This is a genomic window from Micromonospora sp. NPDC051296 (assembly GCF_040682255.1).
In the GTDB taxonomy this organism is placed as follows: domain Bacteria; phylum Actinomycetota; class Actinomycetes; order Mycobacteriales; family Micromonosporaceae; genus Micromonospora; species Micromonospora craterilacus.
The window spans coordinates 1-49,906 of sequence record NZ_JBFBAO010000006.1; the positions used below are offsets into that span (position 1 = coordinate 1).

Consider the following 49,906-nt stretch of genomic DNA (forward strand, 5'->3'; position numbering starts at 1 on the left):
CGCCGTCGAAAGCTTCGACGACACCGTTCTCGAGGTGTTCGACAAGCGACACACCACGAAGGATCTCGTCGTCGCTCTTCGCACGTTGAGCGAGGTCGGGATCGCGGTCAACCCGACGTTCGTGGCGTTCACCCCGTGGACGTCGCGGGCAAGCTACGCGGACTTCCTCGCGGCGATCTGTGATCTGGGTCTGGTGGAGTCGGTGGCCGCGGTGCAGTACGCCATCCGCCTCCTGGTCCCCGCGGGGTCACGGCTGCTCGACCGCACCGACATGCAGGAGCACCTCGGAACGTTCGACCCCGAGGGACTGTGCCACCGCTGGACCCATCCGGATCCGCTGATGGACGAGCTGCAAAGCGTCGTCTTCGCCGTCGCCGAGGACGCCGCACGCGTCGGGTGGAGCCGAGTCGAGGTCTTCGATCGGGTCCGGCAGCATGCTGCGCAGCTGCTGGGTGGACCGGAGGCGGAGAGGCTGGCCGCGTTGCAACCGACAACGAGCACCTCGCTGGCAGCTCCCTACCTGACCGAGCCCTGGTTCTGCTGCGCGGAGCCGGTTCGCAGCCAGCTGGAACCGCTGCTCTAGGGTTTCGGGACCAGGTCCAACTCGTCCGGGACGGCGAACATCAGCACCTGCTGGCAGAAGCTGATCCAATCAGGGGACACCGCATCGAACACGACATCCTCGCCCGGCCACATGGCGCGGGTCACCGTGTAGTCGTCGTGCAGGAAGACAACGCTGTCGTCGGTCAACTCGTCCACCCGGGCGGCCGCGTCCCATCCGGCGGCGACACGTAGCTGGCCCAGCTGGTACGCCTTGCAGTACGGCCGCCACAGGTGATCGTCGGCGCTGGTCGGGTCGAGCCGCACCTGCACCGATCGCAGGGCCCGGGCGGTGTCCAACCGGCCTGCCGCGACGGCGATGTCGTACGCCGTGCGCTGCTCCGGCCCGGTGCCGAACGGGTCGGCACCGTGGTCGAGCAGTAGCTGCACCATCGGCGTGTCGCCGCAGCCGGCGGCGCGATCCAGCGCCGACCAGCCGTCGTCGTCCCGGGTATCGACGATCGCACCCGCGTCGAGTGCCGCCGTGGCCGCCTCGATTGATCCATTCGCGACAGCAGTGAACAGCGGCGCGGACTTGTCCTGGCTCTCGGACACGATGTGCTCCCGGTGGTTGTGCACACCTACCTTTCGGACATCGTAGGTATCGGGAGAACCGGATACCAGTTGCACGTGGGGGCGAGCAGGCCTGTCCGGCCGGGTGTTGACATCCGGTTTTTCGCAAGGTTCCGTATCGGTGAGCGCCCGCAACGAAGAACGTCATTGTGGCGATGGCACGGGAGGTGGGAGTGCTGCCCGAGCAATCAACCCGCCTGTCGTCGATGGCCGAGGCCGTCCCACCGCCGGCGGCGCAGCGTCCTGAGATCTTTCCGCGCGGAGTCCGGCCCGCCGTGTTCCGGGCACTGTGGCTTGTATTGGTGCTGCTGTTCCTGGTCCTGACCGGGCTGGTCGTCCAGTTCGCGCGGCTGCGATGACAGCCGTGGCAGGCGGCCGGAAGGAGGTGAGGTTATGGCCCAGGTGGAAGCGGAGCTCTCGGCGCTCGAAATGACCGACGAGGAGCTCGCGCGCGTGTTCGGCGGATACGTGGAGCCGGTGGACAGCGAGTGTCCCCCGGAAATCGCGTCCGTCGACTACTCGACGTCCGAGTCGGTGGTGCTGTAGCCGGCCCGATCGGGTAGCTGTGGCTCGACGTGTCGAACAGGGCACGTCGAGCCTTTCAGGTCCTGGCACATGTCTGCGCCGAAGTGATCCATCAGCGTCACCATCACAGGTCCATCCCTACCGCTCATGATCGGGGCATCAAATGGCCATGCCGCAGTACCGGGACGCCGCCACGGAGATCAGCGCGCTGCTCGACCTTGAGCAGCCGCCGGTCGCGGTCGCGTTCGTGGAGCAGGTCCCTGACGGGGTCGAGACGACCACCGCTGTGTCCCCCTCGGCCTGCGCCTTCTGGCGGCGGGGCGAGCAGGAGGTGTTCTTCGCGGCCGCAGCGCAGCACTACAACTGCCCGGTGGGCTCCATGGTCATGGGCTTCGATATGCCGGCCGAGGTCATGCAGGAGCTCGGCGGCCTGGTGGAAACCATGTGCGGCTGGTCCTACCTGGGCGCCGAGGAAGGCGCCAAGATCCCTTCGGTGGGCGGCAACGCCGGTGGTGCCGTCTACGGGCCGCTGGGATCGTTCCCCGTCACCCCGAAGGCCGTGGTGATGTGGCTGACCCCAAAGCAGGCGATGGTGTTCAACGAGGCCATCGGCACGGCGAGTTGGGCGGCGACCCCGGCCCGGGTGGGTGGACGCCCGGCCTGCGCCGCGATCCCGTTGGCCCTCGGCTCCGCGACGCCGACCCTCTCGTTCGGCTGCATCGGCATGCGGACCTTCACCAGCATTGCCGACGACCGGATGCTCGCTGTTGTGCCCGGTGACCAGATCGAGTCGTTCACCGCGGCCCTGAGGTCCACCGCCGAGGCCAACGGCAAGATGCTCGGCTTCTACCAGAGCCGACTGGCGGCGGTCACCGCATCGTGACCCTTCGCAGTTGGTAGGCATCCACCAGCCGATGGCGTAGCGTCGGTCGAACGGCCATTCAGGCCGCGGCCGGCGCCGCGCCGGCGGGACGCCTCCGGGAGGTTCGACCGAATGGGACGGCCGGCCACTGTCGCCCCCGACAACACGCCACTACCGGAACGGGAACTGCTCGCCCGCGTGTTCCGCACGCTCGGCGAGGCCCGACGGCTGAGCATCATCGAGCTGATCATCGAGCATGGCGAGCTGTCGCAGTCGGAGCTGTTCCAGCGGCTGAACATCCCGCAGTCACGCGCGTCGGAACACCTGCACTGCCTGGTCTGGTGTGGATTCCTCACCGTGGAGCGACGCGGGCGCCGGCTCATCTACCGGGTCGCCGACGAGCGGGCGCAGGAGTTCCTCAGGCTGGCTCGGACGTTCCTCAGCGAGAACGAGGCGGCGATCACCACCTGCCGCGCGCTCTGACGAGCCTTGTCCCGCCACACGCCACCTGTCTAGCATCAATGAAACCGGTTTACCGGATTCTTCGTGGTTGAAGCCGTCAGGAGCACCGCGTGGGTGGATCGCCGTACCGGCCGGACGATCCCGACGACCTCGCCGTCACGCCGGCCGAACGGCGGCTCTGGCTGCTGCACCGGATCGCCCCGGACGACCCGGCATACCACGTGTGCCTGCCGATCCGCATCGACGGGTTGCTCAACGTCGCGACCCTTCGTCTGACGGTCGTCGCCCTGATGCGGAAGCACCCGGCACTGCGCTTCCGCTACGTCGAGCGCGACGGCGAGGTGTGGCGAAAGGTAGACCGCCGAGCGAATGATCCGATGGCACTGGTCGAACTGCCCGCCGCACAGGTTCCCGCCGTCGTGCGGGGCATCGCCCGCCGCCCGATCGACCTCGCCGCCGGCCCGGTCACCCGCTGGACCCTGCTGCGCGTCCGCCGCGACGAGCATGTCCTGGTCTTCTCGACACATCACATCGTGTTCGACGGGGCAAGCCTGGCCCCTCTCACCGCCGACCTGACCTCCCTGAGCGCCGCCCTGGCCGCGGGACGACCCCCGCCCGCAACACCGAAGGACACCCACCGGGGCGGCGCCGACACCCACGACGACGCGCCGGTCCACCCGCCGGACGACCGTGACCGACGGGCGGACGATCTCACGTTCTGGCGGCGGCAGATGTCCGGCCCGCCGACTCCCGTCTCGATCTGGCCACCCGACGCCGCACCCACCAACCGGCCCCGGACACCGGCCGCCGTCACCTACACCACCACCCTCGGCCCCGACGAGGTGGACCACCTCCACCGCTTCGCCCGCCACCGATCCGCCACCATGCCCATGGTCCTGCTGGCCGGGCTCGCGGCCACGATCCACCGCTACACCGGCCACCACGACCTTGTCATCGGCACCCCGGTCAGCCTCCGCGAAACCCCCACCGACCTGGCCCGCATCGGGCTCCGGCTCAACCCGCTGCCGCTACGCCTGCGACCCACCCCCGCCACCACTCTCGACGCTCTCGTCCGCCAGTGTCGCGACACGCTGCTGGAGGCCGTGGAGCACCGGCACACCCCCTTCGAGACCATCGTCGACGTGGTCGGTCCACCACGATCGCCACGGCACACCCCGCTGTTCCAGGTGCTGCTCACCTACCAGACCGAACCGCCCGTACCCCGGCTGCCCGGCGTGGTCACCACGTCGCTGCCACCGCCGACCCCGGCCGCGAAATACCACCTCAGCCTCACCGTCACCGTCGCGGCCGACCGGGTGGCGCTGACCTTCGAAGCCGACGCGGCCGAGTGCCGCGCCGACACGCTGGAAACCTTTGCCCAGCACGTCGGCGAGCTGCTGCGGGCGGGCATGGGCGATCCGCAGCGCCCGATCGGGGCCCTCGCGGTGTCCGGGAGCCCGGCCGCGCCGTACCGCCGACGGATCGAGTCCAGCGGCGCGCCAGGCGGCCTCGCCCGCCTCGTCGAACAGACAGCCGACCGGCAACCCGACTCCGTCGCCGTCTACGGTCACCACGAACAGGTGACCTATGCCGCCCTCGATCGCCGCGCGAACCAGCTCGCACACGCGCTGCGGGCTCGTGGCGCCGCACCGGAGCAGGTGGTCGGGGTGTACCTGCCCCGCACCCCGGATCTCCTCGCCACCCTTCTGGCCGTGGTCAAGGCCGGTGTCGCCTTCCTGCCGCTGGATCCCGACCTGCCGGCCCACCGGATACGGCTGATGCTGACCCAGGCCCGGGCGACCCTGCTGGTCACCACCACCGCGCTGGCGGCGCAGTCCGGTCACCGCGGCCCGACCCTGCTCATCGACGCCGGCGACACCGCCGTGCGCGGTCGGCCGTGCCGCCGGCCACGGGTGCCGACCGACCCGGCCAACCTGGCGTACGTCCTGTTCACCTCCGGCTCCACCGGCCTACCCAAAGGTGTGGCGATCACCCAGGCAGGAGCTGTCAACTTCCTGCGCTGGGCGACGGCGGAGTTCGGCCGCGACGCTCTCGCCGGCCTACTTGCCCTCACCTCCGTCGGCTTCGACCTGTCGATCTTCGAACTGTTCGCCCCGCTCCTGGCCGGTGGCGCGGTCGTCCTGGTCGACCGCCCGCAGGCACTCCCGCCGCACCCGGCCGCCCCGCAGGCAACCCTGGTGAACACGGTGCCCTCGGTGCTCGACGCACTCATCGACGCCGACGCGCTGCCGGCCGGGCTCCGGTACGCCAACCTGGCCGGCGAGCCGTTGCCCCGTGAGCTCGTCTCCCGGCTGCGTCACCACCTGCCGGACCTGACCGTCCGCAACCTCTACGGACCGTCCGAGGCGACCACGTACGTCACCAGCGGGATGGTGGGCGACGGCGACGGGCCCCCCGCGATCGGACGTGAGGTCGCCGGGGCGCGGATCTGGCTTGTCGACACCGACGGACATCCGGTGCCCGACGGCATGCGCGGCACGCTGCTCGTCGGTGGCCCACCGCTGGCCCGGGGTTACCTGCACCGTCCCGCGCTCACCGCCGAGCTGTTCGTGCCGGACCACCTCGGGCCGGCGGCGGGGGACCGGCTGTACCGGACCGGTGACCTGGCGCGGCGCGGAAGGACCGGCACGATCTGGTTCCTCGGCCGGCTGGACCGGCAGATCAAGGTGCGGGGTGTGCGGATCGAACTCGAGGAGATCGAGCGGGTCCTGCGCGACCACCCGGCGGTCCGAGACGTCGCGGTGGTGCACACCGCCGCGCCACACGAGCGGCTCGTTGCGTTCACCGTCCCCGGTCCCGTGCCGCCCGAACCCGGCGAGCTGGCGGCCTACCTGCGGCAACGACTGCCTCCGGTGATGACCCCGGCCGCCTGGTCGACGCTGGCCCGGCTGCCCCGCACGGACAACGGCAAACTGGATCGGCGCCGGCTCGCCGAGCACGCCGCCCGCGTCGCACCCGCCCGGACCACCGCCGTGCCGCCCCGGTCCGAGTTGGAGCGGACCATCGCCCGCGTCTGGTGCTCCGTCCTGGACCGGCCGGACGTCGGCGTGTACGACGGCTTCTTCGACCTCGGGGGCAACTCCCTGCTGCTGCTCAAGCTGTACGGTCGGCTGCGCGCCGCGATCGACAGCGACCTGCAGGTGGTCGACCTGTTGCAGTGGCCGACCATCGCCGCGCTCGCGGACCGGCTGCAAGGATCGGGCAGCACCGAGCATGCCGCCGCCGGCAACGGCGCATCCGCTCACCGGTCGTCCGACGCTGCCGCCGGCCGGGGACGGGCCCGCGCGGCCGCACGCCGGGCCGCCCTCAGACGTCGCGGAGGTGAAGCCGATGACGACGACGCCGAGCCGACCGGCCGCTGACGACGCGGCAGGCGCGGAACCGGTGGCGGTGGTCTCCATGGCCGGCCGGTTTCCGGGAGCACCCGACATCGGCACCTACTGGGCGAACCTCTGCGCTGGCATCGAGAGCATCACCCGGTGGACCCCGGACGACGCGATCGCGCGTGGGACAGATCCGCGACGTGCCCGCGACCCGCGATTCGTCGGTGCCGAAGGGGTGCTCGAGGGTGACGACCTCTTCGACGCCGAGTTCTTCGGATTCACGCCCCGGGAAGCCGAGCTCATGGACCCACAGCACCGGATCTGCCTCGAGGTGGCGTGGGATGCGTTCGACACGGCGGGATACGACCCCGCCACCCTCGACCGCCCGGTCGGGGTGTACCTCGGCGCCGGACTCAGCGCGTACCTGATCCGGAACCTGCTCCCGCACGGCCGGCTGCTCGACCAGGTCGGTGGCTTCCCGCTGCTGATCCACAACGACAAGGACTTCCTGCCGTCGACGGTCTCCTACAAGCTCGGCCTCACCGGGCCCAGCATCGCGGTGGGGACCGCCTGTTCGTCCTCCCTGGTCGCGGTGCACCTCGCCGTGCAGGCACTGCAGGCCGGGGAATGCGACCTCGCGCTGGCCGGTGGCGTGTCGCTCCAGGTCCCGGCCCGCCAGGGCTACGTCTACCGGGAGGACGGCATCTACTCCCCGGACGGCCGGTGCCGTGCCTTCGGCGCCGACGCGGCCGGCACGGTGGGTGGCAGCGGCGCCGGCGTGGTCCTGCTCAAACGGCTGTCCGACGCCCGCCGCGACGGTGACCACGTCCACGCCCTCATCGTCGGATCGGCGGTGAACAACGACGGCGCGGCGAAGTCCGGCTACACGGCACCCGGGTCCGACGGACAGACCGCCGTCATCGCGGAGGCCCAGGCCGTCGCCGGCCTAGCCGCCGACGCCATCGGGTACGTCGAGGCGCACGGCACCGGCACACCGCTCGGCGACGCCGTCGAGGTCAGAGCCCTCACCAGAGCCTTCCGGGAAACCACCGGCCGACGCCAGTACTGCGCCATCGGCTCGGTCAAGCCGAACATCGGGCACCTCGACGCGGCGGCCGGCGTGGCCGGTCTGATCAAAACGATCCTGGCGGTCGAGCACGGGCTCCTGCCGGCCAGCCTGCACTGCCAGCCGGCCAACCGCAGCCTCGGGCTGGCGGAGACCCCGTTCCGTCTGAACCCCACCACCACCGCCTGGCGGCAGCCCGACGGACCTCGCCGGGCCGGGGTGAGTGCCTTCGGGATCGGCGGCACCAACGCCCACCTCATCGTGCAGCAGGCCCCGACACCGGCTGCGGAGCCAGCAGGGCGGCGCTGGCAACCACTGCTGCTGTCCGCCTGCGACGCCGATGCCCTCGCCCAGGTGCGGGGAAGAGTCGCCGCGCGGCTACGCCAGTCCGACCACCCGCCACCCGAGCGTGCCGCCCTGGCGCAACTGGCGATCACCACGGCCGGGCAGCGCGCCTACTCGCACCGCGCCGCGGTTGTCGCCGAGACCGCCGACGACACCGCCGCGGCGCTCGACACCGCCCCACCGAACCGCGACCTGCGTCAGCTGCTGCCTGACCGGCGGACCGAGGCGGTCGCGATCTCCGACCGGCCCGTGGTGTTCCTGTTTCCCGGCCAGGGCGCCCTGCCGGCGGCCCTCGCCGACCTGGCCGAGGACGAACCGGCCCTCGCCCACCACCTGCGCACGTGCGCCGCCGCCCTGCTGCCATGCGGCGTCGACCTGTGGGCCGCATTGAGAGGCGCCGGCGGCGACGATCCGGCCATCGCGCAGCCCACGCTGTTCGCGGTCGAGTACGCACTCGCGCAGACGTTGCGCGGCTGGGGGATCGAGCCGTCTCTCGTGCTCGGACACAGCCTGGGTGAGTATGCCGCCGCCACCGTCGCCGGCGTGTTCGATCTGCCGGAGGCGCTGCGTCTCGTGTCGGCCCGTGGCCGGCTGTCGGCGCAGCTGCCGCCCGGCGCGATGCTGGCGGTCGCCAGTTCCCCCGGCCGCCTCCACGATCTGCCCGGACAGGGCCTGACGGTCGCCGCCGTCAACGCCGCGGACCAGTGCGTGGTCTCCGGTCCGGTGGCGGCCGTGGCGGCGCTGGACGATCGGCTGCGGCGAGCGGGCGTCACCACCCACCGCCTCCCCGCCAACCGGGCGTACCACTCGCCCGCAGTGGACGGCATCCTCGCGGAGTACCGCAAGGAGGTGACCCTCACGACCCGCCGGGCCGCCGGAATCACGGTGATCTCCGGAATGGATGGCGGACCCGCGTCGGCGGACGACCTGAGCCACACCGACTACTGGGTACGGCAGTTGCGGGAGCCGGTCCGGTTCGACGTCGCGCTGGGGGAGGCGCTGCGACTCGACGACGCGGTGCTCGTGGAGGTCGGCCCCGGTGCGGCGCTGGGCACCCTGGCGCTGCGCCACCCGCACCGTACGCCGGCGCACGTCGTGCACAGCGTGCTGCCACCATCCGGGCCGGAGGGCGACACCCGGGCGGTACGGGCGTCGTTGGCGACCACGGCGGCACGGCTGTGGACCGCCGGCGTCACCGTGGACCGACCGGCGTTACTCCGGCCCGCACCACCGGCCCGCCGTCCACTGCCGGCTCGCCCGCTGCGCCGGCGCCGCTTCTGGCTCGAGCCTCCGGCCGGGGCGGACCGGCCTGGCGGGCAACGGGTCGCGCCGGCGGTCGTCGACATCACCACCCACACCGAAAGCCTTGACCAGCTGTCGCGTCCGCGAGGCGCCGCCGATCCGGACATCGCGACGGCCGCCGCGGCATGTGACCAGCTCTGCGCGGCACTGGCGCTGCGATTCCTCACCGAGACGGGAGTGGACACCTCCGCGGGCGCCCGGCACCGGCTCGCCGACCTCGACGCCCGGCTGCGACCCCTGCCCGCCTACCGCCGCCTGGTCACCTACCTGCTGGACATCCTGGCCGAGGATGCCGTCCTGGTCCGCGCGGGTGACGAGGTGGTGTTCGCCGAGCGGGCGGCCGACCCGGACCCGGACCTGCTCGCCCAGCGTCTCGTCGCCCGATTCCCCGCGTACCGCGGAGTCGTCGAACTGGTGCGGCACTGCGTACGCCACTACCGTGACGCCCTTCGGGAACCCGGCGCGGCGCTCGCCGTCCTCTACCCCGAGGGACGTGGCGACCTCCTGCAACGGGTACTCGGCCAGGCCTGCGACCAGCGGCCGGCCGACGACGTCGACCGACAGATCCAGGCTCTGACCCGGCTCACCGACCACCTCACCGCAGGCCACGAACGCCCATTGCGGGTGCTCGAAGTCGGCGCCGGGGCGGGTCGGCTGACCCGGCAGCTCGCCACCGCGCTCGGCAGCCGGGCCGACTATCAGGCCACCGACATCTCACCGATGTTCGTCGCGCACCTGCGCCGGGAGGCGGAGGGCGGCCTTGCGCCGGTACGCGTCGGGCTGTTCGACGTCACCCGGGACCACGTCGCCCAGGGCTATCCGTCCGGCGGCTACGACCTGGTCGTCGGCCTCGACGTGGTGCACGCCACCCCGGACGTGCCGGACACGCTTCGTCGGCTGACCCGGCTGCTGGCACCCGGCGGGGTGCTGGGGTTGGTCGAGACCACCGCGACACACCGGTGGCTGTCCATGGTGTGGGGCCTGTCCGAGGGGTGGTGGTCGTTCGCCGACCGGCTGCGCGACCGCACTCCGCTGCTGGACCATGACGGTTGGCGTACTGCGGTGAACGCACTCGCCGGTCACCGTGGCGTCGTCCTGCCCGAGGCAGCCGCCGGCGGCGACCGCGGCGACGCCGCGTTGATCCTGGTGCAGGCCGTCGCGGGGGAACACCAAAGCCCGGCGGCCGGGCTGCCGGCCGCTCTGCCCGCCCGGCAGCCCGACATGGCGGACTGGTGCTACACGCCGACCTGGCGGCGGGTGCCGATGCCGGCCGGGTCGGCCGTACCGGGGACCTGTCTGCTGTTCGCCGCCGGTCCGCTCGGCGACCGGGTCGGCGAGGAACTCAGCGCGCGTGGCTGCCATGTCACCGTGGTCCGGCCCGCCCCCGGGCGCTCGAACCGGCCGAACCCGGCGGCATACCACGGGGACGTGTCCGTCGAGCCTGGTGACGACGAGGCCGTGCGGCGGATCCTCGGCCCGGTCCGCCCCGATCTGGTGGTCCATGCCTGGCTGGCGGACCTGCCGGCCGGGCCGGCGGCGGAGACCAGCCTCCGGGACCAGGAGTACGGGCTGCACCACCTGCTGGCGATCGCCCGTGGTCTCGGAGACACGGCGGCCGGAGGCGTGCGGCTGTCGGTCGTCACCCGCGCCGCGCAGGACGTTGTCGGGGGTGACCTCGCCAACCCCGGCCAGGCCACCGTGCACGCGGTCACCAAGGTCGTGCCGCGTGAGCTGCCATGGGTCCGATGCGACAGCATCGACCTGCCCGAAGGCGGCGACCCGGATCGGGACGCCCGGCACGTGCTCGGCGAACTCGTCGCCGACCAGTCCCGGCCAGCGGTCGCCTACCGTGGGGGCCGCCGGTGGCTACCCGGGGTCGAGCCGGCCCGCCTGCCCGACCCCGACCGGTTCGGCGACGCACTGCGACCCGGCGGCGTGTACCTCGTGGTCGGTGGACTCGGCGGTATCGGGCTCAGCCTGGCCGCCTCGCTCGCATCGCTGCCCGCGACCGTCGTCCTGACCCGACGCGAGCGGTTCCCGGCACCCGAGGAATGGACGACGTGGCTCCGGGCGCATCCCGAGGACGACCCGACCGCGCTGTCGATCCGCCGCCTGCGGCGGCTGCAGGAAGCCGGGGGACAGGTCGACATCGCCCAGGTCGACGTGACCGACCGGGCCGGAATGCGCGGCGTCGTCGAGCGGGTGGTGACTCGGCACGGCCCGATCACCGGCGTGATCCACGCCGCCGGCGTACCCGACTTCGGCGGCATGATTCAGCGTCGCACCAGGGACGATACGGTGACCGCGACGGCCGCCAAGATCGAAGGCACCCTCTCGCTCGTCGCGGCGCTCGGCGACCAACGCCCCGAGTTCGTCCTCCTCAGCTCCTCGATCGGCACCGTGCTGCACCACCTGAAGTTCGGCGAGGTCGGCTACCTCGCCGGCCACGAGTTCCTCAACGCCTACGCCGCACACCGCGCAGACGACCCGACAGTACCGCCCGCCGTGCTCGCCGTGGCCTGGACCGACTGGTTGGAGGCCGGCATGTGGGCGGCGGCGCAGCGCCGGCTCGCCGGCCGCTACGCCCCGTCCTCGCCGACGGCACTGCGGCCCGACAGCGACATCCTGCACGGCATCACCGCGGCGGAAGGGACGGAAATCTTCCGCCGGGTGCTCACGCACCGCCCCGCCCCGACAGTGATCATCTCTACCCAGCCGCTCGACGAACTCCTCGCCGTGCACGCCGCGTACACCCCACAGGCGCATGTCGCGCTGTTGGCGACGATGGTTCCGGTACCGGGTGCGCGCCGAGGTCCGGAGCAGCTGGACCGGCGTCCGGTGCCGGAGACGCGGACCGAGCAGATCCTCGCTGATCTGTGGAGCGAGCTGCTGGGGTTCGACCGGCTGGGAATCGACGACCACTTCTTCGACGAGCTGGGTGGCGACTCCCTTGTGGCGCTCCGGATGCTTGCCCGCGTCCGCGAGGCGACCGGGGTGACGCTGCCCGTCGCGCAGTTCTTCGGTGCCCCGACGATCCGCACCCTGGCCGCCCGCCTCGATGGTGCGCAGCGACCGGAGTCGGATGACATCGTGGCGGGCGACGACGACGTGTTGATCTGACCGTTACTGGCCTCAGCCGGCGGACAGGCGCAGCCGGGCCTCGTGGACCTGGCCGAACAGCGGCAGCACGTACGCGGGCCTGCCGCAGCCCAGCGCCTCCGCGTCGCGCTCCACCTGGCCGGTCGGATCCCGGCATTCGGGCGGCCACATCACCGTGATCCAGTTGACCCCGGGACGCAGCGCGTCCGTGGGGACCGCCAACCGGGTCGAGGCCCACACCGGGGACGGTGGCAGGTCGCCCAACCGGGTCGGTCCGCAGTACACCCCGGCCGTCGAGCCGGATCCGGTCGGCATGCGGTAGGTGATCCACAGGCTGCCGTCGACCGGTGTGTCGACCGCGAAGCCGAAGACCGAGCGTCGAGCGGTCGCGTGGTGATGGGCCCGGGGAGCAGTCCAGTTCGGGAGCGGATGGCCGTCGGGGTGCGGTGTGGCGACGAGGTCGAGGTCCTGGCGTGCCGGGTGTCGGTCGGCGTCGGATGCCAGTGCGCGCTCCGGCTCGTCCTCGGCCAGCAGATCGTCGAGGCAGGCCCGAAGGGTCCACAGCTCCGGGGATAGGGCGGGTTGCGCCGCCAGGGCGGCGATGAACGGCCAGACCCGTTCGTCTCCTGCCAGTCGGGAGACGGCAGGGTGCGTCCAGGCCGGCTTCGGTGCGGCGAGCACGTCCCGGGCGTCCGCGAGCAGCGACCGTGCGGACGGCGCCAGCCGCAGCGCCGCAGCGAGGCGGGCTCGGACGACCGTGGCCGGCTGTCCCTGGTACGCCAGGTGGGCGGCGGCCCGCGCTTCGACGAAGCCTCGGAGTTCGGTGTCGGGCAGCCCGGCACCGGGGCGGGTCGAGCCCGGCGGCCGGTGGCAGATCGCGTCCGTGACCGCCGCCATGGCCCGCTCGATCCCGGTGTCGGACAGGTGGCAGTAGTCGTGGAAGGCGGACTCGTCGGGCAGGTCGGGCAGGTCCGCAGCGGCGAGCACCTTCCGCAGGTCGACGCACGGCCAGCCGTGGGCGTCCGCATAGGACACCAGGAGATCCTGTACGGCGCCGACGGCCCGGGGGGTGTATCGGACGAACAAGCCGCACACCGCGTCGCGGGACTGCTCGAAGCCCTGGCGGGCCAGGGCGCCGTCGCCGAGCCTGGTGGCGGCGAGGCCGAGTAGATGCCCGGGGATCGGGCTGCAGCCGCCGTCCAGCTGCGCCATGCGCCGGGCTGGTGCCGGCACCTCCTGCGGGCGGTTGTCGGTGAGTGCTTGCTGCGCCTCGGCCCGCAACGCGTACCACTGCCGCAGCGTGGGCGCAGGCAGGGCGGTGGTCTCGATGTCCGCCGGTGGTGTCCAGGCGCGCAGGTTGAACTCGGGCACCACGATGATGATCTCCGCGCCGCAGTTCTGCCGGGCAGCGGCGAGCAGGTCGAGATAGCGGCGCGCCGGCGGCAGCACCACGGCCGACTGGAATACCCGCCGCAGGCCGGGGTAGCCGTCGGCGCGGAGCGCGTCGGCGAGTTCGTGGTGCAGATCGAGGCCGTCGGGGTGCTCCGGGGATGCCGGGTGGGCCGCCGTCAGGCCGGGCGGTGGCAGGGCCCAGTTGTTGCCGGCGAACGACACGATCACGTCCGGTTCGAGTGCCGCGACATGTTCGGCGACCTGGCAGAGGTCGTGGCCGTCGGCCCCGGTCCTGGACAGGTCCACGCACTGGTAGTCGCCGGCCCGGGCCAGCTGGCCGGCGAGCACGCCGGCCGGGGTGAAGCCGGGGTCGTACGGCCAGCCGTGGGCGGCCGACTCGCCGAGCAGGACCACCCGCCGGGCCGCTTTGGCACCGGGAATGTCGGTGACCGGCGACCAGTCGGCGTCGGTGAGGTCCGGCTGGTCGGGTCGGCGGAGCAGCGCCACCCCGTCCGGGCTCGGCGCGATCCGCCACGGCCCGATCGTGCCGTCGCTCGCGGTCGGGTCGAGGCGTCGGGCGTCGTCCCGCCGCCGGGCGGCGTGCTGCAGGTCGGTCAGCACCGTCGTGCCCCGACTGTCCGCGAGCAGCTGGGCGAGCTGCTCCAACGCGGCGCGCAGTCGCCGATCACCGGTCATGTCGGCCACCTAGACGAAGCTGTAGACGTCGGTGGGGATGCCGCCCGGGCGGACCGGCGCGACGTCGTCGACGACGTCGTGCCAGCCGGGGGGCAGATCGGCGCGTCGCAGCACGATGTCCTCCACGGCGAGGGCGTCCAGCCGGCACCGGACCAGACCCGCGAGTGCGTCGGCCGGTGTGCAGACGATCGGTTCGCCGCGCAGGTTGAAAGAGGTGTTGAGCAGGATCGGGTATCCGGTCAGCGTCCCGAACGCGGTGAGCAGCGCGTGGAAGCGGCGGTCCACGGCGGCGTCGACGGTCTGCAGGCGGGCGGAGCCGTCCACGTGCGTCACCGCCGGAAGCGCGCCGGGATCGCGTACCTGGGCGACGTCGAGCATGAACGGCGAGGCGACATCGAGGTCGAAGAAGTCCCGGGCCCGTTCGGCGGCGACGGCCGGTGCGAAGGGGCGGAACGCCTCGCGCTGTTTGACGAGGGCGTTGATGTGATCGCGGGTGTCGGGACCGCGCGGGTCGGCGAGGATCGACCGGGCACCCAGGGCGCGTGGCCCGAACTCCATCCGGCCCTGGTACCAGCCGACGACCTTGCCGGCGGCGATCATTGCCGCCACGTCGGCGACCAGGTCGCCCTCCCGGCCGCGGTAACTGCGGTAGGGCACGCCGGCCAGGTCCAGCGCCCGTTGCAGCTCGCCGGTGTCGTAGGCGGGACCGAGCCGGGCGTCCGACAGCCGCCGGCGGGTGTACGTGCCGGTCTCCCGGTGGTGCACGATCGCGGCGGCACCGATCGCGCCGCCGGCGTCGCCCGCGGCGGGCTGGATGAAGTGCGCGGTGAACGGACCGTCGCGGCGGATCCGGGCATTGGCGACGCAGTTGAGGGCCACCCCGCCGGCGTAGCTGAGGTTGTCGCTGCCGGTCTGCCGCGACAGGTACCGGACCTTGTCCAGCAGAATCTCCTCCAGCACGTGTTGCACGCTGCGGGCGAGGTCCCGGTGGAACTGGGTCACGGGCTCATCCCTGGCTCTCGGCGGCGCGCCGATCCGCTGCGCCAACGCGTCCCGGTACATCCGGTCCGGGGTGGTGAAGTCGAAGCAGCTCTGGTCGAGGCGGAACTGGCCGCCGGCGAGGTTCTCGACGAGCGTTTCGACCCGGCCGACGAGGGCCGGTCGCCCGTACGGCGCCAGCCCCATCACCTTGTACTCGTCGCTGTTGACGTCGAACCCCAGGTAGCTGGTGACCGCGCTGTAGAGCAGGCCCAACGAGTGGGGAAACGACACCTCCTCGAACAGTTCGATGCCCTCCGGGCCGCCCCGACCGTAGCTGGTCGTGGTCCATTCGCCGACCGCGTCGGCGGTGAGCAGCGCCGACTCGGCAAAACCCGAGCAGTAGAAGGCGCTGGCCGCGTGGGCCTCGTGGTGGGTCACCGACATGACCGGTCCGTCGTAACCGAGCAGTTCGCGAATCTCACGGTACGGTCGGTCCGCGTCGAGGCGGCCGAACCAGTGCGGCGCGGCGGACGGCAGATCCGGCAGGCCCTGCCAGAGTTGACGGCTGAGCCGGGCGGCCGGGTTCTCGTAGTACGCGATCCGGTCGACGTCGGCGATCGTCAGTCCAACCTGGCGCAGGCACGCCCGCATCGCCTGGGCGGGCATCGCCGGCTCGTAGCGTCTGCGGGTGAACCGTTCCTCCTGGGCGGCGGCGACCAGTTCGCCGTCGACCAGTACCGCGCACGCGGCGTCGTGGTAGAGCGCGGAGACGCCGACAACGATCATGGTCGTGGGCGGTTCAGGCCGGCGTCCAGTCGGTGACGACGCCGGCCCGAGCCCGGCCCTCGTCGCGTACCCGGATGGCCAACCGGCCGGTGCCGAGGTCGGGACGCCGCGGCAGCATGATCTTGAGACGTCGATACCAGCTGTCGCCACCGGGAGCCCGTGCGCTGAGGTAGAGGAAACGCTCGGCTGTCGGCCCGTGCACACACTCGCCGCGGAATCCCGTCGAGCCGTCCGGTCGGCTCGTGGCGGCCACCACACACTCGTACCGTAGGCCACCGTCGTCGGTCGGGGTCCCGGCCAGCAGCCGGTCCTTCCCGGCCTGGAGGCCGACCTCGAACGCGTCCGCCGTCGGGGGCAGCCCGTCGGCCACGATGGTCAGGGTCACCTGAACGTCACTCAACCTACCGCCTCCTGAACTGTCGGCCCCGTGGTGTCGGCCTGCAGCACCGAAGCGGTGGCCGCCGCGGAGAGTCCGAGCACGGTGCGCAGGTAGTCGCGTACCGCAGCGTGGGCGTCGTCCGGGCGAAGGCCCTGTGCGGCCAGCGCTTCGACAACCGCTGCCAGGCGCGTCCGGTAACTGTCCGGCAGCCGGTCCGCCACCGGCTGCAAGGTGACGTACTCGGCGAACAGGTAACGCTGCCGTACCGAACTGTCGTGGAAGAAGCCGCTGAACTCCTCCAGCGGGTCCGCGTGGCCGAGCGCGCCGATGTAGACCAGCTCGTCGGAAGCGTCGTCCTGCACGGCGCCGCCCCGGACGTGGTTGTTGGCGCGCAGCGACCGCACCGGGCGTACCGACCACCCGCAGGTCCGCGCGGCCAGCTGGTACAGCACCGTGGTGTCGTAGAAGGGGGTGCCGGGCGGGGTCGCCGGCCGCCCGTCGGCCGCCCGGGGCACCACCGCCGCCAACCGTTGCCGTTGCCGGCGGCTCGGGGTGCGGGTGTACCATCGCTCGCCCTCGACCTGCCGGTTGAACCGGTCGTAGGCGTAGATGCCGGGGGAGATGCCGGAGACCGCTGCTCGCACCTGGCGGATCGCGTCGGCGTCGAAGAACAGCAGGTAGGGCGCGGCCAGCGGAGCCCCGAGCCCGGCGTCGTACGACCAGGCGCACCGCAGGGCGACGCCGCCCGCGGGTGCCGCGAGGTCGGTGAGCACCCGGTGGTCGAGCACCAGGCAGCCCGGCTCGATCCAGCCGAAGTCGCCGGTGGTGGCGGCGAAGACGAGTTCCAGGACGCCGGCGTCGTCCCGGCGTGCAGCTATGCGGTGGAACGGTCGGGGCAGCTGGCGTGCGAGCCAGTCCGACTCCTGCGCGGTCAGGCCGGAGCCGACCACCACCACGGGCAGCTCGGGGGGAAGGCGTCGTTCGCAGGCGAGCAGCCAGTGCAGCAGCCCGGTGGTGACGTGCAGGTAGTACGCGCCCCGGGGGATCTGGTGCCGCTGGTGGAAGTCCCGTAGCCGGCGTGACTCCCGGCGCTGGTCGCGGTCCCCGATCTGCCGTCCGAGCCAGCGCCGCGCGTCGTCGCCGGCTTCGTACAGCGGTCGCAGCAGCGCCGACGGTGCGCCGGTCGATCCGAAAGCCAGCAGGTTCCCGTAGCAGTCGCGCACCGCGTAGTAGCCCCGCCACTGCTCGCCCAGGGTGGTCCCGCTGGTCAGATGCGCGCCCCAGTCGTCGAGTCGCCGGCGCAGCACCTCGGGCTGGCGTACGTACAGCACCGCGTCCGGGTCCGGGCGGTCGTCGGCTCCGGTGGTCGTCGGCGGTCCGAGGCGGAGCCGCAGCGTCGCGCCGTGGCCGGTCAACCAGGCGGCGGTGGACTCGACGAGGTGGGCCCGGAAGCCGAAGAACTGCTCGTAGTAGGCGACGGCCTTGCCGATGTCGCCGACGGTCAGGCAGGCGACTGTGCCCGGCCGGCGGGCCGGCGGTGGCGTCGGTCGCACCCGCACGCCGGTACCGTAACATCCGGGAAGCCAGATGTATCACTGTCCGACTCGGGCCGATGTTCATCCATCAGGGAAACCTGATACGGGGCTTGTGCGGCAACCGCACCCATGGTCAAGTTGGGCGCTATGGCGGTAACGATCGGCGTCGTTGGGCTCGGCAAACTCGGTCTGCCGGTCGCGGCGGCGCTCGCCCTACGGGGCTACCAGGTCATCGGATACGACCGGGACGACGCCCGGATGCGCACCGCCGCGCTGTCCCGGTACGAACGCGGACCGGACGGTAAGGGCACCCTCGCCGACATGGTGGACGACACCGTACCCCTGCGGTTCGCACCGCTACCCGAGCTGCTGTCCGCGGCGGACTGCGTCTTCGTGGTGGTGGAGACACCGCACCGCCCAATGTACGAGGGCATCACCCCGCTGCCGGACTCCCGAGCGGACTTCGACTACACCGCGCTGCGGCGTGCCGTGAGCGACGTGGCCGCCCACGCGCCCCGGCCGATCGAGATCGGCGTGATGTCCACCGTGCTGCCCGGGACCATCCGCGCACAGATCCTGCCGGTCGCCAGAGCGCACCCGATCCTCTACTGTCCACAGTTCGTCGGCATGGGACGCGTCGCGCAGGACCTGAGCCGGCCGGAGTTCACCATGATCGGTGCCCCGGCCACCCACCGCCTCGGCACCGTGTCTACGGTGCTCGCCAGCCTCGCCGACGCACCCCTGTTCGAAGTCTCGTACGAGACCGCCGAACTCGCCAAGGTCGTCTACAACACGTTCGTCAGCGCCAAGGTGACCGTCGCCAACCTGGTCCAGTGGATGGCGCACGAGACCGGCGCGGACGCCGGAGACGTCCTGCGGATCATCCGCAGCGGGGACCAGCGCCTGACCAGCGCGGCATACCTCAGCCCCGGTATGGGCGACGGCGGGCCCTGTCATCCGCGGGACAACATCGCGCTCTCCTGGCTGTTCCGGGCGCACGGCGGCGAGGCCGACCTGTTCACCGGCGTCATGCGGACCCGGCAGGCGTACGTGGAGTGGCTGGCCCGGCGGTTCGCCGAGTACGCCGGCCCCCTCCCGATGACGGTGTTGGGCACCGCCTTCAAACCGGGCACGGACCTGCAGACCGGCAGCTCCTCGGCGCTCATGGTGACCATGCTCCACTTCGCGGGAGCCACGGCGGAGGTCGTCGCCACGCCCGCGGATCTGATCGGCCGGCCGCCTGCCGCCGCCGCCCGCGCCTACTTCATCGGCTGCCCGGAACCCGAGTTCACCGGGTACCCCTTCGCGGCGGGCTCCGTGGTGGTCGACCCCTGGCACGTCGTGACCGACCGGCCGGGGGTCACCGTCCACCGCATCGGTGGGCAGCCGTCGCCGGCTGTCGCCGGATGAACCGCCGTCGATTCGGCTCTGTCGTATCAGGACATCCTGTTTTAGGATCGCGCCATGACGCCAGCTCCTGCCAGCGGAGCCAAAACGGATAGCACCACCCAGTCCCCGGTCGAGACCGCCGTCGCCGATGCCCGCTTCTTCCGGGTGCTGTCCGACCCGACCCGGCTGGCCATCCTGCGGCTCCTGCTCGACGGGGAACGCAGCGTCAGCGAACTTGTCAGCATCCTGAACGTGCCGCAGAGCCGCGTGTCGAACCATCTCGCCTGCCTGCGCTGGTGCCGGTTCGTCGAAGTCGACCGGGTGTCCCGCCGAGGCGTGTACCGGATCGCCGACCCCCGGCTGCGTGACGTGCTCGCCGTCGCGCAGATCGTCGCCGGCGACCAGTGCGACCACCTCAGTTCCTGTAGCCGGATCGGCCCCGACTGGATCTGACCCGGCCGGCACACCAGTGAGCCCGCGCCCGCCCGACGCGAAAGGGAACCCGCCGTGGAGGAAGCCGATATCGCCGGGTTCCGGGTGTCGCCGGTGCAACGGCAGACGCACCAACTCGCGGCCTGGGTACAGGCGGCGTACCCGCTTCCCGCCGCCACCTCGGGTGTCGGATGTGATCCGGACCGGCTCGCGGCGGCGGTGCGCCAGGTCCGACACCGGCACGAGGCCCTGCGGACCCGGGTCCGGTCCGCGACCGAACACCAGGTTCCCGTCCAGGTCATCGACGAAGCCGACCACGGACTCGACGCGGTGGTGGATCGGGTCGACGCCCCGCCGGCGGGAAGCGCGCACGACGGTGACCCACTGTTGCGAATTCTCGCCGCCGAACGAGACCAGATCGACCTCGAACAGGGGCCTGCCGCCCGGATCACCCTGGTCCACTGCCACGAATCGCCGGTGCTCGTCCTGACCGGGCATGCCGCGGTCACCGACGACGAATCCCTGCGCATCGTCGCCGCCGAGATCATCGCGGCATACCAGGGCCGCCCGCTGCCCGAGGTGGCCGTCCAGTACGCCGACTTCGCCGCCTGGCACCACGACCTGCTCGCCGACGCGCAGGGCACGACCCGGCGGGCGTACTGGGAACCGCACCGCGACCCGGCCGTTGCGCTGGCGTTGCAGGATCTGCTCGCCGACACCGGCGTGACCGGACCGTGGCAGGTCGACAGCCGAACTCTTTCCCCCACAACTTGTGCCGCCATGCGATCCGTCGCCACCGCGACGACCACCACCCCCGGTGCCGTCGCCGCGACCGCCTGGGCCGTCCTGCTCTGGCGGATCGCCGGCGAACGGGACGTGCTCTGCGACCTGCTGCTGCCCGGCCGGGCGGCCTCGGAGCTACGCCGGGCGGTCGGACCGTACGCCCGGCAGGCACCGGTGGTCTGCCGGTTCGCTGCGGGCACCAGCTGGCCCGACGCGGTGGCCCAGGTCCACCGGATCCTGCTGGATGCCGCCGAACACGTCGACGATCTCCAGCCGGCGGCAACGCCGGCGGCACGGCGGGCACCGGTGTTCGAGTGGGTCCACCACGTCGACCAGCTCGACGGCGGTGCAGCGGACCGCACCGTTGACGACCCGCCACCGCCACTGGCCGCCATCGGCCGCGTCGGCGCACCGGTCGCGTTGCGGCTCACCCTGGCACCCGACGGCGTGCGGGTCCACCTCGGCTACGACTCCGGGCGGCTGCCACCGCCGGCGGCGGCCACTCTGCTCGACCGGTTCCGGGTCGTCCTGGACCGGCTCGTGGGGGAGGACGCCCCGACTGTCGACGCGGTCAGCCTGCTGCTGCCCGGCGAGGCACAGCGGCTGCGCACCGGCCGGTCCGGCCCGACAACCGTGCCGACCGGCGCGGCGACCCTGCACGACGCGATCGCCAGTCAGGCCGCCCGGACACCGCTCGCCGTCGCCGTCGACGACGGTGTCCACCGGTTGACGTACGAGCGGCTGGACAAAACGGCCACGGCGCTCGCCGTGCGGTTGGCGGCCGCCGGCGCCGGCGCCGGGCAACGGGTGCTGGTCCGGACCGCTCGCGGCGCGGAACTCGTCGTCGCGCTGCTCGCCGTGACCAAGACCGGCGCGGCGTACGTGCCGGTCGACCTCGGCCAGCCGGCGAAGCGGGTGCGGTTCGTCGCAGAGGACGTCGATGCCCGGCTCGCGGTCCTCGGTCCCGACACCGCCACCGAGGACCTGCCACCGCAGGTGCACCCGGTACGACTCGACCTGACCGCGCCCGGCCCGGAGCGGGTCGGGGCGGAGCCCGCCGTCGGCCGCGGCAGCGACATCGCCTACGTGATGTACACCTCCGGCTCCACCGGGGCGCCCAACGGTGTGCCGGTCACCCACTACGGCCTGCTCAACTACCTAAGCTGGGCGGCGCAGGCGTACCGGCTCGGCGACGGCAGCGGCACCGTCGTGCACACCTCCGCCGGATTCGACCTGACCCTCACCGCGCTACTCGGACCGCTGCTCGTCGGGCAGCGGTGCCGACTGGTCCCGGACGGACCGGGCCTGGCCGGACTCGTCGCGGTGCTGCGCGACGAACCCGACGTCACCCTGCTCAAGCTCACCCCGTCCCAACTGGACGCGCTGCTGGCGGTCATCCCGGCGGCGCGGCTGGCCGCGCAGGTGCGCACCCTGGTCCTGGGTGGCGAGCCGCTGCGTGCCGAGCAACTGGCGGACCTGCGCGCCCAACCCGCCGGCATCACCATCGTCAACGAGTACGGACCCACGGAGACCGTGGTCGGATCGTGCGCGTACCAGATTCACCCGGACACGCCAGCATCCGGCCCGGTGCCGCTCGGCGACCCGATCGCGGGCACCCGGATCCACCTGCTCGACCGATTCGGCGCTCCGGTTCCGGACGGTGCGGTCGGGGAGATCGTCATCGCCGGCGCCGGTGTCGCCGACGGCTATCTCAATCGGCCGGAGCTCACCCGGCGGCGGTTCGTCACCGATCCGGCCGACCCGACCGCGCGCGCCTACCGCACCGGGGACCACGCCCGCCGTGACGCCGCAGGCCAACTCATCTTTCTCGGCCGCACGGACGATCAACTGAAGGTACGCGGCTACCGGATCGAACCCGGCGAGGTGGAGACCGTGCTGGCCGGCCACCCCCAGGTGGTGCAGGCCGCGGTCGCCGCCGGGTCCGCGCCGGGGGAGCCGAGCCGCAATCATCTCGTCGCGTACGTCGTCGTTGCACCGGCCGCCGCAGTGTCCTCGGCCGACCTTGTCGCCTACTGCCGGCAGCGGCTGCCGGAGTACCTCGTCCCGGCCGACTTCCGCACTGTCGCCCACCTGCCACTGACGTCCAACGGGAAGCTCGACCGCGCGGCACTCGCGGCACAGGCGACGGTCGACCCCGAAGCGAGCTCGCCGTACCTGGCGCCGCGCACCGAAACCGAGGAGATCCTCGCCGGGGCGATCGCCGCGGTGCTGCGCCGGGACCGGGTCGGCGTCGACGACAACTATTTCACCATCGGCGGCGACTCGATCCGCAGCGTGATGGTGGCCAGCCGGGCCCAGGCCCGCGGCGTCGCGGTCACGGTCGCCGACCTGCACCGCTGGCCGACCGTCCGGGCCCTCGCCCAGGAAGTGACCGGGCAGCCAATGGTCGCCGAGCCGGCGACCGCCCCGTACAGCCTCATCTCCGCCGAAGACCGGGAGCTGATGTCCGCCGACGTCGAGGACGCCTTCCCACTCAACCTCCTACAGGAAGGCATGATCTTTCACCGGGACTTCGCAGCGAAGTCCGCCGTCTACCACGCCATCGCCTCGGTACGGCTCACGGCGCCGCTGGACGTGGACACGCTGCGTACGGTGATCCGGCAACTGGTCGAGCGGCACCCGATGCTGCGGACCTCGTTCGACCAGACCACGTTCAGCCGCCCCCTGCAACTCGTGCACCGAGGCTTCCCCGACCCGCTCTCCTACGCCGACCTTCGCGGCCTCACCCCCGACGAACAGCAACGGCACATCGAGGCGTGGGTGGACAGCGAGAAGCAGCGCGGCTTCGAACTCGAGGAGTACCCGCTCATCCGCTTCATGGTGCAGCGGCTCGACGACGCGACGTTCCAGTTCACCTACGGCTTCCACCACGAGATCGTGGACGGCTGGAGCGAGGCGCTGATGGTGACCGAACTGTTCGGACACTACTTCTCGATCATCTTCGGCGAGTCATGGACCCCGGCACCGCCGCGCTCGACCATGCGTGACGCCGTCGCACTCGAGATCGAGGCGCTGCGCCGCCCCGCAAACATCACCTTCTGGTCGGAGTACCTGCGCGACGCCACCCTGATGCGGCTGCCCCGGCTGAACGCGGCACCCACCGCCGACAAGGGCGCCCGGGAAATCGTCCGGATCGCGGTGCCGATCTCCACCGACCTGTCCGACCGACTCAAGCGGCTTGCCCTGGATCACGCCGTACCGCTCAAGAGCGTCCTGCTCGCCGGCCACCTGGCCGTGATGAACCACTACCACGGGCAGCCGGACACCCTCACCTACACCGTCACGAACGGGCGCCCCGAGCAGGCCGACGGAAGCACCGCGATCGGCCTGTTCGTCAACAGCCTCGCGGTGCGGGTCGCCATGACCGGCGGCACCTGGCTGGAGCTGATCGCCGACACGCTGGCCAGCGAGCGGCGCTCCCTGCCGTACCGGCGGCTGCCGATGGCCGAGCTGAAGCGGCACCAGGGCAACGAGCCGCTGGCCGAGACGCTCTTCTTCTTCACCGACTACCACGTCTTCCGGGAACTGGACCGGTGGCGGGCCCGCGGCATCGAGCACGTCGCGACCGAACTGTACGGCGAATCGACCTTCCCGTTCTGCGCCATCTTCCGGCTGAACCGGGACAACGGACAGCTCGAGATTCGCATCGAGTACGACAACCTCCAGTTCGACGCCGAGCTGATGGATCAGATGGCCCAGGACTACCAGCGGGTCATGACAGCCATGGTCAGCGAACCCGAGGCGGCATACCACCGCACAGCCCTGCTGTCGGAACCGGAGCTGACCCGCGTACTCGATGAGTTCGCCAACGGCGGGCCCGCACTGGGAGGCGACGCGCGGCTGCCCGACCTCATCTGGGCGCAGGCCCGGGCCACCCCCGACGCGGTCGCGGTCAGCGCGCCCACCGGCACCCTCACCTACGCCGAACTGACCCGCCGGGCCGGAGGGCTCGCGCGAACCCTGCAGGAGTACGGCGCCGGCCCGGAGCGCCTGGTCGGCCTGCTCGTCGGCCGCAGCGTCCCGACAGTCGTGGCGGTACTGGCGGTCCTGCGATCCGGTGCCGCCTACCTCCCGATGGACCCGAACCATCCCGACGAGCGGCTCAACAGCATCGCCGGCCAACTCCGACCGGTCGTCGTCCTCACCGAACCCGGCCAATCGCACCGGATCACCACCGCGCCCGTGCTCGCGCTGCGCGACCGGCCTCCGTTCATCGAACCGCCGAGCCGGCCCACCGCCGTCACCGGCGTCCCGACCGCATCCGACAACCTTGCCTACGTGATCTCCACCTCGGGATCCACGGGCACCCCGAAACACGTCGGCGTGACCCATCACAGCCTGGTCAACTCGACCCTGGCCCGCACCCAGTGGTACCGGCAGGCGCCGGCGAAGTTCCTCCTCGTCTCATCGCTGGTCTTCGACAGCTCGATCGCCGGGCTGTTCTGGCCGCTGTGCACGGGCGGGGCGGTGTACCTGCCCACCGAGGGCAGTCAGCTCGAACCCGCCCGTCTGCTGCGCCACATCGCCGAGGAGAACGTCACCCACACCCTCGCCGTGCCGTCGCTGCTGTCCACCCTCCTCGAGCAGGCCGAACCAGCACAACTGTCCACCCTGGAGGTGATGATCGCGGCCGGCGAGGCCAGTACGAAGGACCTGCACGCGGCGGCCCGGCGGGTGGCGCCGGCCGTGCGACTCGTCAACGAGTACGGGCCGACCGAGGCCACCGTCTGGGCGACCGCCTGGACAGGTGAGCCGATCCCGTACCGCACCCAACTGCCGATCGGCCAGCCCGTGGCCGGAGTCCGGGCGTACGCGCTCAATTCCCACGGTCAGCCGGTTCCGATCGGGGTGCCAGCCGAACTCCTCCTCGGCGGCACCGGCGTCGCCCGAGGCTACCTCGGCAGGCCCGGCCGCACCGCCGCCCGGTTTCTCCCCGATCCCTTCGCGGCCCGGCCGGGCGCGCGCATGTACCGCACCGGGGACCTGGCCCGGCACAGGACGGACGGCCAACTGGAGTTCCTCGGCCGCACCGACCACCAGGTGAAGATCCGCGGTTTCCGGGTCGAGCTCGGCGAGATCGAAGGTGTGCTCGACACCCATCCCGCAGTCAGCCGCGCGGTGGTGGTGGCGCGCGCCGACGGCGGCGGGGACCTGGCCCTGGTCGCCTACGTCGCGGTGACGTCGATGGACCCGCCCGACGCCGCCGGCCTGCAGCAGTACCTGCGCGACCGGCTGCCGAAGTACATGGTGCCCGCCACGATCGTCCGGCTCGACGCACTGCCGTTGACCGGCACCGGCAAGGTCGACCGCAGCGCCCTGCCCGCCGTCGACAGCACCGCCGCCCGGGCGACCGCGCCGTCGGCCCCGCGTACCGACACCGAGCAGGTGATAGCCGCGGTATGGGGACAGGTACTGGGCGTGGACGCCGTCGGCGCCGACGACGACTTCTTCGACCTGGGAGGCGAGTCACTGCGCGCGATGCAGGTGGTCACCCGCACCAACAAGGTCTTCGGCCTGCACCTTCCGGTGCGGACCATCTTCGACGCCAGCACCGTCACCTCGTTCGCCGAGGCCGTGGACCGGGCCCGCGCCGCGGCCAACCCGCCGGCCACCGTGCTGACGAGCGGGTGAGCGGCGGTGAGTCTCCAACCACCGGCCCCGCCGTACGGCCTGCCGACCCTCGTGGACGTCCTGCGCCACCGCGCCACCGCGCAGCCCCACCGGCCGGCCTACTGCCTGCTGGCCGACGGCGAGGAGGAGGCGGAACGCCTCACCTTCGCCGACATCGACGCGCGGGCCCGCGCCGTCGCAGCCACGCTGCAGCACCTGGCTGCGGGCCCGGACGCGGCGGGCACGCCGCCACGGGCACTGGTCGCCTACCCGGCCGAGGCGGGCCTCGACTACATGGCCGCCTTCCTCGGCTGTCTCTACGCCGGCGTCATCGCCGTACCCTGCGACGCACCGACCACCCGGCCGGGCGCGGACCGGCTCGGCTGGATCGCCCGCGACGCCCGACCCCGGTTCCTCCTCGCCCCCCGGCCGCACCCAGTCGACGACGGCACCGGGCAGCCCGGCATCCACCTCGATGTGACCGAGGTACCGGTTTCCGCCGCCGACGGCTGGCGCCGGCCTGAACTGAACTCGGAGGGACTCGCGTTCCTGCAGTACACCTCCGGCTCGACCCGGCAACCGCAGGGCGTCATGGTCACGCACGGCAACATCATGGCCAACGAGCGGGCGATCGCGTCATCGCTGATCAACGACGAGGACTCCACCTTCGTGGGCTGGCTGCCGCTGTTCCACGACATGGGGATGGTCGCCAACGCCCTGCAGCCGCTCTACCTCGGGGCCCTGTCGGTCCTGATGCCCCCGGCGGCCTTCCTGGCCCGCCCGATCCGGTGGCTGAGAGCGATCGACCGGTACCGCGCGGCCGTCGCCGGCGGCCCCAACTTCGCCTACGAGTTGTGCGTCAGCCGGACCGACGACGCGTCGCGGCGGCGGCTCGACCTGTCCTGCTGGCGGGGCGCCTACAACGGAGCCGAAGTAGTCCGGGAAACGACCCTGCGCCGTTTCACCGCAGCCTTCGCCGTCTCCGGCTTCTCCGCCGAGGCGTTCTTCGCCTGCTATGGGCTTGCCGAGGCCACGCTGATCGTCGCCGGAGCGCCCCGCAGCGCACCTCCGCGCATCCTCGACGTCGACGCGGCTCAGCTACGTGCCGGCCGGCTGATCCCGGCCACCGGCGCCGCCGGCAGTCGCCGGGTCGCCAGCAGTGGCCGTCCGGTGGCCGACACCACCGTCACGGTGGTCGACCCCGAGGATCGCCGGGCAGTCGCCGACGGCACCGTGGGGGAGATCTGGATTCGCGGTCCCGGTGTCGCCGCCGGCTACTGGCAGGACCCGGCGGCCACCACCGCCACCTTCGGTGCGACCCGCGCCGACGGACCGCCCGGAACCCACCTGCGCACCGGCGACCTTGGCGCGCTGGTCGACGGCGAGCTCTACGTCGTCGGCCGACGCAAGGACCTGATCATCGTCCGGGGCCAGAACCATCACCCCACCGATCTGGAATGGACCGTCCAGTCGAGCCACCCGGCCCTGCGCCCGTCCTGCGGCGCCGCCTTCTCCGACGAGCCGTCCGACGACACCGACGAACATCTGGTGATCGTGCACGAGGTCAACGCGGAGCACCTCAGCCAGGAGGAGACCACCGCGGTCGCGGCCGCCATCAGACAGGCCGTCGCCGCACGCCACGGCCTGCACGTACACGCCGTCGCGCTGGCTCGCCGCGGTGCCGTCCCCAAGACCACCAGCGGCAAGGTACGCCGCCAAGCATGCCGGGACGCCTACCGCGCGGGCCGGCTCCCGCTGCTCGGGCACAGCCTCGAAGCCCCGCCCCGGCCCGCCGCCCCGACATCCGAGCTGCCGTCACCGGCCACCCTGGCCGCCCTACCCCCGGCCCGCCGCCAGCCGACCCTGGCGGCGGCACTGGCGGCCCGGATCGGCGCGGCTGCCGGCGCCGATCCCATCCCGGTGGACACCCCACTGGCCGCCGCCGGCCTCGACTCGGTCGCCGCCATCGAGCTGCAGCATCAGCTGAACGTCCGCTACCAGGTGGAGCTTTCCCCCTGGGATCTGCTCACCGGCACCACCCCCCGCCAGCTGGCGGCCCGACTGCTCGACGGCCCGATGGCGGGCACCGCCCCGCGAGCCACCCCGGACCTCGCAGCGGTCGCCGATGGCACGACCCCGACGCCCCTGTCCGCCATGCAACAAGCCATCCTCTTCGAGCAGGAACTCGCACCCCCAGGACCGGCGTACGTGCTCACCCGGGCGCTGCGGATCCGCGGACCGCTCGACACCGCCGCGCTGCGCCGCGCCGCCGCTGCGGTCATCGCCCAGCACCCGGCACTGCACACCCGGTACGGCCCGGCGGGCGGCACGCTGCAGCCGCACCCCGGCACGAGCGCGGACCTCACCGTCCTCGACCTCGCCGGCCGGGACCTGCGAACCATCCTGACCAGCGAGGCGAACCGTCCACTGCCTCCCGGCGCCGGTCCACCGATCCGGCTGACGCTCCTGGTGTGCGGCGCGGACGACCACGTGCTGCTGCTCGCGGCCCACCACGTCGCCGTCGACTTCTGGTCCCTGATCGTGATCGTCCGGGACCTGGCGGCACGCTACCGGGCCGAAGCCGGAGGCGGACGGGCAGCGCCGCCAGGCGGGGCAGTCACCCCCGCCGACCTGGCCCGCCGGGAAGCGGCGCTGCTGGCCTCGGAACGGTCGCAGCAACTGTGGGCGTACTGGTCGGACCGGCTCGCGGGAGCACCGACCACGCTCGCCCTGCCCACCGATCGGGCGCGCCCGGCCCGACGCGCCTTCCGCGGCGCGATCCACCGGTTGCACGTCGACCCGACGCTCACCGGGCAACTGCGGGCACTCGCCGCGCACCAGCACTGCACGCTGTTCACCGTGCTGCTTGCGGCGTACCAGGTGGCCCTGGCCCGGCAGGCGGGGCAGCGCGACGTTGTGGTCGGCACGCTCGCCGCCGGTCGCGGCGACCCGAGCACCGCGCAGACCGTCGGCTGCCTGGTCAACCTGGTCCCGGTACGGGCCGTGATCGACGACCGGCTGCCGTTCACGGACCTGCTCGACACCCTCGGCCGCAACCTGCGGGCCGACCTCAACCACGCTGCCTACCCGTTCGCGGAGATCGTCCGCCGGCTAGACCCGCCCCGCGATACCAGCAGGGCGCCCCTCGTCCAGGCCATGATCGTCTACCAGCAGGAGCACGGCGACCGCGACGACGGGCTGCGCGCCCTGGCGCTCAACGTCGACGGAGAGCTCACGACGCTGAACGACGGAACCGGCGGGGCACTGCGGTTCATCGTCGAACCGGTGCCGCAGCCGTGGACCCATGTCGACCTGACGCTCAACATCGCCGAGCTGGCGGGCGGCCTGGCCGGCACCATCGAGTACGACGACACGCTGTTCACGCCCGACACCATCGCTGGCGTCGGCGACCGGCTGATCTTCCTGCTGCGGCACCTCACCACCGCCGCGCACGTGCCACTGGGCCAGATCCCGTACCCGACGCCGGCCGACGAGTCCGCCGAGCTGGCTGCCGGTACCGGTCCCGGGCGCCGTCTACCGGCCGACGCCGGGCTGCCCGAACTGGTCGAGCGGGCGATGCGCAACCGGCCGGACGCGGTCGCCGTCGCCCTGCCCACCGAGGCCAGGTCCGCCGACACCACCACCCACCTCAGCGTCGGATACCTGCGCCGGTGGGCGCAGCGGCTGGCGGGACACCTGCGCGCGGCCGGAACCCGGCCTGAGGAGCCGGTGGGCGTGCTGCTGGACCGGTCGCCCGCACTACCGGCCGCCCTACTCGCAGTGCTGCGGGCCGGCGCCGCCTACGTCCCGCTCGACCCGCGGGACCCGCCAGACCGACTCGGCTGGCTCGTCGCCGACGCCGGCATCAGGGTCGTCATCACCGATCGGCGGGCACGTGCCGCGACACCCGACACCGTGGCCACCGTCATCGACGCCGACACCACCCGGCCGGCCCTGCGGCCACCCGGCGGCCGAACGCAGCAGGGCAGCCCGAGCGCCGGGACGCGCCGGCCGCCGGCCGCCGCACACCCCCGACAGGCCGCCTACGTCATCTACACCTCCGGCTCCACCGGCCGACCGAAAGGCGTGGTCGTGCCCCACCACGGCCTGGTCAACCGGCTGTTGTGGATGCAGGACACCTTCCCGCTCGGGCCCGCGGACCGGGTCGTGCACAAGACCCCCACCAGCTTCGACGTCTCCCTCTGGGAGCTGTGGTGGCCGCTGCTCACCGGAGCCACCCTGGTCCTCGCCCCACCCGGCGCCCACCGGGAACCGGGCCGGCTCGCGCGGCTGCTCCGGCGCGAGGAGATCACCATCGCGCACTTCGTGCCCTCCCTGCTCAACCCGGTGCTGACGGCATTGGACAGCCCGTTGCCGGCGCTGCGTCACCTCGTGTGCAGCGGCGAGGTCCTGCCCGCCGAGCTACGCGACCGCGCCCAGCGGCGGTTGACCGCCCAGATCAGCAATCTCTACGGACCGACCGAGGTGTCGATCGACGCCACCTGGTGGGCCTGCCGTCCCGGCGAGCCGGGACCGGTTCCGATCGGCAGGCCGATCGCGAACACCCGTGCGCTGGTCGTCGACCGCGCCCTCCGGCCGGCGGCGCGGGGAGTTGCCGGCGAACTCGCCCTCGCCGGCACCGGCGTGGCCCGCGGCTACCTGGGCCAGCCCGGGCGCACCGCCGACGCCTTCCGCCCGGACCCGTTCGCGCCGGAGCCCGGCGGTCGCTGGTATCGCACCGGGGACCGCGCCCGCCGCCGGGCCGACGGCGCGCTGGACTATCTGGGACGCGACGACGACCAGGTGAAGATCGGTGGTATCCGGATCGAGCTGGCCGAGATCGACGCCGCCCTGCGCGCCGTCACCGGAGTCCGCGACGCGGCCAGCCGCGTCCACGACGACGGCGGCGGCCCGCTCCTGTACGGCTACGTCGTGCTCGCCGATTCGCCGCCCGACCAGGAGTTGACGCCGGCTCAACTGGCCCGGGTCCGGGAAGAACTACGCCGGCGACTTCCCCCTGGTTGGCTGCCCACCCGGCTTGTGGCCCTGCCCGCGTTGCCGCTGACCAGCAGCGGCAAACTGAACCGCGGACAGCTGTCGAGACCAGCCCCGGCACCCGCGATGGTGCCGCCGCTGCCCGCCGAGGGGTCCGGTCCGCTCGAACGGCGGATCGCCGGCATCTGGGCGCGCGTGCTGGCGGGCCACGGTCCCGAGACTGGTGCAGAGCGTCCGCACGTCGGAATTGACGACGGCTTCTATTCCCTCGGCGGCGACTCGCTCACCGCGGTCCGCCTGGTCGCCGCCCTCGACCGGGCGGGTATCGCCACCTCGGTGGCGGATCTGGTCGCCGGCACGACCGTACGCGAACTCGCGGCGTCCGCCGAGCGGACCGGCCTCCGGGAGCCGGACCCGGGCGGCGCTGATCTGCCGTTCGCGCACTGTCCTGCCACGCTTCGCGCGGTGCTGCCCGACGGGACCGTCGACGCCTACCCGCTGTCGTACGCCCAGCGTGCCGTGCTGTTCCACCAGATGGGCGGGGGCGGGCACGAGGTGTACGTCACCTGCCTGTCGATCCGGGCCCCGTTCGACCGGTCGGCGCTGCACGCCGCCGTCACCGCGTGCCTCGACCGACACCCCTACCTGCGCTCGACGATCGACCTGACCAGCGGCCCCGAGCCGATGCAGGTGGTGCATGCCCGGATGGACCCGCCGCTTCGGGTCGTCGACTGGCGGGCCGAGACCGGCGCGGAACAGAACCGGCGACTGGCGCACTGGCTGCGCGCCGAACGCCGCGACCCGATCGACGTGCGGACCGGGCCACTATGCCGGGTCACCGTGCACCGCCTCGACGACCAGCTGTTCCAGCTGTCCCTGAGCAGCTTCGCCCTGGACGGCTGGTGCACCGCGACGGTCCTCACCGAGATCCTCACCGACTACGCCGGCGTCCGGGCTGGCCGCCCCTCGCGCCTGAGCGATCCGGTCGTCAGCTACCGCCGGTTCGTCCACGAGGAACAGGCGGCCCTGACGGCACCGGAGCAGCGCGCGTTCTGGGCCGCGGAACTCGACGGGGTGCGACCCGGACGGCTTCCGCACCGTGAGCCGCCCACCGACCGCCCGGCCGACGGACTCACCCGGCGGATCGTCGTGCCGGTCGACCCGGAGATCACCCAGCGCCTGCGGCGGCTCGCCCGGGAGCTGGGCGTGTCCCTCAAGAGCGTGCTGCTCGCCGCTCACCTGCGGATGGTCCGGCTGCTCACCGCGGAACCGACCGTGCTGACGGGCCTGGAGGTCAATGGGCGGCCGGAGACACCGGACGGGGACCGCGTGGTCGGCGTGTTCAACAACATCGTCCCGCTGCGGGTCCCGGTCACCGGGACCTGGCGCGCGCTGGCCCGGGCCGCCGCCGCGGCGGAGGCCCGGATCCAGCCACACCGGCGCTATCCGTTCGCCCGCCTCGACCGCGACCACGGTGCCGCCGGCCTGGTCGACATGTTGTTCGTCTACACCCACTTTCACCTGTACCAGGACGTCACGGCGTTGGACGGGGTGACGCTGGCGGGTGGAGACGCACCCGACCGCACCTACGTCCCGGTGACCGCCCACTACCACCTCGATCCCGCCGGCCGCACGCTTCGGCTGCTGCTGGACTACGACCCGACCAGGGTCGGGTCGCGGTTGGCCGAGGAGATCGCGACGTACAGCGCGGCGGCGGTCCGCGCCATCGCCACCGACCCGGACCGGTCGAGCCTCGCCGACCCGCTGCTACCGCCTGAGGCGCTCCACCGGCAGCTGACCGCCGCGACCGGACCGGCGGTCGACGTGCCGGTCCCGGCGCCCGCGATGATCCGCGCCCAGGCCGCCCGGACCCCGCACGCGGTCGCGGTCAGTTCCGGCGACCGGCACCTGACCTACCGGACGCTGGTCGGTGCCGCCGAGGCGCTGGCCGCACGCCTGCTGGCCGCTGGAGTCCGACCCGACACCGTCGTCGCCGTCGACGGGCGGCGCGACCCTGAGCTTTTGATCAGCATTCTGGGGGTCTGGTTCGCGGGCGCCGCGTACCTGCCCGTTCCGCCGGCCACGACCGGGCAACGGTGCCGCGATCTGGTCGACGCCACCGGGGCGACGGCATACGTCACACGCGGGGACGAACCCGCCTGGACACGGCCGCGGATGCGGATCGTGTCCCCGACAGGGCCGCCGGGGGAGCCGGCGTCGAACTCGGGCGCGGTGCCGATCCACGCCGAGTCCCTGGCGTACGTCCTGCCCACCTCAGGGTCCACCGGCCGGCCGAACCTGGTCGCCGTGCCGCACCGCGCCCTCGCCAACTACCTGAGCTGGTGTGCCCACGAGTACGGCACCGGTATCGGAAGCCGTACTGTGGCGCACTCACCGGTCGAGTTCGACCTCGGCGTCACCAGCCTGCTCGCGCCGTTGGCCGCCGGGGGAACGGTGGTGCTCCTGCCCGACGACGCCGACCCCGCCGTGGTCGCCACGACGATCGTCGGGGAGGCCGACGGTCCACTGAAGATCACGCCCGCCCATTTCGCCGCGGTCGGCGAGCACATACGGCTGACCGGCCAGACGCCGGCCACCCAACTCGCCGTCGTCGGAGGCGAGGCGCTGCGGCGGCACCACCTGCGATCGTGGCGGACGCTGCTCGGCCCCGGCGATGTGATCAACGAGTACGGGCCGACCGAGACGACCGTGGGCTGCTGCGTCTACCGCACCGGTGCCGGGGACGAGCGGGACCCGCTACCGATCGGCGGACCGGTCGCCGGTGCCCGGGTTCACCTCCTCGATGACGGGCTGCCGGTACCAGACGGGGTGGCTGCGGAGATCGGCGTGGCCGGCATCGGCGTCGCCCGCGGCTACCTCAACAACGCGGCCCGCACGGCCGACAGGTTCCGACCCGACCCGTTCGGCTCGGGCGACCGGGTCTACCGAACGGGCGACCGCGCCTGGCGGGACGGTGACGGGCTGTTGCACTACCTCGGCCGGTCCGACCGGCAACTGAAGATCCGTGGTCATCGGCTGGAACCCGCCGAGGTCGAGGCGACCCTTGAGGCGGCACCGGGCGTGCATCAGGCGGCGGTGATCCTGCACCGGGAGAACGACGGCGGGCAGCTCGTCGCCTACTGGGTGGCCGAGCCCGCCGCCGAGGGCGCGGCGCCCGCCGAGGCGCACCTGCGGCCATGGCTCGCCGAGCGGCTGCCCGGATACGCGGTCCCCGACCACCTGATCCAGTTGCCCCTGCTTCCCCTGACCGTGCGCGGGAAGATCGACCATGCGGCGCTGCCACCCCCCGGCACGGCACGAAGCGAGCTGTTGGCGGGGGAGAAGACCGCCGACGGTCACGGCCGGCCTCGCACCGACACCGAGCGCACCCTGCTCGGCATCTTCGCCGAGGTACTGGGACGGCCGGGCGTCGGGACCCGGGACGACTACTTCGCGTTGGGCGGCGACTCGATCACGGCGATCGTGCTGGTCGCGAAGGCCGGCGCCGCTGGGCTCGAGCTCACCACACACGACCTGCTGACCCTCCGCACGGTCGACGCGATCGCCGGGGCGTTGGCCGACGACCCGATCCAGACGCACCACGAACCGGTAACCGACTCGCCGCCGTCGGCGTCCCGCACCGGCGCGATGCCGGCCCCGCTCCCGCTCACCGCCATGCAGTTGGGCATGCTGTACCACAGCCTGGCCGATCCCACCGGGACCGCGTACCTGGTACAGGCGACGGCCCACCTGGCGGGCCAGATCGACCCGCCGGCGGTCGAGGCCGCGTGGCAGTCGATCGTCGACCGCCACCCCGCGTTACGCCGATACCCGCAGGTGTCCGACGGCCTCGCGTACCAGACCCAGGCGGACCGGGTGCCGGTGCCGTTCGAGGTACACGACCTGCGACGGCTCACGTCCGACGAGCGGGATCGCACCGTGCGTCGGTACCTGACCGAGGACCGCGCCCGCCCGTTCGACCTCGCCCGTCCGCCGCTGCTGCGGCTCGCCCTGCTGTGGCTCACCGACACCACAGCCCGCTTCGTCTTCACCCACCACCATCTGCTCCTCGACGGGTGGTCCCAGCAGGTGGTGCTCCGCGAGTTCCTGGACACCTACGACGAGCCGGGGCGGGCGATCCCCGCGACGCCGCAGACGCGGCTGCCGCCGGCGGACGAGGACAACCCGGAGTCTGCCACCTACTGGCGGGAGCGGCTCGCCGGGTTCGTGCCGACCCGGGTTCCTGCCATCGGCGAGGTCGGCGACCCGTCCGAGAGCGGAGCGCCGGGCGACGGCCACGACACCAGCGAACTGGCCCTGACCTCCGCCGAGGAGCGAGGGCTCGCCGTCGTGGCCCGCCAGGCCGGCGTCACCGTCCCGACGATCCTCTACGCCGGCTGGGCCGTCGCGTTGTCCGGGCTCACCGGAACCCGCGACGTGGCCTTCGGTGTGACCGTGTCCGGGCGTACCGCGATCCGACCCGATCCCGTCCTGGCCGTCGGTATGTTCATCAACACGCTGCCGTTGCGGGTACGCCTGGATCCGAGGGCGGCCCTGCCCGACTGGCTGCGGCGGGTGCACCGGCACCAGAACGAACTCACCCACTGGGAGCGCACGCCGCTGACCGAGGTCGACCGCTGCCTTCCCGGCACCGGGCCGTCCTTCGACACCCTGGTCGTCGTCGAGAACTTCCCGACCTCGGTGACCGACGGCACGGCCAGCCGCCGGCTGCTCGTCACCGACCTGACCAACGAGGTGCGGGAGGGGTATCCGTTGGTCTGCGAAGCCCAACCCGGTGAGCGGCTCCGGATCCGGATCCGCTGCACCCGGGCCGCCGCGCCGCTCGGCCGGGCGACGGGTGACGGCCTCGCCGCCGTGCTGCGGCGCATCGCCGCGGCGACCGCCCCGAACGAACTGACGGTGGCCGACCTCGCCGAGTCCGTGGCAAGGGCGCTACGACCATCCGGGCCCGCGACCGCCCGCCGGCAGCAGATCACCGGATCGACGCAATGAACGGCACACCCATGCCGGCCAACGGCGGTCCGAGCCCGTTGCGGGCGTTGGGTTGGCTCCTGCTCGGCCACCTGGCCCGCTACCGCACCGCGAAACTGCAGGACCTCGCCACGGCGACGCTCCGCGACGCGGGTGGACGCGGCGCCTGGGTGGTGCCGACCCTCAACGCCACCATCCGGATCCGCCACGCCGGCCGCCAGGCGCTCCACCTGCGACCACGGCAGATGATCTCCCGGATCGCCGCCAGCGCCCGCACCGGTCCCGCCGTGCCGGCGCAACAGATCTCGGTGCTCTGCCCGACCCGCGATCGCCCGACCGGCCTGTACCGCCTGCTGACCAGCATGGCCCGCACCGCCGTCGACCCGAGCCGGATCGAGATCCTCTGTTACGTCGACTCCGACGACCCGCAGCTTGCCGCCTACCGCCGACTGGCGACGAGCCCCCGGCTTCGACGGTTCGCCCGGGTCGTGCTGCACGTCGGTCCGCCGGTCGGCGTACCACCGGCGTGGAACACGCTCGCCGAACTGGCCACCGGCGGCTATCTCGCGATGGCCAACGACGACCAGCTCTACGTCGACCACGGCTGGGACGTGGCCCTGGACCGGCGCGTGGCGCAGGTTGCCCAGGATCACCCGGACCGGGTGGCCTGCCTCTACTTCGACGCCGGACAGTACCCGGACGGCGGCTGCGACTTCCCGATCGTCAGCCGCGACTGGTACGAGACGCTCGGCTACTACGCACCCGAACTGTTCCAGCAGTGGCAGGCCGAACGGTGGATCTTCGATCTCGCCCGCCGGATCGACCGGCTGTACCCGATACCCGGGATCTTCGTCGACCACCTGCACTATCAGGACTACAAGGCGCCGTTCGACGCCACCTACCAGCGTCACCGGATGACCCGGGAGAAGTCCCTGGCGGATCAGGCGCTGTTCATCCGCACCGCCCCCGAGCGGGCTCGCGCCGCCGAGCTGCTCCGTCGAGCCATGACCGCCGATCCCGCCCGGGTACCGGGTGGCCAGCCGTCCGAAGGGCCACCGATGGCCGAAACGATCCCACCCGTCGAACCCCCGCCAGCGCCCCGCCCGGCCCCGGCGCGTACCGACGACACCGGCACCCGGCAGTACATTCTCCAGACCGCGCGCCGCTACTACGGCAACCTCATCGACGCCTGGCACTACGGCGGTCGGCCCGAGGAGGCGCGGGCCTGCGCCGACCTCGCGGTCGCGCAGGGAGTCTGGGAGCACCCGCTGCAGCGGGCCCGCGAGCACGTACCCGGCCTGCGCGCCACGCCGCTGCACGATCCGGACGACTTCTGGTTCGTCGGGTATCTCGAGGAGCACTACCCGCAGATCCGCGCGGAGATCGAACAGGTGCTCGACCGACCGGCCGACCCGGTTCGACCGACCACCGACGACAACGCGCTGATCCGACGCGGCGAATGGAAACAGGCGCATCTGTTCCGCGACGGCCAGTGGCAGGAGGACGTCTGCCGGCACTTCCCGGCCATCCGCGCGATCCTGGCGCAGATCCCCGAGGTCACCACGTTCAACCCGGGCGTCATCACGGTGTCCCGGGTCGAGCCGGGAACCCACATCATGCCGCACTGCGGTCCGACCAACGCCCTGCTGCGGGTGCACCTACCGATCAGGATCCCGCCCGGGGTGTGGCTGCGGGTGGCCGATCACACCACCGTCTGGCAGGAAGGCAGATGCCTCGTCTTCGACGACTCCTTCGAACACGAGGTCGGCCACGACGGCACGCAGGACCGGGTCGTGCTCATTCTGGACACGCTGCACCCGGACCTCGGCGGCGACCATCGGGCCCGCCTGCTCCAGCGTCGGCTCACCACCGAGGAGCAGATCATCGCCTTTCTGCGCGACGGCGGATTCACCGGCGTGGCCAAGAACGGCGATCACATCGTGCTGCAGCCGGAGCCGGGCCTGCAGGACATGATCCAGCGGTACATGCGGGCCACCGGGATCGACGGCGTCGAACTGCGCGGCGACGACGTGATCTGGCACCGCGCCGACGACAAGGCGTGACGGATGAACGGTCGGGACTCGGGCCCGGAGCGGTACCTCACCCAGGTCGCCCGCACGAACTACAGCAGCCTGATCGACACCTGGCATGCCGCCGGTCACACCGAACACGCCCGCGCGTGTGCCCAACTCGCGGTCGCCCAGGGCGTGTGGACGCACCCGCTGCAGCGCGACCGTGACCATCTCGCGGATCTCACCGCCGATCCGCTGCCCGACCCGTCCCGCTTCTGGTTCGTCGACCACCTCGAACAACGCTTCCCCGAGATCCAGGCCGAGATTCGTGGCGTCCTTGCCGCCCCCGGCAACCCGGTACAGCCCACCGTTGAGGACGACTGGTTGCTGCAGGCCGGCTCGTGGCGGCAGGCGTACCTGTTCCGGGACGGCCGCTGGCAGGAGGAGACGTGCCGCCACCTGCCCGTCACCCGGGCGATCCTGGCCGAGATCCCCGAGGTCACCACGTTCAGCCCCGGCGTCATCCTGGTCTCCCGGCTCACCCCCGGAACCCGCATCATGCCGCACTGCGGCTCGACCAATGCCGTCCTGCGCATCCACCTGCCCATCACGGTGCCGCCCGGCGCCTGGATCCGGGTGGCCGACCAGACGCTCACCTGGCAGGAGGGACGCTGCCTGATCTTCGACGACTCCTTCGAGCACGAGGTCGGTCACGAGGGCACCGAGGACCGGGTGGTGCTCATCCTCGACATTGCCCATCCCGACCTCGACCAGCGCCACCGCGAGCGCCTCCTGGCCAACCGGCCGAGCCCGGAGGAGCGCATCCTGGCGTTCCTGCGCCAACGGGGCATCGCCCAGGTCAGCCTCTGCGACGGCGACGTTCTGCTCACCCCCGAGCCGGCGATGGCCGACCTGGCCGACCGGTACCTGACCTCCGCTGGCCTCGCCGGCGCCGAACTCGACGGCGACCAGGTCCACTGGCGGCCGGCCCCGGAACCGGGATAAGCCGCCGTGTGCGGCATCGTCGCGGCCGTCGCGGCCACTGGCCACCTACCGCCCGACGGGATCGACCCCGCCGTCCGAACGCTGACCCACCGCGGACCGGACGGCAGCGGAACCTGGCGGTCACCGGACGGCCGGGCCCTGCTCGGTCACACCCGACTGGCCGTGATCGACCTCGACGGCGGCCGGCAGCCGATGCACACCACCGACGGCGCGTACCACCTGGTGGCCAACGCCGAGTTCTACGGATACCAGGCGATCCGCCGCGACCTGCGCCGACGCGGCCACCTACTGGCCAGCCGCAGCGACAGCGAGATCGCCCTGCACCTGTACGCCGAACGCGGCGCCGCGGCCCTGCCGCTGCTGCGGGGCGAGTTCGCCTTCGCCATCTGGGACCAACCACGAGGGGAACTGTTCGCCGCCCGTGACCGCTTCGGCATCAAGCCGCTCTACTACACCCGGCACGCCGGCCGGATCTATCTCGCCTCCGAGATCAAGGCGCTGCTGGCGCTCGGCGTACCGGCCCGCTGGGACTCGGCCGCGCTGGCCGAACACCTCGTGGTCTGCCAGCCGGCCGACCGTACCCTGTTCGCGGACATCCGCCAGGTGCCGCCCGGGTGCTGGCTGCGCACCGACGGGCGCGACGTGCGGCTGGGCAGCTACTGGGACCTGGACCTGCCCGCGGTGGCGGAACTTCCGTCCGGCGGCGACCGGGGTCGGCACCTGGCGGCGCTACGGGAAGCGGTGATGGACGCGGTGCAGGTCCGGATGCGTGCCGACGTGCCGGTCGCATATCACCTGAGCGGCGGGATGGACTCCGGGACCATCGTCGCGGTGGCTGCCCGCAGTCGACCACCCGCGACGTTCACCGTCCGCTTCGACGGCGACGCGTTCGACGAGGGTGAGCAGGCGCGACGGTCGGCCATTCGGGCCGGCGCCGTGCACACCGAGATCCCGATCAGCGGCAGCGAGTTCGCCGGTCACGTCGAGGCCGTGGTGGCACACGGCGAGATGATCCAGGAGAACTCCCACGGCATCGCCCGGCTCCGCCAGGCAGAACTGATCCGCGCGCACGGCTACCGGGTGGTCCTCGCCGGCGAGGGCGGCGACGAGATGTTCGCCGGCTACCCGCAGTCCCGCGTCGACCTGGCCCGTACCCGCGGCGGCGGTGCCGGGTTCGCCGCCGACCGGGACCGGCTTACCGCCGCCGGCGCCGAACACCTGACCGGCATCGTCGACCGGTTGGGATTCCTGCCGGCCTGGATCCTCGACCGCTACCTCTCGGTCGGCGCCGCGGTCCGACCCCTGCTGCGGCCCGCGTTCGCCGCGCAGTTCGCCACGGCCCGACCCTGCGGTGACCTGATCGACGCGGCCCACGACCAGCTGCGCGGCCGATCCGCGTTCCACCAGTCCAGCTACCTGTTCGCCAAGACCTGGCTGTGCAACTACCTCCTCGCGGCGGAACGCCTGGACATGGCGCACGCGCTCGAGGTGCGGCTGCCGTTCCTCGACCACCAGCTGCTCGCCGTCGTCAAATGGACTCCGCTGCCCTGGTATGCCGAGGGCGGTGGCAGCAAGCCGCTGCTGCGGGACGCGATGGGTGACCTGCTCGCCCCGGAGTTGGCCGCCGGCACCAAACGCGGCTTCCAGGCGCCGCCCGCGGTCACCGACGACGCGACGCTGCGCCGACTGCGACAGATCGTGGCCGAGGACACCGTCGAGACGCTCCCGTTCTTCGCGCCGGAGCGGGTGCGGGCACTGGTCGCGCGACTCGCCGACCTACCCCCGGCCCGCCGGGTCGGCTACGAACGGGTGGTGCAGCTCGTCACCGGTGTGCTGCTCATGACCACGACGTTCGGGATGCGTTCGTGACGGAATCGCGCTGCGCCCGGTGCACCGCCGCAGCCATCCCGGCCACGGTCCGGGTGGTCATCAGATCGTAGAGCGAGACCTCGGCACCTAGGTCCGCGGCCAGCCGGGCGGCCAGCCGCACGGCGTCCATCGAGGTGCCGCCGAGCCGGAAGAAGTTGTCCTCGTCGGAGGTCGGTGCGATCCCCAGCACCTCGGTGACCAGCAGCGCCACGGCGTGGCGCAGGTGTGCCGGCGCCGGTTCGACCAGCGGGTGGTTCGTGGCGGCCGGCGGCATCGGCGGCACCTGACCTGAGCCGGCCGGGGCCGGGCGGGGCAGCGCCACCGGCGCCAGCCGGGACAGCGGCGTCTCCGGGTGACGGCCGACGGTGTGCAGCAGCTGGCGGAGCGCGGACATGACCCGCCGCGGGCCGTCCGGCCGGAAGAGACGGTCGTCGGCCTGCAGTCGGTAGGCCAGCGGGCCGGCGCCGTGGTCGAACACCTCCCACCACAGGTCGGCCTCGGAGACCCCCCGGGGCCACGCGTCCTGCCGGGGTGGCAGCGCCCCGATGGTCGCGCCGGGGAACTCAGCGCTGGCCGACGGCGTGTTGTGCAGCGAGAAGCCGAGCTGCCTCAGCGGGCTGGGCTCCAGGTCACGGCCGGGGTCGACGTGCGCGACGAGGTCCGCGAAGGGCAGCGCCGCATGGTCCAGCGCGTCGACCACCGCCTCCTGGACCACGGGCAGCAGCGCGGCGAACGTCGCGGCCTTCGTGGTGTCGACGCGGACCACGAGACAGCCGGTGAGCAGCCCGACGGTGCGCTCCGCGGCCCGGCCGTGCCGGCCTGCGGTCACCGACACGGTGAGCAGGTCGCCCTGCCCGCTCCACCCGGCCACCAGCGTGTTGAACGCGGCAAGCAGCGTGGCGTACAACGTCACCCGGTGCTGGTGGCCGATCCGGCGTAGGGCGTCGGCCAGGTCCGGCGGCAGCTGACCCTCGTGGCAGTACGTGGTGAGGTTCGGCAGCGGTGGCCGGGGCCGGTCGGTGGGCAGTGCGACGGGGCGCACTCCGGTCAGGTGGTCCGCCCACCACCGGCGCAGCCGGTCGAGTCGAGCGGGGGTGAGGCGGTCCCGCTGCCGTACCGTCAGGCCGGCGGGCTGGGCGGGTGGTACGGGTGCCGGCAGCGCATCGCCGGTTGACGCGGCGCGGTAGGCCGCGGAGAGTTCGTCGATCACGATGTTGAGCGACCACAGGTCGGCCACCAGATGGTGCATGCCGAGCAGCAGCACGTGGTCGTCGACGCCGAGGCGGATCACTGCCGCGTACCAGAGCGGACCGCGGTCGAGGTCGAACGGTCGGGCGGCGGCCTGCCGCACCACGTCGGCGGCGGCGGTGAGCCGACGCCGGTCGGGCAGGCCGGCCAGGTCGAGGTACCGCCAGCGCGGGCGGGCCGCCCGGGCGGGGTCGACGACCTGCACCGGTACGCCGTCACCGGTACGCGGGAAACGGGTCCGGAAGCTGTCGTGGCGGGTAACCAGCCGGTCTAGGGCGACGTTCATGGCGGCGATCGACAGGGGACCGAGGACCCGCACCACGGTCGGCGCGTCGTACCCCGGCGAAGCCGGCAGCATCTGGTCGAACAGCCACATGCGTTCCTGGTCGGGGGAGAGCGGCTGGGCAGACCCCTCGTGCTCCGCGTGCGCCGGGTCCGCCTCGGGCCGGGCGGGCGGGTCCGCGGGCGTCACCGCGACCGCTTGCCGACGATTACGCCGGGGAACACGAGATAGTCCAGGTTCGTGTTGACCAGCGTGTCGAGGGCATCCTCCGGCGTCTCGTCTATCGGCCGTCCGCGCGTGTTCAGGCTCGTGTTCAGCACCATCGGGACGCCGGTCAGCTCGTGGAAACGCCGGAGCAGCGCGTGGTACGGCGGATTGTCCCGGCGGGTGACGGTCTGGATCCGGCTCGTCCCGTCGACGTGGGTGATCGCCGGGACGCCGTCGCGCAGCACCGGGCAGGCCCGCAGCATGAAGGGACTGTCGGTGAGGCCGAACCAGGCGCCGGCGTGTTCGTTGAGCACCGACGGGGCGAACGGCCGGAACGACTCCCGGTACTTGACCTCGGAGTTCAGCCGGTCCCGGACGGTGGGGCTGCGAGGGTCGGCGAGCATGCTGCGATGCCCGAGCGCGCGTGGGCCGACCTCGCTGGCCCCGTCGTACCAGCCGACCACGGCGCTTGCCGAGATCAGGTCGGCCGCCGCGTGCACGTGGTCCGCCGGTCGATCGACGGTGAGCAGGCCCGGATGCGCGGCGACGGCGGCGTCGACGGCCGCGGCCGTCCGCGCGGGCGGATACTCGCGGCGACCGTACATGAGTTCTGCGTTGTCGAACGGCTGCCGTGGCCGGCCGAGCACGTGATGCCAGTACCAGAGCGCGGCGCCCAGGGCCGTCCCGTCGTCGCCACAGGCCGGATGCAGGTGGAGCCGGTCGAAGGTGGACGCCGTGAAGCAGGTCTGGTTGGCGATCGCGTTCAGTGCGGTACCGCCGGAGAGGCAGAGGTGGGCCGGCAGGTTGTTGCGTCGGCAGACGTCGCCCAGGTCGTCGAGGACCAGTGACAGTTGCCGTTCGAGGCCGAGTTGGATGGCGTAGGCGAGGCTCGCGTTGACCTCCCGCTCGGCCACTCGAACGGTGACCGGGTCGGTCGCGGCGAGGGCGAGGAGTTCGGCGAACGTGGAGACCGCCTTCCAGTCGGCGTCGTCGATGGCGGATGTGCGCCCGTACGGTGCCAGGCCCATGACCTTGCCGGCACCGACGATGCCGGTGCCGAAGAGCATCTCGGCGACCGAGGTGTAGCCGATGTTGGCGGTGAACCAGTCGTCGTAGCCGCGCCGCAGCGGGTACAGCCGGTTGCCCCGGCCGGCGAACGCCCGGCAACCGAGGGGGTCGATGGCCAGGCTCACCCCGGCGTCGAAGGGGGACGTGTAGTAGGCCGCAGCCGCGTGGATCAGGTGGTGGTCCGGGTTGACGGTGCAGGGGATCGTCCGGTCGCGGATGCGGACCCGGTCGTTGCGCTGGTTCAACCAGAACTCGAACCAGGTGTCCTTGAGGTCTGATCCGTGCAGGTGGGGTACATCGGGGGAGTCCATGTTGTGCAGGTTGCAGAGCAGGACGTGGTCGACGTCGGCCAGCGACACGCCCGCCTGGTCCAGCAGTTCGTCGAGGTCCTCGGCGCGCAGGCCGGGGTGCTTCTTCAGCCGTGACCGGCGCTCGGTGCAGACGAAGCCGCCGATCCGTCCGTCGACCAGCAGGACCCCGGCACCGTCGTGGTTGAAGTTGACGGCGAGGACGACCCGGGCGGCGGCGTTGTCCTCGGCTGTGCTCACGGGCGTCCCCTCGCTGCGGCAGGTGGCGTCATGCGCGGCCGATGTGCAGGCCGGCCGTGGCGGCCAGGTGACCGATGTAGGCGGTGTGGATGGTCGCCGGGTCGAGCCGCAGACTGTGGCCGTCGTCGACGAACCGGCCGCCGAAGTCGTGCAGCAGTGCCAACCACCGCTGGACGTACCCGGTGGCGCGGACGTCGTCGAGGTCGAGCCCGGTCAGCTGGTGGAATCTCTGCCGGACCACGCCCTCGCGGGTCATCAGCGCGCCGCCGATCGGGGCGGTGAGGTGCTCCGGATGTGCTGTGTCGAACCGGTGGGAGACGCTGAAGCCGAGCGGGTCGGCGAGATAGCGCGGATACTCGCTGTTCTCGTTCCAGAGCAGGTGATGCGCGATGATCGACTCGGCGCCGCTGCCGAAACCGATCTTGTCGCCGGTCAGGTCGTACTTGAAGTTGCCGTCCAGATCCTCGTCCTCGGGCCGACGTACCCAGTAGCCGTGGCAGTACTCGCCATATCCGTGCGTCCGCAGCATCGACATGGCTCGCTCGTAGATCCGGATCATCGGCCCGGCGGTGTGCGCGCCCACCGTCGCCCGGTCGATCTGCATTGCCATGATCGTCCCCGGCGTGGGCCGGTACGGGTACACCGAGATGTGGGGCGGGTCGAGGTCGAGTGCCTCGTCGAGGCTCGCCTCGAAGGCGGGCGCGGGTTCGCCGGGAAACCCACAGATCAGGTCGAGGTTGAAGTTGTCGATGCCGTGCTCGCGCAGCAACCCGACGGCCCGCACGCTGTCCGCGCCGGTGTGTGCGCGCCCGGATCGGCGCAACTGTGCGGGGCTGAACGACTGCACTCCGACGCTGACCCGGGTGACCCCGAGATCGCGCATCGCGGCGACCTTCGTCGCGGTGAGATCGTTGGGCGTGGTCTCCACCGACCACTGGCGCAGTGTGGTCAGGTCGAACGACTCGTACAGCGCATCGGCGATCGCGCGCATCTCGTCCGGATCGAGGCGGGTGGGTGTGCCACCACCCCAGTACATGACAGCCGGTCGATAGCCGGCATCGGTCAACAGTGGACCGTAGCCGCGGATCTGGCGGCACAGCGCATCCACGTAGGCCGACCGGGTCGCGGCGCCGGACCGAAGACGCGCGACGGGCACGTCGGTGACCCAGTCGCAGAAGTGACACTTCGAGGCGCAGAAGGGGATGTGTACGTAGATCGCGAGCGGTCGCTCGCCGTCCTCCCCGGTCGACTCGATGGCGCTGAGCAGCTCGAACGGTGTCACGTCACCTCCCGCCGGCGGGTCTGGACGGACGGCTGGGCCGGCGGAACACATATCCGGTGATCCGAATGTAAGGCCATCGCGGGTGTCCCGTCGAGAGCTTCCGGAGGGGACCCTCGTTCGGCCCCGTTCCGGCGACGTCGAGCTGGTCCGGATCGATCCCGATGGCTCTATCAAAACAGGTTTGCCTGTCGTATCGTTCCGCTATGCCTCGCCACCGGGTAGCGCCGCCGGCGCCGGCGACCCTCGCACCTGTCCCGAGGCAGAGATGAGCGTCGGGGCCTCCTCGACGCTCGCCGCACGCGGCAGGAATGCGCTCGACGCGCTCCTCGCCGAACTCCGGCAATCCGCGGTCGAGTTACGAGTCGCCCCAGACGGACTTCGGTGTAGGGCACCGTCCGGGGTGCTCGGGCCGGACCTGCTCGCGCGGATCCGCGACAAGCGCGACGAGCTGCTGCACCACCTGGCCACGGCAGGAATCGAGGCCGCCGTCCCGCTGTCGGCCGCCCAACGCGGGCTCTGGCTGTACCAGCGGCTGGCACCGAGGCACAGCGCCTACCACATCCCCCTCGACGTGACACTGCACGGTGCCGCCCGACCGCTGGCGTTGCGGCAGGCACTGTCCAACCTGGTGGGTCGCCACGAACCGCTGCGCACGGTCTATCCGGCCGAGCAGGGCCGGCCGGCCGCACACGTGCTGGCCACCCGGGCGGTACCACTGCGGCTGGTCGACCTCACCGGCCTTCCCGCCGACCAGCGTGACCGTGTCGCCCAGGCGCTCGCCGACGCCGAATCGCGGCGCACTTTCGACCTGGCGACACAGCCACCCATGCGAGCCGCGCTGCTGCGGACCGGTCCCCGGCAGCACCGGCTCCTGATAACCCGTCACCACATCGCCAGCGACGGTTGGTCGCTGCGCATCCTCGCCGCCGAGTTCGCGCACACCTACCGGGCGGCCGCCGCCGGCGTACCGCCGCAGCTTCCGGCGCTGCCCTGGCGATACAGCGACTTCGCCCGATGGCAACACCGCGCGAGCACCGCCGGGAACGACCCGGCCGTACTGCGCTGGCGCGAGCGGCTCCGCGGCGCCCGCACCACGGTCGGCATCGTCGACCACCGCCCCGCCGGCGGGCCACCCGGCGCATCGGCGGCCCGTGCGCTGACCCGACGGGTCGAGCCGGATCTGATCAGCAGCGTCGGCAGGAGCGCCCGCGCCGCCGGCACCACCACCTTCACACTCCTGGCGGCGGTACTGGGTCTGGCGGTCTCGTCCCTGACCGGCGACCGCGACCTGGTGATCGGCACCCCGGTCTCCGGCCGGGTCCAGCCAGAGACCGAACCCATCATCGGAACGTTCGCGACCGTCCTGCCGCTGCGACTGAAACTCGACCTGCGGCACAGCCTGCGTACCACGCTGCGGCACGTCCACGACGTCGTCGCGCAGGCGCTCGACGACCAGCACGTGCCCGCCGAGACGCTCGCCGCAGCGCTGGGACGCCGCCGCAACGGCGGGTACGACCTGGTCTTTACCTTCCAGAACACCCCACCGGCGCGGCTGGACCTGGCCGACCTGCAGGTCTCGGTCAACCCGTCGGCGCCACTGGCGCCGAAGTACCCGCTCGCCGTCACCGCGACGCCCGACGCGGCGGGGCTGACCCTGCTCGCCGAGTACGACCCGAACGCCGTGCCGGACGCCACCGTCCGGCAGTTGCTCGACCGGATGATCACAGTGCTGGCCGGCGCCGCCGACCTCGACCGGGACGGTCCGGCTACCGCCGACGGCCCGACCGGCGCCACGCTCGCCGGCCGCTTCACCGCTATGGTCGCCCGGCGCCCCGACGCGGTCGCCGTCACCGACCCCGACGGACACGTCAGCTACCGGGCCCTCGCCGCGTGGGCCCGACGCGTCGCCGCGGCGCTAGAGGCGGTCGACGTCGGGCCGGACGACCGGGTGGCCGTCCTCCTGCCACATGGGTCGCCGCTGGTCGCCGCGCTCGTCGGCGTCGTGCTGGCCGGCGCCGCCTACGTCCCGCTCGATCCGGACGACCCGCCGGCCCGGCACGAGTCGATCCTGGACGACGCCGAGGTGCAGGCGGTGCTGACCGGACGGGCCGGGCGCGACGAACTCGCCTGGTACCCAGGCCCGGTACTGGTCGTGGACGACCTGCCGGCGGCACCGCCGGGCGCCCTCCCCGCCCTGGCCCGACACCCCGACCACCTCGCGTACGTCGTGTACACCTCCGGGTCGACCGGTTCGCCCAAGGGGGTGATGGTCAGCCAGCGCAGCCTGCTGGCGCTCTTCGACGCCGCGCTGCCCGACTTCGGCTTCCACCACGGTGACACCTGGACCATGACCCACTCTGCGGCCTTCGACTTCTCTGCCTGGGAGCTCTGGGGCCCGCTGTTGCACGGCGCACGGCTGGTCGTGGTACCGCGTGAGGTGGCCCGAGATCCCGTCCGCCTGTGGCAGAGCATCGAACGCGACCAGGTCACGGTGTACAGCGCCACCCCGACCGCATTGCACGCGCTCGACGTGGTGCCGGCCGCCGACCGGGCGCCCACGACCGCACTGCGTACGGTCGTGCTCGGCGGCGAGCGCTGCGAACCCGCACGCCTGACCCGCTGGCTCACCGCGCTGCACGGCACCGCCCCCGGTCTGGTCAACATGTACGGCATCACCGAGACCACCGTGCACGTGACCCTCCGGCAGCTGACCCGGGCCGACGCCGGTGCGTCGGGCAGCCCGATAGGTCGCCCCCTGCCCGGAGCCGAGGTGCATGTCCTCGGCCCGGACGGCGAGCCGCTGCCGGCCGGGGGAGACGGGGAACTGCTGGTCGGCGGGGCGGGCCTGGCCCGCGGCTACCTGAACCGCCCCGCCCTGACCGCCGACCGATTCCGTCCCCATCACGCCGGCCCGCCCGATGCCCGGCTGTACCGATCCGGTGACCACGTCGCCCGGACGGACACCGGCGACCTGCACTTCCTCGGGCGGCTGGACCGGCAGGTCAAGATCAGGGGGTATCGGGTCGAGCCGGACGAGGTCGCGGCGGTGCTGCTCACCCATCCCGCCGTGGCGTCGGCTGCGGTCGTGCCCGAGCAGGCGGACGGGCGTACCTTCCTGGTCGCGCACGTCGTGCCGGCGGAGGCCATCGCGGCGCCCACCCCGAGCGAGCTGCGTCGCTATCTGCGGGCGAGGCTTCCGCCGTACCTGGTGCCGGCCCGCTACCTGCCGGCGCACAGCCTGCCGATGACCCGCAACGGCAAGCTCGACCGGGCCGCGCTGCACGTCGCGCCCCCGCTCCGAGGCGACGACGAGCCCCGTACGGACACCGAGCGCACGGTGGCGGCCCTGTGGTCGGAACTGTTGGGCGTGCCCCGGGTCGGCCGCCACGACGACTTCTTCGCCCTCGGCGGGGATTCCCTGCTCGTGGCGCGGCTGCACGCGCGTATCCCGGCCGTCTTCGGGGTCGAGGTGTCACTGCGCCGCGTCTACGAGGCGTTCGACGTCGCGTCCCTGGCCGAGCTACTCGACCGGATGCCGACGCCGCCGGACCTGCCGGACAGCGGGACCATCTGATGACGGCCAGCGCGACCAGCGAAGCGCCACCGGTCCCCGACCAGACCGGGCCGGCGCCGCTCTCCTTCGGCCAGCACCGGATGTGGCTGCTGTCGCAGACCAACGCCGCCGCGACCAACCTGGTCATGGCGGTGCGGCTGCGCGGACCGCTCAACCTCCCGGCGCTGCGGCAGACGCTCACCGACGTCGTCGCCCGCCACCATGTGCTCCGCACCGCGATCACGCTGTCCGGGCACGACGAACCGGTCCAGCTCGTCCGCCCGGCCCAGCGGCTCGTCGTGCGGACCGTCGATCTCACCGCCCTGCCGGCAGCGGATCGTGCGGGTGCCACCACCGCGCTGTTGGCCCAGGAGGTCGCCAGACCGATCGACGCCGCCCGGCCACCGATGCTGCGGGCCACGGCGATCGCCACCGCCGCCCGGGAGCACGTGGTGGTCATCGCGCTGCACCACGCGGCCAGCGACGGCTGGTCCCTCAACGTGCTGGCGAGAGAGATCTCCCAGCTCTATGCGGCATTCGGCCGCGGTGAACCGGCCCCGCTGCGGGGCGTGCCCGCGACCCAGTACCGCGACTACGCGATCGACCAGCGGCACCGCCACCGGACGCCGTCCGGCCAGACCGCCGCCGACGAAGTGCCGGAC

The 49,906-nt window shown here is 72.4% G+C and carries 23 protein-coding genes and 1 pseudogene; 16 read left to right on the plus strand and 8 right to left on the minus strand.

Going from position 1 to position 49,906, the window contains the following annotated elements:
* A pseudogene (locus AB0M52_RS01280) lies at positions 1-583 on the plus strand (CUAEP/CCAEP-tail radical SAM protein); the annotation flags it as partial.
* Here AB0M52_RS01280 and AB0M52_RS01285 read toward each other — a convergent pair.
* Positions 580-1,155, minus strand: a complete 576-nt coding sequence (locus AB0M52_RS01285) for an ankyrin repeat domain-containing protein (protein WP_363947224.1) — start codon at positions 1,153-1,155, stop codon at positions 580-582. The pseudogene AB0M52_RS01280 and the gene AB0M52_RS01285 overlap by 4 nt on opposite strands.
* Before the next feature lie 173 nt (positions 1,156-1,328).
* Here AB0M52_RS01285 and AB0M52_RS01290 point away from each other — a divergent pair, with 173 nt between their 5' ends.
* The 6 genes from AB0M52_RS01290 to AB0M52_RS01315 all read left to right on the plus strand — a co-directional run bounded on the left by AB0M52_RS01290 (position 1,329) and on the right by AB0M52_RS01315 (position 12,199).
* Positions 1,329-1,532 (plus strand): hypothetical protein, encoded by a 204-nt coding sequence (locus AB0M52_RS01290; RefSeq protein WP_363947227.1) that lies wholly within the window; start codon positions 1,329-1,331, stop codon positions 1,530-1,532.
* A 34-nt stretch (positions 1,533-1,566) separates the two neighbouring features.
* Entirely contained in the window at positions 1,567-1,719 is a 153-nt protein-coding gene (locus AB0M52_RS01295; RefSeq protein ID WP_158566236.1) for a hypothetical protein, read from the plus strand.
* A gap of 148 nt (positions 1,720-1,867) precedes the next feature.
* Positions 1,868-2,581 carry a DUF169 domain-containing protein gene (locus tag AB0M52_RS01300; RefSeq protein WP_233513177.1) on the plus strand — a complete coding sequence of 238 codons (714 nt, stop codon included), beginning with the start codon at positions 1,868-1,870 and terminating at the stop codon, positions 2,579-2,581.
* A 111-nt stretch (positions 2,582-2,692) separates the two neighbouring features.
* Complete coding sequence (locus AB0M52_RS01305; RefSeq protein ID WP_363947231.1) at positions 2,693-3,043, plus strand: metalloregulator ArsR/SmtB family transcription factor; 351 nt, start codon at positions 2,693-2,695, stop codon at positions 3,041-3,043.
* 89 nt (positions 3,044-3,132) lie between these two features.
* A complete protein-coding gene (locus AB0M52_RS01310) occupies positions 3,133-6,405 on the plus strand; it encodes an amino acid adenylation domain-containing protein (RefSeq protein WP_363947233.1) in 3,273 nt (1,090 codons plus the stop codon).
* A complete protein-coding gene (locus tag AB0M52_RS01315; protein WP_363947235.1) occupies positions 6,374-12,199 on the plus strand; it encodes an SDR family NAD(P)-dependent oxidoreductase in 5,826 nt (1,941 codons plus the stop codon). The genes AB0M52_RS01310 and AB0M52_RS01315 overlap by 32 nt, the downstream gene beginning before the upstream one ends.
* A 12-nt stretch (positions 12,200-12,211) precedes the next feature.
* Here AB0M52_RS01315 and AB0M52_RS01320 read toward each other — a convergent pair whose 3' ends face one another.
* From AB0M52_RS01320 to AB0M52_RS01335, 4 genes are read right to left on the minus strand one after another with little or no spacing between them, the layout of a single operon-like run.
* Positions 12,212-14,266, minus strand: coding sequence for a hypothetical protein (locus tag AB0M52_RS01320; RefSeq protein WP_363947238.1), 2,055 nt, complete (start codon positions 14,264-14,266; stop codon positions 12,212-12,214).
* 9 nt (positions 14,267-14,275) lie between these two features.
* Positions 14,276-16,033 (minus strand): carbamoyltransferase C-terminal domain-containing protein, encoded by a 1,758-nt coding sequence (locus AB0M52_RS01325; protein WP_363947240.1) that lies wholly within the window; start codon positions 16,031-16,033, stop codon positions 14,276-14,278.
* A 13-nt stretch (positions 16,034-16,046) separates the two neighbouring features.
* Positions 16,047-16,433 carry a DUF5990 family protein gene (locus AB0M52_RS01330; RefSeq protein WP_363947243.1) on the minus strand — a complete coding sequence of 129 codons (387 nt, stop codon included), beginning with the start codon at positions 16,431-16,433 and terminating at the stop codon, positions 16,047-16,049.
* On the minus strand, positions 16,430-17,971 hold the full coding sequence (locus tag AB0M52_RS01335; protein ID WP_363947246.1) for a VOC family protein: 1,542 nt from the start codon (positions 17,969-17,971) through the stop codon (positions 16,430-16,432). Before AB0M52_RS01335 ends, AB0M52_RS01330 begins: the two co-directional genes overlap by 4 nt.
* A 123-nt stretch (positions 17,972-18,094) precedes the next feature.
* Here AB0M52_RS01335 and AB0M52_RS01340 point away from each other — a divergent pair, with 123 nt between their 5' ends.
* The 7 genes from AB0M52_RS01340 to asnB are packed head-to-tail and all read left to right on the plus strand — an operon-like array spanning position 18,095 to position 41,055.
* A complete protein-coding gene (locus tag AB0M52_RS01340) occupies positions 18,095-19,357 on the plus strand; it encodes an NAD(P)-binding domain-containing protein (protein WP_363947249.1) in 1,263 nt (420 codons plus the stop codon).
* A gap of 54 nt (positions 19,358-19,411) precedes the next feature.
* Positions 19,412-19,789 carry a metalloregulator ArsR/SmtB family transcription factor gene (locus AB0M52_RS01345; protein WP_363947252.1) on the plus strand — a complete coding sequence of 126 codons (378 nt, stop codon included), beginning with the start codon at positions 19,412-19,414 and terminating at the stop codon, positions 19,787-19,789.
* 54 nt (positions 19,790-19,843) lie between these two features.
* A complete protein-coding gene (locus AB0M52_RS01350; RefSeq protein ID WP_363947255.1) occupies positions 19,844-26,203 on the plus strand; it encodes an amino acid adenylation domain-containing protein in 6,360 nt (2,119 codons plus the stop codon).
* 6 nt (positions 26,204-26,209) lie between these two features.
* Positions 26,210-36,190, plus strand: coding sequence for an amino acid adenylation domain-containing protein (locus AB0M52_RS01355; protein ID WP_363947257.1), 9,981 nt, complete (start codon positions 26,210-26,212; stop codon positions 36,188-36,190).
* Positions 36,187-38,232 carry an aspartyl/asparaginyl beta-hydroxylase domain-containing protein gene (locus AB0M52_RS01360; RefSeq protein ID WP_363947260.1) on the plus strand — a complete coding sequence of 682 codons (2,046 nt, stop codon included), beginning with the start codon at positions 36,187-36,189 and terminating at the stop codon, positions 38,230-38,232. Before AB0M52_RS01355 ends, AB0M52_RS01360 begins: the two co-directional genes overlap by 4 nt.
* A gap of 3 nt (positions 38,233-38,235) precedes the next feature.
* Positions 38,236-39,186 carry an aspartyl/asparaginyl beta-hydroxylase domain-containing protein gene (locus AB0M52_RS01365; RefSeq protein WP_363947262.1) on the plus strand — a complete coding sequence of 317 codons (951 nt, stop codon included), beginning with the start codon at positions 38,236-38,238 and terminating at the stop codon, positions 39,184-39,186.
* A 6-nt stretch (positions 39,187-39,192) separates the two neighbouring features.
* On the plus strand, positions 39,193-41,055 hold the full coding sequence (asnB, locus tag AB0M52_RS01370; RefSeq protein WP_363947264.1) for an asparagine synthase (glutamine-hydrolyzing): 1,863 nt from the start codon (positions 39,193-39,195) through the stop codon (positions 41,053-41,055).
* Here the strand turns inward: asnB and AB0M52_RS01375 are convergent.
* From AB0M52_RS01375 to AB0M52_RS01385, 3 genes are read right to left on the minus strand one after another with little or no spacing between them, the layout of a single operon-like run.
* On the minus strand, positions 41,024-42,775 hold the full coding sequence (locus AB0M52_RS01375; RefSeq protein WP_363947266.1) for a condensation domain-containing protein: 1,752 nt from the start codon (positions 42,773-42,775) through the stop codon (positions 41,024-41,026). The two genes, asnB and AB0M52_RS01375, sit on opposite strands and share 32 nt — an antisense overlap.
* Positions 42,772-44,409 carry a carbamoyltransferase C-terminal domain-containing protein gene (locus AB0M52_RS01380; RefSeq protein ID WP_363947268.1) on the minus strand — a complete coding sequence of 546 codons (1,638 nt, stop codon included), beginning with the start codon at positions 44,407-44,409 and terminating at the stop codon, positions 42,772-42,774. The genes AB0M52_RS01375 and AB0M52_RS01380 overlap by 4 nt, the downstream gene beginning before the upstream one ends.
* Before the next feature lie 28 nt (positions 44,410-44,437).
* On the minus strand, positions 44,438-45,691 hold the full coding sequence (locus AB0M52_RS01385; RefSeq protein WP_363947270.1) for a radical SAM protein: 1,254 nt from the start codon (positions 45,689-45,691) through the stop codon (positions 44,438-44,440).
* A gap of 265 nt (positions 45,692-45,956) precedes the next feature.
* Here AB0M52_RS01385 and AB0M52_RS01390 point away from each other — a divergent pair, with 265 nt between their 5' ends.
* Positions 45,957-49,265 (plus strand): amino acid adenylation domain-containing protein, encoded by a 3,309-nt coding sequence (locus AB0M52_RS01390; RefSeq protein ID WP_363947273.1) that lies wholly within the window; start codon positions 45,957-45,959, stop codon positions 49,263-49,265.
* Positions 49,265-49,906: condensation domain-containing protein (locus AB0M52_RS01395; RefSeq protein WP_363947276.1), on the plus strand; the 642-nt coding region annotated here is incomplete at its 3' end. The genes AB0M52_RS01390 and AB0M52_RS01395, both read left to right, overlap by 1 nt.

Bases quoted from the DNA above. Each gene is read 5' to 3' on its own strand.
- AB0M52_RS01290 (WP_363947227.1), top strand. From the start codon at position 1,329: ATGGCACGGGAGGTGGGAGTGCTGCCCGAGCAATCAACCCGCCTGTCG.
- AB0M52_RS01295 (WP_158566236.1), top strand. From the start codon at position 1,567: ATGGCCCAGGTGGAAGCGGAGCTCTCGGCGCTCGAAATGACCGACGAG.
- AB0M52_RS01300 (WP_233513177.1), top strand. From the start codon at position 1,868: ATGCCGCAGTACCGGGACGCCGCCACGGAGATCAGCGCGCTGCTCGAC.
- AB0M52_RS01305 (WP_363947231.1), top strand. From the start codon at position 2,693: ATGGGACGGCCGGCCACTGTCGCCCCCGACAACACGCCACTACCGGAA.
- AB0M52_RS01315 (WP_363947235.1), top strand. From the start codon at position 6,374: ATGACGACGACGCCGAGCCGACCGGCCGCTGACGACGCGGCAGGCGCG.
- AB0M52_RS01320 (WP_363947238.1), bottom strand. From the start codon at position 14,266: ATGACCGGTGATCGGCGACTGCGCGCCGCGTTGGAGCAGCTCGCCCAG.
- AB0M52_RS01325 (WP_363947240.1), bottom strand. From the start codon at position 16,033: ATGATCGTTGTCGGCGTCTCCGCGCTCTACCACGACGCCGCGTGCGCG.
- AB0M52_RS01340 (WP_363947249.1), top strand. From the start codon at position 18,095: ATGGCGGTAACGATCGGCGTCGTTGGGCTCGGCAAACTCGGTCTGCCG.
- AB0M52_RS01345 (WP_363947252.1), top strand. From the start codon at position 19,412: ATGACGCCAGCTCCTGCCAGCGGAGCCAAAACGGATAGCACCACCCAG.
- AB0M52_RS01360 (WP_363947260.1), top strand. From the start codon at position 36,187: ATGAACGGCACACCCATGCCGGCCAACGGCGGTCCGAGCCCGTTGCGG.
- AB0M52_RS01365 (WP_363947262.1), top strand. From the start codon at position 38,236: ATGAACGGTCGGGACTCGGGCCCGGAGCGGTACCTCACCCAGGTCGCC.
- AB0M52_RS01390 (WP_363947273.1), top strand. From the start codon at position 45,957: ATGAGCGTCGGGGCCTCCTCGACGCTCGCCGCACGCGGCAGGAATGCG.